We start from the raw sequence: 54,920 nt of genomic DNA on the forward strand, positions 1-54,920 counted from the left end.
GAGAAGGGCGACAAGCTTGCGACGCTCGTCGCCTCGCGCTTCGCCCGCGGCGACGGCGGCTTCGGCGGCCCGTCGGACGGCCAGCCCGAGCCGCACAAGGTGCCGGAGCGCGCGCCGGACAGGGTGGTCGACATCACGACGCGGCCCGACCAGGCGCTGATCTACCGGCTCTGTGGCGACCGCAATCCGCTGCACTCCGACCCGGAGTTCGCCAAGAAGGCCGGCTTCCCGCGGCCGATCCTGCACGGCATGTGCACCTATGGCATCACCTGCCGCGGCGTGCTGCAGACCTATGCCGATTACGATCCGTCCGCCTTCAAGCAGCACGTGGCGCGGTTCTCCTCGCCGGTATTTCCCGGCGAGACCGTGACCATGGAACTGTGGAAGGACGGCAACGTGGTGTCGTTCGAAGCCAAGGTGAAGTCGCGCGGCGTCACCGTGATCAAGAGCGGCAAGACGGTGCTGGCGTAGCTCTCGTGCCCCGGACGCAGCGCAGCGCGCAAGCGGTGCGATGCAGAGCCGGGGCCAATCGCCGGGCCTGGGTCCCGGCTCAGCGAAGCAGCGTTTCACGCTGCATCGCGTCCGGGACAAGAAACAACGGAGAAACAACCATGGGACTACTCGACGGCAAGGTGGCGCTGATCACGGGCGCCGGCGGCGGACTTGGTGAAGCCTACGCAAAGCTGTTTGCGCGCGAGGGCGCGGCCGTGGTGGTCAACGACCTCGGCGGACCGCGCGACGGCTCGGGCTCCGACAAGTCGATGGCCGACAAGGTAGTTGACGCGATCAAGGCCGAGGGCGGCCGCGCGGTCGCCAACGGTGCCGATATCTCGACCCTGGCCGGCGGCCAGTCGGTGTTCGACGATGCGATCAAGCATTTTGGCCGTGCCGACATCCTGGTCAACAACGCCGGCATCCTGCTCGACGAGACCTTCCACAAGGCCAAAGAAGAGAACTGGGACAGGGTGATGAAGGTGCATCTGAAGGGCACCTTCTGCTGTACCCAGCCGGTGTTCAAATGGATGCGCGACAATGGCGGCGGCGTCATCGTCAACACCTCCTCGACCTCGGGCCTGATCGGCAATTTCGGCCAGACCAATTACGGCGCAGCCAAGGGCGGCATCTGGGGCCTCTCCAACGTGCTGGCGATCGAGGGCCGCAAGTACAACATCCGGATCTGGACGCTGGCGCCCGGCGCGCTGACCCGCATGACCGCAGACCTGCCGCGCTACAAGGAGAACCCGGGCGCGGCGCTCGGCCCGGACGGTATCGCGCCGGCCGTGCTCTACATGGTCAGCGATCTGTCGGGCGACCAGACCGGCAAGGTCCTGGGCGTCTCGGGCCCGCGTGGCGTCCGCGAGATGCGGATGATGGAAATGGAAGGCTGGAAGCCGCCCTTTACCGGCTGGAGGGCCGAGGACATCGCCACCCACGCCAAGGAGATCTTCTTCTCCGAGGAGCAGATCAAGATGGGCGCGCGGCGGTTCTGATGTATACCGTCATTCCGGGGCGCGCAGTGCGCGAACCCCAATGCGCAGTTGCGCATTGTGGAATCTCGAGGTTCTCAGGTGCGCAATTGCGCACCTGAGGCCTAGTGCTAGCGCACCATCCCGGAACGACGGACCAGAGGATAGACCCACCCATGACCAAACTCACCGCCCAGGCCGCAGGAACCTTCGCGATCGCGCCGACCCCGTTCCATGACGACGGCCGTATCGACGAGGCATCGATCGACCGGCTGACCGATTTCTACACCGAGGTCGGCTGCGACGGCGTCACGGTGCTCGGCATCCTCGGCGAGGCGCCGAAGCTCGATGCCGCCGAGGCGGAGCAGGTCGCGCTGCGCTTCGTCAAGCGCGCCAGGAAGCTGCAGGTGATCGTCGGCGTCTCGGCGCCGGGCTTTGCCACGATGCGCTCGCTGGCGAAGAAGTCGATGGATGCGGGCGCCGCCGGTGTCATGATCGCGCCGCCGCCGCATCTGCGCACCGACGACCAGATCACAGGCTATTTCAAGCAGGCGCAGGAAGCGATCGGCGACGATATTCCCTGGGTGCTGCAGGACTATCCGCTGACGCTCACCGTCGTGTTCACGCCCGCCGTGATCCGCAAGATCGTGATGGATTCGCCGTCCTGCGTGATGCTCAAGCACGAGGACTGGCCGGGCTTGGAGAAGATCTCGACCTTGCGCAACTTCCAGAAGGACGGCTCGCTGCGGCCGCTGTCGATCCTGGTCGGCAATGGCGGCCTGTTCCTCGATTTCGAGATGGAGCGGGGCGCCGACGGCGCGATGACCGGCTATGCCTTCCCCGAGCTCCTGATCGACGTCGTCAATCTGTCGAAGGCCGGAAAACGCGATGCCGCGCATGATCTGTTCGACGCGCATCTGCCGCTGATCCGCTACGAGCAGCAGCCGGGCGTGGGCCTCACCGTGCGCAAATACGTACTGCAGAAGCGCGGCATCATCTCCTCCAGCGCCCAGCGCAAGCCCGGTGCGGTCATCACGCCGCAGGCGAGGGCGGAGGTCGACTATCTGCTCTCCCGCGTGGCGCGCGTCGATCGCCGCGCCAATCTGCAACCGCAATCCAGTGCAGCAGGATAATTATGACAGAGATCGTTGCCCCGCGCCTTGCGTCGACCGTGCTGCTGCTGCGTGACGGTGCGTCGTCACGCGAAATCGAAGTCTTCATGATGGTCCGCCATCATCAGATCGAGTTCAACTCGGGGGCGCTGGTGTTTCCGGGCGGCAGCGTCGACAAGAACGACAAGGAGATCGCCGCCGATCCTGCTCTCTATTCGGGTGGCGAAGGCCTTGACGGCGACGCGCTCGGTTTCCGCATCGCCGCGATCCGCGAGACCTTCGAGGAGAGCGGCATCCTGCTGGCGCGGCCACAGGGATCGAAGGACCTGGTCGACGCCCGGCGTGCGAACGAGATCGCGACTGCACATCGAGCGGCGTTGAACGAAGGCAAGATCACCTTCCTCAAGGTGCTGACCGACAACGGCATGGTGCTGGCGCTCGATGAGCTCGTGCCGTATGCGCACTGGATCACGCCGGAGGGCATGCCGAAGCGCTTCGACACCTGGTTCTTCCTCGCTGCCGCACCGCCCGAGCAGCTCGGCGCCCATGACGGCAAGGAATCGACCGACTCGATCTGGGTGTCGACGCGCGAGGCGCTGGAAGGCGGCGAGACCGGCCGCTTCAAGCTGCCGTTCCCGACCACGCGCAATCTGATCAGGCTCGGCAAGCAGCCGAATGTCGGTGCCGCGCTCGCCGACAGCAAGGGCAAGTCGATCGTCGCCGTCATGCCCGTGATGACCAAGACCGCCACCGGCCGCCAGCTCCGCATTCCCAAGGAAGCCGGCTACGACGGCGAGGTGTTCGACGTCGGCGCGATGGGCTGAGGTCGCCCGCGCCGGCGCTGCAAAACTTCGGCGAGTATCGAAGTATCGCCACCGGAAGCTCGCTATAACCACGTCGGTCACCGCACTGGGCCAATTGCCCGGCGCAAAAGGAGCCGACGTGCAAGCATCTTTCGAAACGCCAATATCCGACGAAATCCATCTGACATTGCCCGGCAGCGACGACACGCTGCTGCTGCGGCACTGGCCGGGCGCAGGCGATCCCGTGCTGTACGTTCACGGCGCGACGTTCCCGTCGGCGCTGTCGGTCGGCTATCGCTTTGGCGGGCGCTCCTGGGCGGACGATCTCAATGCCGGCGGCTTTGACGTCTGGGGATTCGATTTCATCGGCTTCGGCGGCTCGAGCCGGCCGCGGCAGATGTCGGTGCCCGCGAGCGGTGTCGCGCCGCTCGGCCGGGCGCGAGATGTCGCCGTTCAGGTCGGTGCTGTGATCGATTACATCCGCAAGGCGCGTGGCGGCGCGCCGGTTCATATCGTCGCGCACTCATGGGGCACGATGGTGGCCGGCCGCATTGCAGCCGATCGTCCGGATGCCGTCGGCCGCCTCGTGCTGTTCGGGCCGATCGTCCGGCGGGAGTTGGGCGGGCTGCCGTTCCCCGAGAGCATCGGCGCATGGCGCGAGGTCTCCATCGCGGATCAATTGAAGCGATTTGTCGAGGACGTCCCACCGTCGCATCCGCCGGTGCTGATCGAGCCTGACCTCGCCGAGTGGGGGCCTGCCTATCTGGCAAGCGATGCCTGCGCGGCCGGACGCAACCCGCCGGCGGTCCGGATTCCAAACGGGCCGCAGGCCGACATCATCGCCGCGATGTCGGGGCAGCTCGCCTACGATCCGCGCGGCGTCCAGGCTCCGACGCTGATCGTCCGTGGTGAATGGGACAACCTTTGTCAGGAGGCCGATGCAGCCTGGCTGACACAAGCGCTGGGCGCATCCAACAAGGCCGATGTCGTCGTGCCGAGGGCAACGCATCTGATGCATCTTGAACACGGGCGCGAAGGCCTGTTTGCGGCGACCGCTGCTTGGCTTGCAAGGGGCGCGTCGTGATCGGTCCCGCGACCGGCGACACGCGCCAGCCCTCTATGGGCTTCGAGCTGGCGCTGCTGCTAGCGCTCGCCACCCTCTGGGGCGGCTCCTACACCTTCATCAAGCTCGGCGTCGCGACCATCCCGCCGATCACGCTGATCGCGGCGCGCACTGCAATCGCAGGGCTCTTGCTGCTCGTCATCATGCGGATGCGCGGCGTGACGATGCCGACGGACGGTGCGACCTGGCGCCGCTTCATCTTCCAGGCCTGCCTCAACAGCGTGATCCCGTGGACGCTGATCGCCTGGGGCGAACGCTTCGTCGATGCCGGCCTCGCCACCATCCTCAATTCGGCCTCGCCGATCTTCACCTTCCTGTTCACGGCCGCGATCACCCGCCATGAGGCCGCGAGCCCGCGCAAGCTGTTCGGGGTGATTGCCGGTATGGCCGGCATCTGCCTGATCGTCGGCGTCGATGCGTTACGCGATATCGGCGAAGGCATCGTGGCCGAGATCGCGATCGTCGCCGCCACCATCTGCTACGCCTGCGCCGCGATCTTCAGCCGCGGCTTCAAGGGGCTCGATCCAATGGCGCCGGCCGCGGGCTCGCTGATCGCGGGCGCGGCGGTCCTGATTCCGCTCAGCCTCGCCGTCGACCGGCCGTGGACGCTGACGCCGTCGACCAGTTCGCTGCTCGCCTTGCTGGCGCTTGCGGTGTTCTCGACCGCGATCGCCTTCGTGATCTACTTTCGCCTGATCCAGACCTTGGGTTCGGTCGGCACCACCGCGCAGGCCTATCTGCGGGTGCCGATCGGGGTTGCGCTCAGCGTCGTTTTTCTGGGCGAACGGCTGAGCCCGACGGCGTGGATCGGGCTCGCCTGCGTCGTGATCGGCGTCGCCGCGATGACGATTCCTTCGCGAAGGGCCACCACGGCTTGAGGTCATCGCCGCGATGACGTCCCGGCGCGGGCGACCGCCGGCGCATGACGAGGCCGGCCAGCCCGAATGCTGCCCTGTGCCGGAATCGGTCACCGGCGGCCTCCCGGGTGACACAGGTCACACCGCCGGCCGGCTTGGCCTTTCAGCATGTTTCCCCAAAGCCCGTAATTTCCCATATATTGGGGTGCATTGGACCCCGGCCTTGATGACATGACCGCTGAATTGCCGCCGAATTCGCAAGCGCCGCGTGCGTTCTCCCTCTCCATTGGCCAGCTCACGTTCGGCAGCTTCCTGCTGGTGCTGGCTGTGATCATCATCACGTCCACGGCCAGCGTGATTGCGATCCGCCACATCGATACGACTTTCGCCGAGCTGCAGCGGCTGCAAAGCGTCGGCGACATCGCCGAGGATATCGACCGTCGCACCAACGAGCTGCGGCTGGCGGCGCGGGACTTCGTCACCGAGCCCGGAAACCAGTCGGCCCAGGTCGCGGAGGCGGCCCAGTCGCTGAGCGAGATCCTGAAGAAGACCCGGATCGAGCTGGCGCCCGAGCAGCAGGACATGATCGACGGCGTCACCCAGCGGCTGGCGACCTATCGCAGCGGGATCGAGCGCATCTCGGCGCTGCTCAGCCGCCGCGCCGAGATCGTCGCCGGGCTGCCGCCGCTGCGCGATGCGTTCGACAAGGCGGTCGCTGCGAGCAACGATGCGGCGCTGGCCAACACGCTGTCGGAGGCGCAGAGCCGCATTGCCACCGCGCTCCTGGCGCACAACACGTCGGCCGCCGAGCAGGCTGCGCAGAGCATGCGGGCGATGACCATCGCCGATCCAGCCCTGCGCGGCGCGGTCGACAATTATGCCGAGGCGATCAGCGCGATTTCGGTGCGCGAGGGCCAGATCGCCGACATCGACCGCGAGGTGCTCGGCGCCGAAGGCCGCTTGATCCAGAAGGTCACCGAACTGTTGCGCGAGCTCAGCTCCCGCCGCGGCCACGTGCTGTCGCGCGATTTCGCGCGCACCCTGGCGGAGGCAAAATGGCAGAGCATCGTGCTCGGCACGGCGGGGGTGCTGATCGGCCTGTTCGCTTCGGTGCTGGTGGTTCGCCGCACCGTTCGCCCGCTCGCCAGGATCGCCGGCTCGATCCGCAAGGTCGCGGGCGGCGAGAAGAGCGCGTTCATTCCGGGCGCCGACCTCGACAACGAGATCGGCGACATCGCGCGCGCCGCCGAAGTGTTCCGCCAGACCCTGGTCGACGCCGACAGCGCGCGCGAGTCCGCACTGCGCGCGCTTGCCGAGCAGCGGCTCGCCGAGGAGAGCTACCACAAGCTGTTCGAGGCATCGGTCGACGGCATCTACGTCACGACACCGGGCGGCGCGCTGCTCAACGCCAATCCGGCGCTGGCGCGGATGATGGGCTATGCCACGCCGCAGGACCTGATCAACGGGATCGGCGACATCGCCTCCACCGTCTATGTCGATCCGGCTGCGCGCCAGCAGTACCAGCAGCTGATGCAGCGCGACGGAACTGTGCGTGACTACGAGTATCAGGTGCGCTCGCGCGACGGCACCGTGCTGTGGCTGTCCGATTCGGCGACAGTTGTGCGCAACGACGAGGGCGAGGTGATCCGCTACGAGGGCACGGTGCGCGACATCACCGACCAGAAGCGCGCCGAGGATGCCATCGCCGAAGGCCGCCGGCTGCTGCAGATGGTCATCGACACGGTGCCCGCCGTCATCAACGTCAAGGAACGCAACCTGCGCTATGTGTTGATGAACCGCTACATGGCGGGCATCTTCGGCATCGAGCCGCAGGACGCGATCGGCCAAACCACCGCCGAGCTGATGTCGCGCTACGGCGCAGCCAAGACCGACGAGAACGACAAGCGCGTCCTGTCGGCGCGCCGCGAGCTTGGTTTCTATGAAGAAGAGTACAAGGACGCAGCCGGCAACATGCGGCAATGGCTCGTCAACAAGCTGCCGATCCTCGATGCCCAGGGCGACATCGAGAACATCGTCACGGTCGCGCTCGACATCGGCGAGCGCAAGCGCTCCGAACAGGAGATGCGCAAGGCGAGGGATTCCGCGGAAGCTACGCTGCGCAATCTGCGGGAAACCCAGAATTCGCTGATCGAGGCCGAGAAGCTCGCCGCGCTCGGCCGCCTGGTCGCCGGCGTCGCCCATGAGGTCAACAACCCCGTCGGCATCAGCCTCACGGTGGCCTCCGCGCTGGAGCGCAAGACCGCAAACTTTGCGACCCAGGTCGAACGCGGCGACCTGCGCCGCTCGAGCCTCAATGACTTCCTGAACACGGCGCGGGATGCCTCCTCGCAGCTCGTCGCCAATCTGAACCGCGCCGCCGAGCTGATCCAGTCGTTCAAGCAGGTCGCCGCCGACCGCAACTATTCGGACCAGCGCACCTTCGATCTCGGCGATCTCACCGAGCAGGTGGTGATGAGTCTGCGGCCCGGCCTGCGCAAGCACAATCTGACGCTCAACGTCGATTGCGAGCCGAACCTGATCATGAATTCCTATCCCGGACCGTATGGCCAGGTGCTGACCAACCTGTTCCTCAACGCGGTCGCGCATGCGTTCCCGGACGGCAAGGCCGGCGAGGTCGAGATCCAGGTCCACGCCTCCGGCAACGACTATGTCGAGGTGATCTTCGCCGACAATGGCTGCGGCATGAGCCTCGACGTGCGCCGCCGCGCCTTCGATCCGTTCTTCACGACGCGGCGCGACCAGGGCGGCACCGGGCTCGGGCTGCACATCGTCTACAGCATCGTCACCAACCGCCTCGGCGGCCGGCTCTCGCTCGATTCCGTGCCGGGCAACGGCACCCGCATCCAGATGATCCTGCCGCGCGTCGCGCCGCTGGAGCAGGCGGCGGAGTAGGCCGCGTCGTCGCTCCGACCAGTCATCCTGAGGAGCGCGAAGCGCGTCTCGAAGGATCGATGGCCCTCAACCGGGCCGCGCACCCTTCGAGACGCGCGCAAGAGCGCGCTCCTCAGGGTGACGGGTCGGGACGCAGCTGCGATGGTGAGATGACCAATATTGGATCGGCATCGATCGATGCCCGAACGGCATTGGACCATCAGCGCCAACGCTCCTACGGCTCGCTCAGCCGACCCAGGATCAACGGACGGTACAGGCAGGGAGGACGACATGATTTCACGGCGCAATCTGATGGCCGGCATCGGCGCGGGCATGGCGAGCGCAGCGACCGGCCGCGCCATGGCGCAGTCGTTCCCGTTCAAGCCCAATCAGCGCTATCCGGATCCGGCCGTCGAAATCCTCGATCCGGCTTTTGCCAAGTACCGGCTCTACAGCTCTACGCTGGAGCAGGTCGCCACCGGCATGCGCTGGGCGGAAGGGCCGGTATACTTCCCCGAAGGTGGCTATCTGCTGTTCAGCGACATCCCCAACAACCGCATCATGAAATACAGCGAGAAGGACGGCAGCCTCAGCGTCTTCCGCAGCCCTGCCAATTTCGCCAACGGCAACAGCCGCGACCGCCAGGGGCGGCTTGTCACCTGCGAGCATTCGGTGACGCGGCGGATCACGCGCACCGAGAAGAACGGCACGATCACCGTGCTGGCCGACAATTTCGAGGGCAGGCGCCTCAATGCGCCGAACGACATCGTGGTGAAGTCCGACGACACGATCTGGTTCACCGATCCGGTGTTCGGCATCGCCGGCGAGTGGGAGGGCTTCAAGGCCAAGCGCGAGCAGGACAACACCAACGTGTTCCGGATCGGCACCGACGGAAAGCTGAGCGCCGTCATCACCGATCTGGTCAATCCCAACGGGCTTGCGTTCTCGCCGGACGAGAAGAAGCTCTACGTCGTCGAGTGGAAGGGCACGCCGAACCGCAGCATCTGGAGCTACGACGTCAATGCCGATGGCACGGTCGGCAGCAAGACCAAGCTGATCGACGCCGCCGACCAGGGATCGCTCGACGGCTTCCGCGTCGATCGCGACGGCAATCTGTGGTGCGGCTGGGGGAGCAACGGCGCGCTGCAACCGGAGCCGAGCGAGACGGGCGGCCGCAAGGTCTATCAGCTCAAGGGCAAGCCCGAGGATCTCGACGGCGTGATGGTGTTCAGCCCGCAGGGCAAGCCGCTCGGCTTCATCCGGCTGCCGGAGCGCTGCGAAAACCTGACCTTCGGCGGACCCAAGAACAACCGTCTGTACATGGCGTCATGTCATTCGATCTACGCACTCTACGTCGAGGCGCACGGCGCGACGTGAGGCGGCGTTTCCAACGGCGTCATTGCGAGGAGCGTTGGCGACGAAGCAATCCATCTTTCCGCTTGCGGTGCGGTGGATTGCTTCGCTTCGCTCGCAATGACGTGGATCGGCCGTTGCGTACTATCCCCGTCATCCTGAGGAGCCGCGAAGCGGCGTCTCGAAGGATGCACGGCCCGGCCGGTGGCCGTCGATCCTTCGAGACGCCGCTTCGCGGCTCCTCAGGATGACGGGACTAAAACCACCGTTTCAATTCCCTAATTGATATCCGCGAGCTTGTGCAGCGTTGCGCCGAAGATCAGGCTTGCCTTGCCGACCAGCGCGGTTCCACTCATGGTGCCGCGGGTGTCGGTGAAAGTGCCGGAGACGCCGATGCCGACCGGCGCGGGCCCGCCGAACAGCGGGTTGTCGGTCTCGCGCGGCGTGGTGTGGCGTTGCACGAGGACCTCGCCCTTGAACGCGTCACCCTTCACGGTGTAGCTGCCGGTGTAATAGAGATAGGCATCGCCGCCGAGAATTTGCCCGTCGCGGAAAAGAATCACTCCGCTGCCCTTGCCGACGCGTCCGTCCAGCAGGGTGACGTGGATTGAGTACAGCCCGTTCTTCATAACGTCCCATGGACCGGCCGCCGCGCCCGCAGCAATCCGGATTGGTTTTTTATGCCAAAGCGAGCAACCTCGTGCAATGCGGCAGGTTGATTCCGGGGGTGTCCGGAGTGACCGTGAACCCTCGGTTCCTGCCAGGCGGTGTGACGGCGCGATGACAGCGGACCGTGCGCGCGAATCGAACTGGCCCGCGAAATGCATAGCTCTGGTTGCACTGGCCGGTGAGTGCTGGAGCGAACACATGTCAGACTGGATTGAATCGGGCGGTCGTTTGGCGCGCCCTCGCAATGCCAATGGAACTTGGGCCCGTCGTGCGGGCCGTGTGATGGTGTCTCTCGGGCTGATGATGCTGGTGCTGGCCGCAGCCGTTCAAATCGCGCGGGCGCGCGATCCCGACGGCCGCTACGCCAATTCGCCGCTCAAGGAATGGTTCGACGGTCTGCGCAGCGGCAAGGGGCCATGCTGCTCGGATGCCGACGGCAGCGCGGTCAGCGACGTCGATTGGGAATCGAAGGACGGGCACTACCGCGTGCGTCTCGACGGAGCCTGGGTCGACGTCCCCGACGAGGCAGTGGTCACCGAACCCAACCGGGTCGGCCGTGCGATGGTCTGGCCGATCAAGAGCTATATGGGCGTGACGATCCGCTGCTTCATGCCCGGCAGCATGACGTAGCGGAGCGGTCGTCGCTCACGCGTATTTCTGGTCGCGCTCGAGCAGTTCGATCGAAATGCCCTGCGGGCCGCGGATGAAGCAGATCCGCACGCCGGGGCGGATCGTGGTCGGCTCCTTGGTGAACTCGACGCCCTTGGCCTTGATCTCGGCCGCGACCGCGTCGATGTCCTTCACGGTCAGGCCGATATGATCGAGCCCCTGATACGGCGTCACCGGCGCGGCGTTGACGCCGTCGCCTTGCGTCACCTCCGCGATGAACACCTTGGCGCCGCCGAGCCGGACGTCGATGCGGCCGGGGCCGCGGATGATCTCGCCGCCGAGTATGTCGCGCAGCCAGGTCGCGGTGGCCTCGGGATCGGGGCTGCGCAGATGGACATGGTCCCAGGTGACGACAGGCATCGCGGTCTCCTTGTTGTTCTCGCGCGCGCTTGGGTGCGCGGCACTCGCTCTCGGGCGGCGCAAATCTAGCGAGCGGCCCGTTGGGATACCATCCCTCCGTGATGCCAGCCGCAAGATTGTCGTCCCGCAACGAAACCATTCCGGCCGTCGGTGATTGTTTCTCACGTGGCCGCTCGACCTGCGGCCGTCCCGGATGCCGCATGCTGCGATGCCTGCGGCTTCTGTGCTGGGTGGCGGCTTGAACGGGCGTCGAGGGTGAGGGCACGACGATGCGGATCGGCTTGGCGTCGTTTCGAAGGTTTGACGCCGGACGTCTCGGTGAGGGCGGCCTTTACGCCAGCCTGTTGCTGTCGACGATCGCGGTCGCGGGAATTGCAGCGTGGTTCATGCTCCCCGAGCCGAGCGATGCCGGAGACCAGGATGTCAGGCCGGCGTCTTCAGCCGTCATCCGCACCGTGCCGGATGCATCGACGGGGTCGCAGCCTGCCCAAATCGCAAATCAAGCCGCAAAGGATGCGCCGGCCGCGCCGGCAGCTGAACCGACCACGGTCGGCGTCGCCACCGCCGCGCAGCCAGCCGGGGATCCCAGAGCGTCCGAGCTGGGCACCGAGAGATCGCCGCTGGACAGGCTGCGGATCGCCTCACAGTCGTGGCGGCGCGGCGGGCTGGGTTCGAAGGTGCTGGTCACCCTGACGCTGCGCAATGCCAATGATTTCGCGGTGAAGGATATCGAGATCGCCTGCGCCTTCATCCGCAGCGACGGCAGCCCCGTGACCGAGCGTAAGCGGCTGATCCCGGACACCATCGCCATGAAGAGCCGCAAGACCTACCCCCAGATGCTGATCGGGTTCGTAAACGTTAACGCAAACAAGGCGAAATGCACGGTCGTGACCGCCAGCCGCGCCTAGAGCTTCGGTTCTGATTTAATCAGAACCGAAGCTCTAGCTTCTTGTTTTGACGCGTTTTCTTCACGCGAACCGGTACCCACTTCGCTCGAAAACGCTCCGAACCCTGCATCCCGAAAAAGTGACCGGGAATTGACTTGCCGGGTGAACCGTAACGGCCAGGCAGGAACTAACTAATAAGCCGACCGTTAGAGAACGACCCGGAAGCGCAGGATGGCGTCTGTCCGGGTAAACATGCGCAGACGAATGAACTCGTTGCGCGATGAGTGGTGTCGTCGCGTCGTGATGGACCGCGCCCGTAGCGCGGGGGGAGCTACCAAATGCCTGTGGCGCGTTATTTCCTGTTCGTTGGTGGCGTGCTGCTCGCGCTGCTCTTCATCGTCAATGCCATCGTTCCGCAGGAGGCCGTGGTCACCGGTCAGGGTCTGTCGTCGCCCGGCGTCGACAACAAGACCATGGTACGCATCAAGTCGACCCAGAAACTGCCGGAGCGGGTGGTGTACGACACCAACATGCCGACCATCGTTCCGTCGCAGGTCAACGCGGTTGCCGCGGCGACCCCGCCGGCTGCCGGCGATGCGTCAGCGGAGGGCCGCGTCCGTGACACGTTCGCCCAGTTCATTCCGCCGGAGAAGGCTGACGCGCAGAAGGGCGCGGTCGTGGCCGAGGCGAAGCCGGCCGAGCAGCCGGTGCAGGCGCCGAAGAAGCGCAAGATTGCGCGCAGCCATATCCATTCCCAGCAGCCGATGCGGCTGGCCCAGCCCGGCATGTATCAGCCTTACCGTATCGCGCAGCAGCAGCCGCGCATGGGCTTCTTCGGCGGCTTCGGTACCTGGTAAGCGAGGACACGCCGCAACCGGCAATCGATACGCCGCCGCAAATGGTTGCGGCGGCATTTCCATGTCCGCCAGATCAGGCGGGTAACCGGTTGCGCGAAGGCGCCCGGGTGGCCGGAACCGGTTAGCGCGGCAGGCGCGGAATCTTGTCGGCGAAGCCGTTGTAACAGGTCAGCCGCTCGTCCTCTTCCTTGACGAACCGGCATTCGGCGACACCCTTGGCAGGGGCGACCTTCGGCTTGGGCTGCGGCTTGAAGATCTCGTCGTAGCACATCAGCCGCTCCTTGGTGGCGTCGTCGATGTCCTGGCAGGCCTGGAGCTTCTGCGCGACCGATTGCGGCTTGCCGGATGCTGCGGCCTTCTCGCCCTTCTTGGCCGCCGATTTCTTGCCGACCTGGACCAGCGGCTTGTCGCCGACCATCGGCTGCGGGGCCGCCGCCGGCTTGTCGGCGGCGGGGGGTGGAGTGGTGGCTGGAGCGGTGCCTTGAGCAAGCGCGGCAGCCGGGCAGAGGAGCGCCAGCGCGAGGATGATATGTCTCATGGTGAAAATGTCCGAGTGGCGTGATGACCGGAAGGATGGCGCCGGGGATCGGAAAAGCCCGGCAAGCGCCGAGGCTTATCGCAAGTTCTGCCCGAATCCTACCCCCGGAGGGGGCCGCCCGGCACCGATCCACCGGCAAAAGCGGGGGCAATTCGTCGCCGGTTCGGCCGCAGCGAGCGTGATTTGCGTTTGCCGGGCCGGGCGGCTATGACGGCGCCATCTGCGCGACTGGCGCTTGGATGGACCACCATCGGGGAGCGCAGAGACTGAACGCCGCGCGCCTGGGCACCGCTTCGAAACGGAGGTGCCATGACGGCGAACATTCTTGATGGGCATGCACATGCCCAAATTGTCATCGACAAGGTTGCGAGCGAACTGGACCGGCTGCCCAGCGCGCCCGGGCTCACGGTCGTGCTGGTTGGCTGTGACCCGGCGAGCCAGATCTACGTACAGAGCAAGGTCAGGATGGCCGAGCGGCTTGGCCTGCGCGGCGAGGTCGAACGCCTGCCGGATGACGCCAGCGAGTCCGACCTGCTTGCCAGGATCGACGCGCTCAACGCACGCGACGATGTCGACGGCATCCTGATCCAGCTACCGCTGCCGGCGCATATCGATGCCTTGCGCGTGATGGCGGCGGTCGATCCCGCGAAGGATGTCGACGGCCTGCACGCGCTGAACGCTGGCCGGCTGTTTCACGGCGACGATGCCTTGGTGCCGTGCACGCCGCTCGGCTGTCTCAGGCTGATCAAGTCGATCCGGCCGGATCTCACCGGCGCTCATGCCGTGGTGATCGGCAGCTCCAACATCGTGGGCAAGCCGATGGCCGCGCTGCTGCTGCAGGAGCAGGCGACGGTGACGCAGACCCACATCCACACCCGCGGCATCAGCAAGATCTGCCGTCAGGCCGATATCCTGGTCAGCGCGGTGGGGAAGGCTGGGCTCGTGCGCGGCGACTGGATCAAGCCGCAGGCCATCGTCATCGACGTCGGCACCACGCGCGTCGAGAAGCCGGACGGCGGCTATGCGGTGTGTGGCGACGTCTTCTTCGACGAGGCGGTGCAGGTCGCCGGCGCGATCACGCCGGTGCCGCGCGGCGTCGGCCCGATGACGATCGCCTGCCTGATGGAGAACACCGTGAAGGCCGCAAAGGCGAGGGCAGCGCGGCTGCGATAGCCGCGGGGAGCCTGCAGCGAGACGCGAGCGGCCGGCGCCGCGCGCGTCTCGTCTTTGCGCACGAAGTCCGGCGCGCGAAGGACATGACGCCGGAGGTCATGGAAAGCCTGCAGCATTGGTCTATCGTCGCGCGACAGAACGGAGGCGCGCGATGCTGTATGCGGAAGATCTCACCGAGGGCCAGACATTCCAGCTTGGTACCTACACGATCGGCGAAGCCGAGATCCTTGAGTTCGCCGGCAAATATGATCCGGTGCCGATCCATACCGATCCTGTTGCAGCTGCGGCGGGCCCGTTCGGCGGCCTGATCGCAAGCGGCTTCAACACCATTGCGATCTATCAGCGGCTCGTCGTGGAGGCGATCTGGACCAAGGTGGCGGGCATCGTCGGGCGGAGCTTCGAGATCCGCTTGCCGAGCCCGGTTCGCCCGGGCGCCACGCTCACGGGCCAATCCCGGATCCAGAAAATCACCATCAGGCCGGAGCGGCGCGACGCCGTCGTGATCTTCAAGACGGAGCTTGTCAACGACGAGCAGCGTCCGGTTCTTGTCCTGGTGCTCGATGCGCTGATCCACATGCGACCCTCGGAGCAGCGGCGGACATAACCTCCGCCCGGATCGATCTGGCCGTCCGGCAATGCTGGGGCTACGTCCGGTCGCGCGCCGCGTTTCATGCAGCGATGGATCTGGAACCCGCGTGCAGGCGGTCAATGCGTCGCGCGAGCGGAACGTTTCGCGGCCTGATCGGTTCGAGACTTCGAAGCCCGCGGCGACGGGCGCGGGCGGGGAGGAACCAGCCAGGGAAACATCCAAGGCCGGAACCAACAAAGAAGGAGCAGCGGATGAAGCTTAATTCCACGCAAGTCAAGCAGACCATGACGCAATTGAACGCGCAGGTGCTTCCGGATGATCATCCGGCGGTGGCGCAGCTGAACAGCGTGTTCGGCGAGCACACATTCTTCGTCGACACCACCGGGCTCAAGGTGCTCGAACCCGCCCAGACCTCCGACATGCCTGGGCAGACCGGCGAGGTGGTGAGCCTAGCCGAGTGGAGCGATCCGGAGCTGACGTCGCTGCGGCCGCACGAGCCCGAACCGACCGGCGTGCTCATCACGCTTGAACCCAGCAAGCACTGAAGCGAAACGCGATCACACAAAGAGATTGAAGCATGATCCGATTCAATCGGATCGTGCTTCTGAGTGCCGCATCGGACGGCACCGCAATCGGCCTTCTTGATGGCGACAGTCTCCAACGTCACATCAAGAGGTGCCAAAAGTCACATGGCAAATCAGCATCGGCTGCGTATGCATCGGTTCGAGATGGGTACCCGGGCGGTGAGGGGCAGATGGGGATCGTGCGACGCTGGAGCTCTGACGAGGACGAGAAGCTCAGAGAACTCGCCCGGGCCGGCAAGAACGCTCTCGAGATCAGCAACGAACTGACCCGCAGCGCGTCGGCCGTGCGCCGGCGCGCCGAGGTGCTGTCGGTCCTGATCATGGCAAAGGCGTTTCGCGCGCGCCCCTCGCATGTCGCGACCCATCTGGAGCGGGTCGCGATCGACGCGATCCGGCATCGCCGGCCGTTTCCCGCGGGCGTCGGCCCGAGCACCATTGCTGGAATGATCGAGAAGGGCTGGATCCTGCCAGAGATGGGGCGGAAATATCGCGTCACCGATGCCGGCGTGGAGGCCGTGCGTCGGAAGATCCCGAGCGGGTGAGACGGGCGGCGGCAAGACGGGCCATGGATGGACGCGCGATCAGCGCGGCGGAATGCAAGATTCTCCGCCCGGGAAGGGCGCTCGCGCCGTTGAAGGAGGAGGAGACTTGCCGCCAGCGCTCTCCCGTCCGTCCAACCCTCGCCCGATCGCACCGATGCTCAACGTCCAGCAAGCTCCAGAAGACCGATACCAGCGTTTCGCCGACCTTGCGCCGTTCGTGCGTGAAGCGATCAGCACCATCGCCGCATTGACGCCGTCTCAGCGGCTCGATGTGGAATTCCTTGAACGTGAATTCATTCCCGCACTGGGGCTCAATGACGAACTGCTTCACGAGCAGCCGCCGGAGCTTGCGCCGAGCTTCGGCAAGGGCCTCCACCTCTGGCAATATCCGAGCCAGCTCGCGCCGTATCTGGCCTGGCTCGCGCGCAACGCGTCCGGCATTTCCTCCTACATGGAAATCGGCTGCCGCTGGGGCGGCATGTTCATCCTGGTTGCGGAGTGGCTGAAGAACAGCGGCGCCGATCTCAAGACCGTGATCGCGCTCGATCCGATCGCGCCGACGCCCTTCATCTCGACCTATTTCGATCTGCTGCAGGAGCAGGCCGGCATCGAGCCGGTTTATCTCCAGGCCTATTCGACCTCTCCGCTGGTCGGTGCGCATGTCGACCGGCTGAAGCCCGACTTCGTCTTCATCGACGGGGATCACAGCCTGCGCGGAGCGATGCTGGATCATCTGCTGGTGCGCTCCCACGCCAGCATCATCGTGCATCACGACATCCACTCCCAGGCCTGTCCTGATACGACGTTGCTCTGGAAGGCGCTGAAGGAATTCGAAGCACCGGGCTTCGATGCGTTCGAATTCATCGGCCAGTATCCGTCCGTCAACGGATCGTTCCTCGGCATCGGCGCGATGAAGCGGCGGAAAGCCTGAGCCGTTCCCTAACTGACGCGGGGAGCCGGAGCTGACGCACCATTGACAGCACGCGGCGAGGGGCGGCGCGTCTCCAGGTACGAATTGCCCCAGCTCCACAGCGACCGGATGACGGGCTCGAGCGAGCGCCCGAGCGGCGTCAGCGAATATTCGACACGCAGCGGCACCTCCGGATAGATCTCGCGGTGGATCAGGCCCGCGCTCTCGAGCTCGCGAAGTTGCCGCGTCAGCATGCGTTGCGAAATCCGCGACAGCCGCCGCCCGAGTTCGTTGAAGCGGATGGTGTCGCCGAGCAGGTGGTAGAGGATCACGGCTTTCCACTTGCCGTCGATCAGATCGAGCGTCGCCTCGACGGGGCAGCCGACCGCGCAGTCATAGTTCTTCGCATCAAGCCCCTTCATGGTTCACTCCCTGATACTACCGGACATTCCTGTGCGTAATTGTCAGCGCCCAAATTAGCGCGCAACGTCGATCCCGCAAAGCCGAACCTTGCCGACAAGGGCGGGTCCGGCGCGCAAAGACACATCAACGATAACAGGGAGGGGACCCGCGTGAAGCGAGGGATTTTGTTGATCGCCGCGATGACGGCGAACGTAATGCTATCGAGCGCGCGTGCGGATGAGGCGGTTCACGCCGAGATCGTGGCGCGGTTGCCGGAGTCGGTCGGCAACATCGCCATCACGCCGGACAACCAGCTCATCTTCAGCCATCACCCGTTCTTCAGTCCCGAGATCAGGGTCGCCAGGTTGACGTCGCCGACGACGTCGCAGCCATTTCCAAGCGCGGAGTGGAATACCCCGCGGAAAGGCACCGACCAGTATCTCGACAACGTGCTCGGGCTCCGGTCGGACGAGAATGGTGTGGTGTGGATCATCGACATGGGATTCCGCACCAACATCACGCCCAAGCTGGTCGGATGGAATACGCGCAGCGACCGGCTCGAGCGCATCTACTATATGCCCGATCCGGTGACGCGGCCGGGCTCGCAGCCGCAGGACATCGTCATCGATCAGAAGCATCGCAAGTTCTACATCGCCGACGAGAATATCGGCCCCGGCGGCGACGGATCGCATGCCGCGATCATTGTCATCGACATGGATACCGGACGCGCCAGGCGCGTGCTTGACGGCGACCGCTCCACGATTCCCGAGGACCTGCCGATCACGGTGGACGGCAAGGATCTCACCGTGTCGGGCAAGGACGGCAAGCCGTCCATCATCAAGGTCGGCTGCGATGGCATCACCATGGATGTCAGGTCGGAATGGGTCTATTTCGCGCCGCTCAGCGGCCGGTCGATCTACCGCGTGCGCGTTGCCGACCTGAATGACGAGAAACTTGCGCCGGCCGAGCTCAGCGCCAAGGTCGAGCGCTATTCAGACAAGCCGAACAATGGCGGGCTTTCGATCGACTATGCCGGCAATCTCTATCTCACCGCGGTCGAGAGCAAGTCGGTGGGCGTGGTCGGGACCGATCGCAAGTATCGCACCTATCTGAGCGATGCGGAGATGGTCTGGCCTGACGGGATCACGGCGTCGGCGGACGGCTACATGTACGTATCGGCGTCGCAAATCTCTGCGGCCGCGATGTTCCATGGCGGCAAGGGCGAGAACAAGGCCCCGTATCTGATCTATCGCTTCAAGCCGCTTGCGGCGGGCTACGTCTCGCGTTGACCGCGCATCGAGCGTATTGACGACGATTGCCCGGCCTGCTCGCCGGCCGGGCGACACCTGCAATCACGCATTCACCGGCCGGTCGCCGAGATTGAGCTTGTTCTTGTCGCCGCCGGCCCACGCCAGCGTCTTCGGGTCCATCACGCGGAACCAGAGCGGCGGGATCGCAGCAAGGCCGAACATGCCCGTGTAGCCGTTCGGCAGCCGCGGGATGTCGTCGAAATCGCGCAGCGACTGGTACGGGCGCATCGGGTTGGCGTGGTGATCGGAATGACGTTGCAGATGGAACGTCATCAGGTTCGAGACGATGTGGTTGGTGTTCCAGGAGTGGCGCGGCTCGACCGCCTGGTAGCGGCCGTTCGGCAGCTTCTCGCGCAGCAATCCGTAGTGCTCGACATAATTGGCCTGGGTCAGCGCGTACCAGCCGAGGAAATGGTGCGCGACGATGAACGGCGCGACCTTCCAGCCGAACAGCGCGATCAGAATGGCCGCGACGACGAGCGTGAGCGCAAAGCCCTGCAGGATCTCGTTGTTGACCGACCAGACCGGCTCGCCGCGCCGGGTCAGCCGTTCGGCTTCATTGCGCCAGCCGCGTTTGAACGCGCCCGGCAGTTCGCGCGTCGCGAACGCATAGATCGATTCACCGAACCGCGCGCTGGCGGGATCCTCCGGCGTCGCGACCCAGGTGTGATGGCCGCGATTATGCTCGACGCGGAAGTGGGCGTAACCCACCGCGCAGTTGGCGAGCATGCCGAAGAAGATGTTGAGCCTGTCAGCCTTGTGACCGAGTTCGTGCCCGATCAGGAGCGCACCGCCATTGATGGTGCCGACGCCGAGCAGCAGGGCGATGTAGGACCACCACGGCAGCTCCTGCGTGCCGAAGAAGGCGATCAGGGTGACGTAGTTGATCCAGGGAAACACCACGGTGATGCGCGCAAGCCGCAGATAATACGGATCGGCCTCCATCGCAGCGACCACTTCGGCCGGCGGATTGTGGGTGTCTTCGCCGATCAGGACATCGAGCAGCGGGATCAGGATGAAGATGAAGACGAACGGAATCAGCGTCACCAGCGGATTGTGTGTCCGCAGGAAGAGCCAGTAGGACAATAGCGGGATCAGCGGCGGGATGAACGAGAGCATCCACAGATAGCGCTTGCCGTCCCGGTAGGTGATGGTTTCGCCAGCGGCATTGGTGCCCGTGAAGATCATCGCATTCCCTCCAGCATCTCTTGTCGAGGCGGCGTTCGCCGTTGTTGTCGAGAGGATGCCGCGAGGCGGGCCTGCGCCGCCAGTTCCCAACAAGCCAATTTTGTGGCATTTTGCGCCAAACCCGTTCCACCGGGTCCGTTCGGCTGGACGCGCACGAGGGAGGGCCGAGGCAATGCAGGGATCGGAGGCCGATGTCCTTCGCACGCCGGTGTCCGTGAGCTATGCGCGGGCGCTGGTGCGGGCGTTCGGCAAGACGCGCGGCGAACGCGACGAGCTGCTGCAGGGCACCGCAATCCAGCACGACGTGCTCGACCAGCCCGGCGCTCACATGCCGGTGTCGTCGCTGGTGATCCTCGCCGCCAACATCACCCGCCGGCATGGCGAGCTGTGGCCGTTGTCGGCCGCGGCGGTCTGGTCGACATCGCTGCAGGGCGCGCTCGATGTCGCGACCAGGACGGCGCCGACCGTCGCGGATGCGCTCAACACCGGCGCGCGCTTCGGATCGACCCGCGCGCCGTTCATCCGCAACCGGCTGCGCACCACGCCGCGCTCGATCCAGATCGAAATCTCTCCTGCCGTCGCGATGGACGGCGCGCTGTGGCGCGCCGTGGCGCTGGCGGTCAGCCTCAACGTGCACGCGGTGTATGCGCAACTGCTCGAGGATGCGATCGACCAGGCGACCTTGCAGTTTCCCTGGCCGCCGCCGGCGGGCGCGGAGCGGCTGATGCAGCATTATTCCTGCGCCGTGAAGTTCAACGCAGACGCCTTCATCTTCGACGTGCCGAAGCAGCTATGCGCGCGGCCTTCGCCGTTTGCCGATCCGGAATTGCATGCCAAGGCGATCGAAGCGCTCGAGGAGATCGAGAAGCCGCGCTCGGACACTGCGGCGCTGGCGCGGATCGTTGAGAGCCTGATTGCGGCGCGGCTGCCGCAGCGGCTCGGCGAGGAGGAGGCCGCGCGCCTCGTGGGCACCTCGCGGCGGACGCTGGTGCGGCGGCTGGCGGAGGCGGGCTGCGCATTCCGGCCGCTGCTCGACGGCGTGCTGCGCGAGCGCGCCCGGACAATGCTCGCGGCGGGCACCCAGTCGCGCGACGAGATGGCGGCCGCGCTCGGCTACACCGACGCCACGAGCTTCAGCCGCGCCTGCCGGCGTTGGTTCGGCGAGAAGAGTTTGCGGAGCTAGCTCAGCGGCGCGCCTTGGCGCGGCTGTGCAGGCTCCGCGGATCTTCGCGGCCGGGGAGATGCAGGTCTATTCCGGTGGCCGGGTCGACCGCGCACAAGCCACGCCGCTGAGCCTCCCGGAATATCCCGCCGAGAGACCGGATCACCGGCGGGCCATTTCGGGCGACCGTCCCTTTTCGTGCAGAAGATCGGCATAGGCATTGACCGCGAGGCGGTCATCTCGACGAGCTTTTTGGCGCCAATGAATGGCTTGATGTTTAGATCGACGTGCTTCTCGTAGCTACATGTGGTTGAGCGCTCGAGGCCTTTCTCATTGCACCGCTTGAGCCACAGGGCGGCAGCGTCAGACACGGAAGGGGGGTGTTGCTGGCGTGAAGGCCGCGCGCAATATCATGGCGGTGTCGACGAGCCATGCCTCGGCAAAAGTCCTATGCAGCCGACGACCACTAACAGTGCTCCGGCGATCATGAGCCAATGCGGCAATTGCAATGACAGCAAGAAGTCCTTTGCCATTGTCACTCCAGGACGTCGTACTCAAATGCTACGCCGTCAGGGGCGTTTTCCTCTAGCCATTTTTCAGCGACCTCGATCGTTGCAAAGACCTTGATGTGGTTCTCGTCGCCGACCTTTTTCGCTGTGTCCGTGTAGATCCAGACAGTCTTCATCGCATCAACTCAAAAAGTTTGACCTCGCTCAACCGCAACTTGGTGCCGACACTGTGCTGCAGCAGCATATGTTGGCTGCCAACTGTGATCCGATCTCGTTCGTTGTCGTCCTGCCCGGCGTGGTAGGCCTGCATGTCGGCCGCAAACTGGCGGGCGACCTCCGGCGGCACCTCGATCGACTTTCGGGGAATGACCATGCCGGAGAGATGGGAACCTTGGCTCTCGTCGATAGTCGGGCGTGAGCGGTGAAAGTTGTTGTGGCTCGCCACAAGACCAGCCGCGCCAGACCTATCTGCCGGTCAGTGCATGAAAGCCACGATCAGCGCAATCGTGACCAAGACGTATGTGCTGGTAACGGTGATGCCCAGGTATAAGCGCTCCATAACGGCCTCGCTGCGTTTCAAGGTGAGGTGCCGCCCCCTCGTTGTTCATCGTAGCGCTTGCTGCGCACCGACGAGTTGGAATTTCGACTTACGGGGGCTCTACGGGAAAGCCATCGGGATTAGTCCTTGCGGGCGACCCGTTTTTGCGCCGATCCCGCCTGTCGCTGACGCGCGCGATGGGCTAATTCAGCGACGGGCATCCGCGGCACCACGACTTGGAAATCGTTGCTTGCTTGCATCAAGGATTAGAACGTTCGGAATGGTCACTGGCTGGCTAGCGCTGGCCTTTATTGCGTTTGTCACACTGTCCCCGATCCAGGACCGCCCCTCGTTTGCTGCTGATCCGCACGTCGAGCATTTCGCCGCGTTCGCGGTGATGGCATTGGCCTTTGTGGTAGGCTATCCCCGGCGCGCCATGCCGGTCGTGCTCTTGGTCGTTTTCAGTGCGTTCGCGCTCGAAGCAATGCAATTGCTGACCCCTGACCGGCACGGCCACCTGGCCGACGCGATCTTCAAGGTTGCAGGAGGCCTCGCCGGCATCGGAGCGGGCCGGCTTCTACTGCTCGTTCTGCGCAGCCAGTCCCGCCGGTGACTTCAACCGATGAACTTCGCGAGCGGCCATGCAGCTTACGCCATCCGACGCATGGCAGTTCAAATGAGGCATTCGTTCGGATTTTGATGCCGCGTCGACGCTCGTCCTAGCTTCGCTTCAGACGAGCGATCCTCTTGTAGTCGATCCACAACTCGACGAACTCGTGCTCGTCCAAAAAACCCTCAGCTCGGCGCTTTGCCTCTTCGTCGTCACTGCAACGAAGTTCATACGTTGCGCGTGCGACGCCGGCCGGGTCTACTCCAAATGCCACGTAAGGTTTGCGTTCTTCAATCATCTTGTCCCCATGACCTAATGGCAGTCCGATTGACGCAGATTGGCGTCGGAAGATGTCATTTCAATCGATGAATCTCAAATAACGAAAGAGGCCGCTGGCCGCTGAACAGCGGCCTCCTGGACCCCGATTTCAAATGGACGTCTTGGAAATAAAATCGCCGCCGAAGGTCCGATATGAGTAGAGGGCAAATGCGCGACGCAGTGAAGTCCAAACACGCTCATCCACAAACGGAACTGTGGTGACGTTGCGAGCGCGACACACTTCTGTGGCCTGGGAGCCGTCTACATCGCCCGCGAATCTCGGTCAGAGCCCGAGACGGATTATCGATTCCGTGCAACGCGACGGTAGTCCGAACCATGTTCGACGCAATCGGTGATCCGCGGGCTCGATGCTTTCACGAGTCTACGCCGACGACGATTGGAGCGAAGCGGAACGCTCTATGTCGGGCTGCGCAAGGCGAGATAATGGTCCAGTTCGACGACGATGATGACTACGCGCCGCACGTCGTTGATCGGATGCCAGTCTTTGTGCAGGTGGTTTCGGGTAGGGGGCACCGGTCGAAATATCTACATGGGCGTTCGGCGCACGTGTGTAAGTTCACAGAAGCATCGAAAACCAAGTGCTATGTTTAAGAAGATATTGCGGTCGTTCATATTGCTGACGGAGTTTACGGTGAATTACACGGTACCGATGCAGCCAAGGTTCCTCGTTCGAAAAGGAAGCACCGATTGGATGGTTTACGATCGGCAACGCAAGGGGGCGGCCCAATTGAACGATTACAGTTTGGCTGAGAAGCTGACGAAGGAGCAGGCCGAGCAGATCAAGCAGAGGCTGGCGACTTGGAATTCTCAGCCTACTTGAACCGGCCCGAAACGCTTTCGCGAAGTTGATTGCCTCGCCGCCGTCCAGCCGAGTATCGACCCCCCAATCTTGCCGCAGCAAGTGCATCTCCGGGTGGACCGTGATGTCGTACCAGTCCCAGTCGGGAAGGTCGGGAAGCTACAGGACTATTTGCGCCAAGCATCGGAATGCGTTTGCGAGGCGCTGTCTCTGATTGCTGCAAGTATCGTTGCAACTGACGAGCGGAAGCGTGGTCGGCCCGGCGCTGACGACGCCGTGCGGCGATCCCGCATCTTGGGACGGTGAACCGACGAAGCGGATTGCTGGGCTCGGCCCGGTCATGCTGACCAAAACTACGCCGCCGGGCTCGAAATGATTTGTCCCGGCGGCGCCATTTATTCCCAGCGCTGGGGCCCTGAAATTTCCCAGTGCCGTCAATCTAGCAAATGCGGGGGAAAATGACTGTTGCAGTGCATACACAGGTTTTAGGAAAGAGGAGCCGGCGCCAGGGCCTGTACGCCAGCTCCTCCGAAACGGAGACCGTAAGACGTTCCCCAAACCGGTCCCGTCCCTTTGAGAAGCCTGCGCCGACCTGCTTGCTGATTTGCTAACGGCCTTGCTCGGCCAGCTCTCGACAAGCGGCGAATAGATATCGTTTTCCGGCAAGCCGGGCGGGAGTAACCCATAATGGCGTTGCTTAGGGGCGGAACGGGCGGCGGTATCAGAGGTAGTCTGTCGGCTCCCGACCCTTACACCCCCACCCGGTCGGGAGTTGACAGAATGGCGACCTCGGCGCGCCGTCCGCGTCGAGGTCGTTGCTCGTTGTGCACATCGCATTTCAAAACAAGTGCGCTGGTAATGTCTTGATTTTGCTCGCAGCGGGTTGAACTTGCTCGCAGCACGAAAGCGATCATCCAGAACGAAAATGGTTCGTCCTAAGCCATTGTACGATCGATGAAAACGATGGCGCGCTCGGAGAGATTCGAACTCCCGACCCTCGGAATCGAAATCCGATGCTCTATCCAGCTGAGCTACGAGCGCGTTGCGGGTCGATTATCAGACTTGGGCCGTCGGGGCCAGCAGGGACGGCGCGGCGTCCGCGCGTCCCGCCGGCCTTGCTTGGCGCTCAGAAGCAGGGATGCCGGCGATGATCCTGGCCGATATAGGCGGCTGAGCTCTGGTAGCACTTGTTGGTCGACGGGCCGTCGTAATAGGCGAAGCTGCCGGCGGCCGCGCCGGGGCCGTAATTATGCAGATAGCTGATGTGGTAGGGCAGGCCCCAATGCGCGTGGTGGTGATGCCGGTGGTGGCGCGGGGTGGCCGAGAGGTCGGCCGCGGCAGCCGGGGTGAGGGCCGGGATGGCCAGGGAAACGGTCACGGCGAGGGCGGCGAAAAGCTTGGTCTTGGTCATTGGCGGCCTCCGGGCATTCACGCGGGAATCGGCTTCTCCAGCCGGTCCAAGGTCCTCTAATACTTCATTTAACCCGGATTCCGGCCAAAAAGCTGCGGGAAATCGGCCACAGCGCGCCAAATTTTGCCTTTTTGGGGATGCTTAACGGATTGCCAACACAGTCCGGCCAGAGTCTTGCGGTCAGGTCCGCCCGGGCCGCCTTTCCGTCGGTTTCGAACATTCCATGCGCATCACGTCCCTTGTCGCTTTGCTGCTCTCGGTTCTGGCGGTCACGCCAGCGCGAGCCGTTCTGCACATCACGCGCGACCATGGCGGCTATGTCGAGGAGTACAAGGCCAAGTACAAGCAGATCCGCGACCGTCGCGAGCGCGTCGTGATCGACGGCATCTGCAACTCAGCCTGCACGCTGGTGTTCGGCATCGTGCCGCTGAACAAGATCTGCGTGACGCCGAAGGCCAGCATCGGCTTCCACCAGGCTTATTACGACAAGGCCTTCACCTTCGGCATCAAGGTCACCAGCCTCGAGGGTACCTCCGACCTGATGTCCTATTATCCCGATACGGTGAAGGACTGGATCCGCCGCAATGGCGGGCTCACCACCGAGATGAAGAAGATCAAGAACGGCGTCGATCTCTGGAAGATCGTCGATCCCTGTCCGGACGAGTGGTAGGCGCGGACGCTCGCGCGCTCCGGACCTTCTTCCTGCGCGGCTTTGCCCGCTTGCCGCGTGCGGCCAACGCCCGCGCCCCGAAAGCGATCCACCTGCGGTCAGAATTTGGAACCGGCAGCACGGGCCATTCGTTCTGCTCATGATGCGTTCATCCTCATGATGCGATTGTGGTCCGAGCAGCGAGAGCGAGCCTCACCGCCGGAGCGGACCGGCCTCAGCTCGCACGCACAGGAGGTTGTGATGGCAACCAGGTCCAATCTTTCGAAGGCCGAACTCGCCCGCGGCGTTGCCGGCGCCGCGTCAGCGCTGGTGCTGAGCGCGCTCGTCCTGTTCGTCGCCGCACATCATCTGAGCGGCGGGTAGGCGGGGCGGCGGGTCCGCCAGGCCAAGCCCAGTCCAAGTCCATATCAAAGCAGGAAGGTCCCGATCAGGAGGCCGGCCGCAAATGCCCAGAGCCCGAGGGTGCAGGCCGATATGACCCGGACGAGATTACGCAGATCCACGTCCTGCCAGCTGCTGTGGGATCGATACGTCACTGCAGGCACCCCCTGCGATGGCCACCTTTACTCCTTGCACCACCAGCCTGTTCCCGCTCGGTGCCCAAATGAAGGCAACCGGCGGTGGTGCCCGTTCACGCCTTTGCGAGGCAACGCCCCAAGGGGCCGGTATCGCCTTCCGGCTGGCGTCATAGCGGTCCGCTCGAGGGTCCCCCTGCTATCTCGATCCGGACCACCGCCGGATTTTAGTCCTGTCATCGTTCGGCGGCTCCACGACCTCGAATCTGGACCGGCTGAAGCGACCCAATCCGCTGAGCTCGTAATAGCCGTCACGTTCGATATCCCGCGTCACCTCGTAGACGCGCCCGAGCGCGAGCGTGTCCCGCTGTAACGTGTTGTCGACGCAGCGAACGCGAAGAAACGTGCCGGTTTCGGCCATATGCTCATCCTGAATTGTTGGTCTGGTTCGGTGACGCGCCAGCTCGCCGTGTGACGTCGCGATCGTGGGCTCGCATGCGGCGTGCTCGACAGCTTGAAAACGGCTGTGCTCGGCCGACGTTCCTAACTTCCGAGGGCTCCATCGGTGCGCGCCGCGAACGCCGAACCGCCACCCTGCATGATGTCGTCGAGATATTTCGCCGGCGGCTTGCCGAGCGCCTTCTTGCACGCGATGGCGGGTGCCCGTCGGTTGTATGCGATGAAGCCGCGCGGTACAGAGACGCTTGGCGAGCAAACGCCCGGGGAAAGTGCCGTTGAGAATATCCGCCAATACGCGCATCGTGATCGGATCGACGCTTTTTGCCCTGGCGTCGAGTGCACTGCTTTATCTGGTTCCGGCGAGCCCGATCGACAGACTTCTTCTGCGCGGCACCTTTCACTTTTATCAGGGGCACGCGTTTCTCGTCCCCGTCAAATACGTGGATGGCAAGATCGAGACTGCCCGGCTGTATGAAGATGACAGGCTTCTCGGCCCGGCGAACAGTACCCAGCAGGAGATCATCGACAAGGGAGCCGGTCGATTTGGACTTTACCGGGATCGCTGGGGTTATTTCGGGCCGGCCTTGATGTTCTCGACAAGCGACAATACCGACCCGAACACCAACGGCAGGAAGTATCACCTCAGATGACGATCGGCGCCATGCGACGGTCGAATCGAGACCCGCGCGGGTCACATGAAACCCGGATTGCGCGGCAGGTACTGGGCCCAATTGCCGAATTCTCGCGACGACATCAGCAGCATCGGACACTTGAGCCGCATTCCGTGCGTCATTGCGGTATCAAGCGCCGCCTTGCTCGCACCAGGCAGGAATGCCGATATCCGTGACGCGCCGCTCCCGGCCGCCAGGTACAGCGCCGTTCTCAAGGCGGGAGCGACCGCGTGCGGCTCCATGACTGCGAGCGGTCCGATATGACCACCGGCGTCCACATAGGCGTAGCCGATCCAGTCGTTTCCGTCGTGGAGATTGAACCCGGTCGCCGCGCCGCCGTCGATCAGATAGCGATGATGCTTTTCGCGCGAGACACCAAGGATCCGCTCGTCCGCCTGCGCGAGGCGGCGCAGGGTCGAGGCCTCCGGCTCGAGCGGCGTGACGTCGTATCGTGGACCATGCAGATGACCGATCAACTGCTCGCGCGATGCACTGACACTGTAGATGGGAAATCGCGGAAGCAGTCCGTGACGGATGTAGAGCCCCTGCGATACCGCGTTGAAGCTGAAGGTGATGAGCACCTTGTTGGACGCGCCCGATTTCCCGGCGTGCGCGATGGTCCGCTTGATCAGTTCGTTGCCGATGCTCCGCCCCTGCTGATCGGGCGACACGAACAGCTGCGCCAGAAACCACATGTCGCCGCAGACCCAGCTCCAGGCGAAGCCGAGGATCCGCTCGTTCTCCTCCGCCACCCAGAGACCATCGGGATCGTCCCTCATGCAAAACAACTGGAAATTGGGTGGAGACGAAGCCGCCATCGGGCCGAAGCCGTGCCGTTCCGTGAGATCATTGATGCTGGAGACGACGAGGGCGTCGGCGAATTCCAGATCCTGCGCGCGTGCCGGCCGGCAAACCACGGACATGGGCAACTCCGTTGGTGGCCGGATGATGGTCAAAACCTTGCCGTGCCGGGATCGAGCCCAAGCGCCAGCCGGCCGGCGATGACGTAATTGTTCGGACTCATCGCGACATGCTTCGCCGCGGCGCGGACATCGCCGACCGCACGCTCCAGTGCGCAGGTCTCGAAGATGGCGACGGCACCCGCGCTGGCGGCCAGCATCTCGGTGATGGACGTCGCAGTCTCCGCCGCATGTGCGTTGGCGATCCGAATGTCCGCGCGTGCCTCCACCAGCCGTTGGCCGCCCGTGTCGGTTGCCGCCATCAATTCGGTCATTGCATCGACCAGAAACGCACGGGCGGCGCGAAGCATCGCTCTGGTCCGCCCGACCGTCGACTGAACGATCTCGCGATCGCGGAGCGCGGCTCGGTTTCCGGTGCGGCCTTTGCCGAGCTCCGCGAACGAGGTCATGGCGCCGGACGCGATGCCGAGCGGCACCCCGCAGATGCTCCACGCGAACACCGATGATGGCGGCATGCGATAGAGCAGTCCGGGCTGGGTCGGTTGCAGCCCGAGAAAGGGATGGGCGTGAGCGGCCGGCACGAAGATATCCCGCACCTCGAAATCGCAACTGCCGGTGCCGCGCAGTCCGGACACATGCCAGTTGTCGAGGATGGTGACATCCGCCCGCCCGGGATAGCAGCAGAGAAGCGGCGAAGCCGGATCGTCGGGCCTGAGGCTGGCCAGCACCATGAAGCGCGTCGCGTGATGCGCGCCGCTTCCGAACGGCCAGCGCCCGGAAAGGCGATAGCCGCCTGCGACGGCGGTCGCCGTGCCGACCGCGCCGGTCGCGCTTGCGACAAAGGCGCGCGGGTCGGCATACCACTCGCGTGCGACGGCCTCATCGAGGTAGCCGCCGATCCGGCTCATGCCGGCGCCATTGCCGACCAGCCAGCCGACGGAGCCATCGAGCGCCGAGGCCGCTTCGACGACGCGCATGAACGCGAAGGGAGACAGTTCGGGTCCGCCGAGCGCTTGCGGCAGCCACAGGCGGAACAGGCCGGCGTCCGCCAGCGCGGCGAAAACCGTGTCTGGCAGCCGCCGTCCGCTGTCGAACGCGTTGCGCTGCGCAGCGATCAGCGGGGCCAGCGCCTGGACGGCCTCAAGCATGCGGCAAACCTGGGCGGGGTCACCGGCATTCACTTCCGGACAGGGGCGGGCCGTCCGACCGTCCGCTCTCGCCGCTTGGCCTGAATCGCGCATCGGGTTCTCCTCGAGGTTCGGCACCGCTGCGGCAACATGACCGTCCGCTTCCCCGAGGTCCTGAATCCGTTCCGAAAAAGTTGCAAAAAATGTAGTCTCCGGAGCCATGGCGACGATCCACGAATTTGGTCCCTTCCGCCTCGACGCCGGGGCCGAGATGCTATTCCGGGAGTCTGAACCGGTCGCGCTCGGACAGCGCGCGGTGGTGCTGCTTCGGCTGCTTGTCGAGCGGGCCGGATCGCTGGTTTCCAAGGATGCGTTGATGGAGGCGGCCTGGCCGGGGCTTGCGATCGAGGAGAGCAACCTGACCGTGCAGATCGCCGCCTTGCGCAGGGCATTTGCCGACATCGACGGAGGCGCGACCTGGATCGAGACGCTGCCGCGTCGCGGCTATCGCTACGTTGGTCCATCGGTTGCGACCGTATCCGGGCCGAGCTCTCCTCTATCACCCGCGCCGGCGCTGTCGCTCGCGGTGCTTCCATTGTCGAATCTGAGCGGCGATCCCGCGCAAGACTATTTTTCCGACGGGATCACGGGAGACATCATCGCCGAACTGTCGCGGTTCAGGTCACTGTTCGTCGTCGCCCGTCACTCCAGCTTCGCCTACAAGGGCAAGACACCCGAGATCAAACGGGTCGGCCGCGAGCTCGGCGTCCGCTACGTGGCCGAAGGGAGTGTGCGCAAGATCGGCAGCCATGTGCGGGTGACCATTCAGCTGCTCGATGCTGCGAGCGGTTACAATCTCTGGACCGAGCGCTACGACCGCGATCTCGATGACATCTTTGCTCTGCAGGACGAGATTGTACGGGCGATCGTCGCGGCGCTGCCGGGCCGGATGGAGGATGCCGGCCGGGAAGTCGCCAGACGCAAGCCGACCTCCAGCATTACCGCCTATGATCTGGTCTTACTCGGAAACGAGCGATGGCGTCAGCTGACCGTGAATGCCATGGCGCAGGCCAGGGACTATTTTCGAAGCGCCGTCGCGCTTGACCCGCAATATGCCCGCGCCCACGTCAACATCGCCTGGACCATCGTCTGTGACGTGTTTCTCGAAGCGCCCACCGCCGCAACTCTGGACGAGGCGCGGAGCGAGATCGAGAACGCGCTCGATATCGAGGACGGCGACGCCTGGTCTCATGGCGTCTTCGCTCAGTTGCTGTTCCTGCTGAAAGATGACGCCAAGGCCGAAATCCATTTCAGCCGCGCCCTCGCGCTCAATCCAAATGATGCCGACGTCGCCGCCGTTTTCGCCAACATCCTGGTCTACTGGGGACGGTGGCGCGAGGCGCTGATGTGGATCGGGACAGCCAAGCGGCTGAATCCGTTTCCGCCCAACCTGTACCACTGGTATCACGCGCTTGCCCTCTATTCAGGGCGCGAGTACGAGCAGGCGGTCAAGGCTGTGATGGAGGCGCGGTCGTTCGACAGGTGGTCGCACGGCCTCCTTGCAGCCTGCTATGCGCAGATGGGACGCCTCGGCGAGGCGCAGGCCGAGGCTGACGCGTTCGTCAGCCAACGGTGTCGTGAGCTGAATGCGAATGGCAACACCGCGCCCGCGAGAACTCTCGACCTCGCCCGGGCCAGAGCCGAACGGTATCGCAATCCCTCCGACCGCGAACATTTCCTCGATGGATTGCGCAAGGCGGGTCTCACCGGTTGACGTTCACAGCCGCTTGTTTCTCGAACCGGCGAGTTCACCTGTGCCGTGTCCGGATGCCGTCATGTCGTGGGTTTCACGCCCAGTTCCTTCGAGCGCTGGAGAAGAGCCGGCTGGTATGGCGGGGAGGGATCGTCGTCGTCGTCGTCAGGGATGGCGCAATAGCCGAATTCCTGCTGGATGCGGTGGATCTCCATGACGCGATCGTTCAACCGCTGCAGATGCTCGAGCGACCTGGCCTTCCAGTAGCGGAAGGTATCGAGGGTGATCGGCACGAAGGCGGTGCCGAACAGCGTTGGATCGGGCACGATGGTCCGCCCGAGCAACAAATAGCGGTCGTGACCGACAATGACGAGGGTGGCATAGGGCCGCCCTTCACTCACCCTGAGGCCCTTCAGCGATAGTTCGCACAGCTTGCTGAAGTAGGGTTCCTCGCGCCAGCGCTCGGGATCATCGAGGTCAACCTGCACATTGAGTGTATCGAGCCCGAAATGCGGCACCATGCCCGCGGTCTGAGGAAACCAATCGTCATCGAGATAGCCTTGCAGCCAGGCGCAGCTGAATGAGCGGCACTGCCGGGGACGCTCGTGGTAGATCTCGCATCCGCCGCCCGCCAGAATGTGGTTGCAGACCGTGTTCACCGGTTTGCCGAGGTCGGTGACTTCAAGCACCTTGCAGCAGAGGGTGCACGATCCGCATTGCCTGATCGTCGGAGCCACGGGAAAGCCGAGGGCCCACGAGCCCTGTCGTTCGCGAACGAGCAGCTTCTGCTTCTCCAGCGCGCCCAGGGCGCGCTCGACCTTGAGGCGGGACAATCTGGTCACGCCGATGATATCTTTTGTCGTCGTCGCGCCGCTCTCGACCGCCCGAACGACGACCAACGCCACCTGGTCCATTGTTTTTCTTCTTGTCCGGCTCGTGGCCGGTTCTTCTTGTGCAGTTTTCTTGGCTGCCGGTATTCGGTGAGGCAATCCCGGTGCTATCCGGAACGCGCCGCTCCGATGGCTGCGACATTGTTCAGAGAGCGTATCTGCGAGAACAGGATGCCGCATCCGACAAACGCGCATGGCATCCCTGAGGACAAATGGTCGTGATTGCAGCGAACAGGCGCAACAGTTTGCAAAGTCAGAGCGGTCTCATGCGACAAAGCAACCTGGCGGAACGAGATGAAAAGCTCGGACAAATCATGTCGCGAGAATGCCAGTGCAACGCAGTCAGTGTCGTCCTGGCGAAAGCCAGGACCCATTACCCGAAATCTCAAATGCTGTGCGACGCTGGGGCCACAATCCCTCTCACAATTACATGCGGTGGTTTTGGGTCCTGGCTTTCGCCAGGACGACGATCGTGTGTGTGGCACCCGCACCGTCATCGCCCGGCTCGACCGGGCGATCCAGTACGCCGCGGCGCCACGGCTCAAGCACTGCAGTCTCTGGAATACTGGATCGCCCGCATTCGCGGGCGATGACACCGTTCTTTGGTGGCGCACCCAGCAACGCCATAGAAATTCGCGATTGCCGGTTGCCTTATCTTCAGGCAATGACGGCCTGCAATGAACAAGAGCTTCGAGGAAACTGCCGCTCGTCTGGCGCCGGCGATCTTTGTCGTGCTGTGGAGCACGGGATTCATCGGCACCAAATACGTCATCAACAATGCGGAGCCGCTGACCTATCTGGCGATCCGGATGGCGTTCGTGGTGGTGGTGATGGCGGTCATCGCCGCGGTCGCACGGCCGAAATGGCCGGACCGGACAGGCGTTTTCCACAGTGCGGTGGCCGGCATCCTGGTACACGGCTTCTATCTCGGCGGCACCGCGATTGCGATCGCGCATTCGATTCCTGCGGGCCTGTCGGCGTTGATCCCGGGCCTGCAGCCGATCCTGACCTCGACCATCGCCAACCGCTGGCTCGGCGAGCGCGTCACGCCGCTGCAATGGGGCGGACTGATGCTCGGCCTCACCGGCGTCGTGCTGATCCTGCACAACCGACCGATGACGGGCGAAGCAGGGTGGGGCTGGCTCGCCTCCGGCGTCTCGCTGATCAGCATCACGCTTGGCACGCTCTACCAGCGCCGTTACTGCAACCAGATCGACTGGCGCGCCGGCAATCTCTTGCAGTACATCGCAGTGACGATCTTCTTCGGCATCGGCGCCTGGCTGTTCGAGACCAATGTCGTGCATTGGACCAGCGAGTTCGTGCTGGCGATCGCCTGGCTGGTGTTCGCGCTGTCGATCGGCTCGATCGGGCTATTGTACTGGCTGATACGTCACCATGCCGCGACCTCTGTCGCGAGCCTGTTCTATCTGGTGCCGGCGGTGACCGCGCTGATGGCCTATGTGCTGTTCGGCGAGCGGCTGGATTATGTCGCCATGGCTGGCATGGCCGCCTGCGCCGCCGCGGTGCTGGTGGTCAACCGCCGCGCTTAATCCTTGCCGCGGATTTTTCCGTAAGCGGCGAGCGCGCGCTCGCGGCCTTGCTTGTGACCGATGAGCGGCTGCGGGTAGGTCTTGCCGAGTTCGATGCCGGCGCTCGCCAGTTCGATCGGCGTCGCGGTCCAGGGCTGATGGATCAGGTCGTTGGAGAGCTGCGCGAGCTCCGGCACCCAGCGCCTGACATAGGCGCCGTCAGGATCGAACTTCTCGCTCTGCAGGATCGGATTGAAGACACGGAAATAGGGCGCGGCGTCGGCGCCGGAGCCGGCGACCCATTGCCAGTTCGCCGGATTGGAGCCGGCATCCGCATCGACGAGCGTGTCCCAGAACCATTGTTCGCCGCTGCGCCAGTCGATCAGCAGGTGCTTCACGAGGAACGAGGCGACCACCATGCGCACCCGGTTGTGCATCACGCCGCTATGCCAGAGCTCGCGCATGCCGGCATCGACGATCGGATAGCCGGTCCTGCCGCGCTGCCAGGCCTTCAACGCGCGCGCGTCGCGCTTCCATGGAAAGGCGTCGAACTGCTCCTGCAAATTCCGTACGGCCAGGCCGGGGACGTCGAAGAGCAGATGGCGGCAGAACTCGCGCCAGCCGAGCTCGCTCAGGAACTTGTCGATATCGCCGGCGAGGCGCGGGTGCTCGGCGGCGGCGAAGCGGGCCGCGTGCCAGACCTGGCGCGGGCTGATCTCGCCGAAGCGCAGATGCGGCGACAGGCGCGAGGTACCGTCGCGGTCCGGCCGGTCGCGGTCGTCGCTGTAGCCGCTGATATTCTCATCGAGAAATGCCTTCAGCCGGGCCTGTGCCGCGGCTTCGCCCGGAGTCCAGGTGTCGCGCAGGCCGCCGGCCCAATCGGGCCGAGTCGGTTCGAGATCCCAGTCGTCGACGGCTTCGCTCGCGACGCCGCCGACGGATGCGAGCTTCTTCGGTGCCGGCAACGGCTTTGGCGGATCGCCGAGACCCTGCACGCGCCGCCAGAATGGCGTGAACACGCGCAAGGCCCGGTTTTCCTTGTTGCGGATGACCTTGGGGTCGACGAGCAGGTCGCCGGCAAAAATTTGCGAGGCGATGCCGTCAGTTGCGAGCGCAGCTTCGACATCTCTGCCAACGGCTTGATGCGGCGCCTGCGCGATGTCGTTCCAGAAAACAGCACCCGCATGGATGTCGCGCGCCAGCGTGGCGATCACGGAGGCGGCCGGTCCCTTTCGCAGGACGAGCGTTCCGCCGATCGCCTCAAGGCTTTTGCGAAGTGCGCGCAGCGACTGTGCCAGCCACCAGCGCGTCGCGCCCCCGAGGGGGCGCGCGGCTGGAGGTCTCCGGGCACGGCTTTCTTCGTCGCGGACATAGAGACCAACCACGGGCGCGCCGCGGTTGGCCGCTTCATGCAGGGCCGGGTGATCCGACAGCCGCAGATCGTCGCGGAACCAGACGATGACAGGCTGTGCGCGGGCCACCCGGACGCTGCGTGCCGGCCGTTACTTCGGCTGCGGCACGATCCGGATGTAGGGCTTCGGTTCTTTCCAGCCCTGCGGATAGATCGTCTTGGCCTCGTCGTTGCTGACCGAGCCCGCGATGATCACGTCCTCGCCCTGCTTCCAGTCGGCAGGGGTGGCGACGCGGTGCGTGGCGGTGAGTTGCAGCGAGTCGATGACGCGCAGGATCTCCTGGAAGTTCCGGCCCGTGGTCATCGGGTACACCAGCACCAGCTTGATCTTCTTGTCGGGACCAATGATGAAGACGTTGCGCACCGTCTGATTGTCCGCCGGCGTGCGGGTGAGGGGATCGCCCGAGGTCGAGGCCGGCAGCATGTCGTAGAGCTTCGAGACGTTGAAATCGATGTCGCCGATCATCGGGTAGTTCGGCGCCGCGCCCTGGGTTTCCTTGATGTCTTCGGACCATTTGGCGTGACGGTCGACCGGATCGACCGATAGGCCCATCAGCTTGACGCCGCGCTTGTCGAATTCGGGCTTCAGGCGGGCAAGCGTGCCGAGCTCGGTGGTGCAGACCGGGGTGAAGTCCTTGGGATGAGAGAACAAAAGGGCCCAGCTGCTGCCGATCCAGTCGTGGAACTTGATCTTTCCTTCGGTGGTCTCAGCTTCGAAGTCGGGGGCGACGGCGCCAATCTGAAGTGCCATGATTTTACCTCATCTCTTTGATGTTGCTGCTAAAATTGTATTTGAGGTGGTCGGTTCCCAGTATAGGACGCAATAAGGCTTAAGTGAACGGCTTCTGAAAAAAGGTGAGACATTTCTCCTTGAGGGTGGAATTCCGAGCAACTTGTTTTGATCTGTACTCCTGCGACGAAATATCAGCTGCGGCACAAAAGCTTGGAAATGCCTAGATAAAGCCGCTTATCGCCGTCATCACGCCGGCCCCGGCTGCTATAGGACTGAACCGTGACAGCGTTTAAAGCGACCAAATAGCAACCATCTAAAAATCTCGGAACCCAAGTTCCGAATCATTAACCACTCGTTTACGCCCGCATGGAAAAGCTGGCCTCAGATAGGAATTGAAAGCTCCCACAATGTCTACCCCAAGTACCAAGACCGCTGAGGCTCTCAGCGGTGCGTTGTCTCCATCCTGCCGCAAGACCGCTGCCCACGCGCTGACCATCGTGCGCGACGGCGTGATCACCGGCGAAGGCCCGACCACCAAGGGCCGTATCCATTTCTCCCGGTCACTCGATGCCGATGACGCTGCCTGGTGCGCGCGCATCCTGACGGCGGCCGCGGTCGAGCATCAGCCGGTCAGCCGGGCCGAGATCGAGGCGCTGTTCGCGATCAACGAGGCTGCTGCCGAGCGCAGCGACGCCGGCCGGTTCGACGACCTGCTCGCCAAGGCGATCGCCCATCATGCCGCGTCCGAGTCCGGCCTGCCGGTGCCGCCGCGCACGGTGGCGCTGTCGCCGGACACGAACATCGATCGCTGGGCGCCGACGCAAGGCACCAAGATGGACACCAAGGTCCTGGAATGGATCGCGGGCCGGATGCGCGGTCAGCGCCGCACCGGCCGTGCGCTCGCGGCGATGGTGGCGACGCTGGTCGGCGCGACTGCGCTGCCGCTCGCGGCGCAACTGCCCAACGTGTTCGACATCGGGATGATGTGACCATTCGGGATGATGCTGCCTGCATCATCCCGAACCAATGGCTTCAGGCGAGAGCGGCGGGGATCACTTCCCCGCCGTTTTCTGTTTGCCGTCGCTCTCCTCGAGCCCGAGCGTCCGCCCCGGGAACCCGGCGACGTCGAAATAGCGGGTCGAGAGCACGCGCTGGAATTTCAGCACGGTGCGCAGGCCGTTGGCCGACGGCTTCTTTGACATGATGGTGCCCTCGGCCATCTTCGGCACGATGCCGTTCGGCAGCGCTTCGGACATCACCCGGCCGATCAGCCCGCCATTGTTCGGCGCGCGCAGCCCGAGCAATTGCGCCGCGGTCATGCCGACGTCGGCGTTGCTGACCGGCAGCGGATCGACATAGCCCGCCTTGAAGTCGGGGCCGATCGCCGCGGTGAAGTTGAAGGTGTCGCCGCGGCTGAAGCTGCCATGCATGCCCTGGCCCTGGCGCAGCACCGTATCGGCGATCTGCACCGAGCAGTTGGTCGGGATCTCGCAGCCGCTCGACCAGGAGCGGAAGTTGACCACGATCGACGGGTTTGGCGTCACCGCCTTGCCCTTCAGATTGAGGTTCGACATCGGCAGCGTTCCGGGGAAGGTGCCGAGCTTGTCGTCGACGAACAGGCCGCTGACATAGTCCTGCTCGATCAGGGCCTTGATGACGCGGTCGGCGAGCTTCTTGTCGCGGTTCGGCAGATAGATCAGGTCCGAGCCGCCATTGGTCGCGATCACGACGTCGGGCTTGGCCGGGTCCTGGCCGAGCACGCCATTGCCGGCCTTCGGGTGGGCGTTGTCGGCGACCTTGGCGTTCTTGTCGTTGGGGTCGAACAGCGGCAGGTTCAGCGCCTTGGCGAGATCGATCGCCAGGAAGCCCATCGGCAGGAAATCCTTCGGCGTGTCGTCATAGGCGATCTTGGCCGAGGGGCTGGTCTTGCTCTCCTTCGAGATCGTCGAGAAGCCGTGGTCGGAGGAGACCATGATGTTGGTGTTGGCGGAAAGCCCGAGCTCGTCGAGCGCCTTGCGGAGCTGGGCGAGGTTGTTGTCGGCATTCTTGATGCCGGCCATCGAGGTCGGGCCGTTGATGCCGGGCGTGACGGTGTTGAGGCTGTCGCCGGTGTTGTGCTGGCTGCCATCCGGATCGCGCGACCAGAACACCAGCACGAATGGCTTGTTGCGCGCCTTGAACATCGGCAGCACGACCTTGGTCGCGACATCGGCCATGTAGGCCTGCTGCGCCACGTTGGCGATCGTCGTGCCCGGTGTCTTGGCGTCGCCGGCCTTGGCATTGTCGCCGCGGCTCGGGGTGGCGAGCGGCAGGCCGGCCTTGGTCAGCGCGTCCTTCATCTCGTCAGACAGCGGCACGCCCGCCTTGCCGCCGGTGGAATCGTCGACCACGATCGTGTTCTTGCCCCGATCGGTGTGGTCGAACAGCAGGGTCGGGCCGAGCTTGCCGATGGCGGCGGTGCTAAAACCCTGGCCGCGGGCCATCTTCAGCAACGTCTCCTCGTTGAGGTAGTCGCCATTGAAGTGATCGTCGATATCGGCGAGCACGGCGTCGTTCTCGATGAACGGCACCACCGTGTCGCCGGCAGGCGCCGAGGTGTAGCCGGTAAAGATCGTGTTGGAGAAGGTGCCGGTGTCGCCGAGATAGTGGCCGGTCGAGAGCGCCGAGCTGTTCGCCATCGTGAAGGTCGGGAACAGCGAATGCGAATTCTTGAAGTGGACGCCCTTGTCGCGGATCTCGGCCATCGCAGGTGCCGTCTGCGGCGTCACGATGCCGCCGCGCAGGCCGTCGGGGACGAACAGGATCAGGTTGCGGGGTTTTGCATTTTGCGCGGAAGCGGCGCCGGCTGAAAGCGCGATCATGCTCGCGGACAGTAATGTAATGGCACGGCGCATTTTGTTATTCCCCCTGATGAAGCCCCGCGGCAGCCCGCCGCCGTCTTCGTTTAGTTTTGCCATATGACAGAAATGTTACAGCGCCGGGGCGGCGCTGTAACTGCCGGATTTTTCCTGGCGACGCCGGTCAACACACCGTCATTCCGCGGGCTGAACCGCGGTGCTCTCGTTGCGCGCAGCGCTGCCGGCATGCCCGTACCGTGCATAGAGCGCGGGCAGGACGGCGAGCGTGAGCAGGGTCGCGCTGATCAGGCCGCCGATCACGACGGTGGCGAGCGGCTTCTGCACCTCAGCGCCGGTGCCGGTGGCGAACGCCATCGGTACGAAACCGAGCGAGGCCACCAGCGCGGTCATCACCACGGGCCGGAAGCGGGTGAGCGCGCCTTGCTCGATGGCCTCCCGCATCGGCAAGCCGCGTTCGCGCAATTGCCGAACGAAGCTCAGCATCACGAGCCCGTTCAGCACCGCAACGCCTGATAGCGCGATGAAGCCGACCGCCGCCGAGATCGAGAACGGCATGTCGCGCAGCCACAGCGCCGCGACGCCGCCGGTGAGCGCCAGCGGCACCGCGCTGAACACCAGCAGCGCATCGCGCACTGATCCCATCGCCGCCAGCAGCAACAGGAAGATCATCGCAAAGCAGGCCGGCACTACGACGGCAAGGCGCTGGCGCGCCGCGGCGAGATTTTCCGATTGGCCGCCCCAGGTCATCCAGTAGCCAGGCGGCAGCTGCACCGATTGCGTGACCTTTGCTTGAGCCTCTTCGACCACCGAGCCGAGATCGCGGCCGCGGACATTGGCGGTCACCACGATGCGGCGCTTGCCGTTCTCGCGGCTGATCTGGTTCGGCCCTTCGGTGAAGGAGAACTGCGCGACGCGGTTGAGCGGCAGGCTCTGCACCGGCGAACTCGGCGTTGCCTTCGGCAATGCGACCGGCAAATTGCTCAACGCCTCGAGATCGGAGCGCACGCTCTCCGGCAACCGCACCACGATGTCGAAGCTGCGATCGCCCTCGTAGACCACGCCGGCATCCTGGCCGCCGACCGCGGCACCGATCACGTCCTGGACCTCGGAGACGCTCAGGCCCCGTCGGGCAATCGCCGCCTTGTCGACCTTGATCTCGAGCACGGGCAGGCCACCGGCCTGTTCGACCTTGACGTCGGTCGCGCCGCGCACGCCGCGTAGCGCGGCGGCGATCTGGTTGGCGGCCTGCTGCATCGGCTCGAACTCGTCGCCGAACACCTTGACCGCGATGTCGCCGCGAACGCCGGCGAGCAGCTCGTTGAAGCGCATCTGGATCGGCTGGGTGAACTCATAGACGTTGCCGGGCAGCCGGCCGACCGCCTTCGAGATGTCCTCGATCAGCTGCTCCTTGGTCAACGACGGATCCGGCCACTCTGCGCGCGGCTTGAGGATGATGAAGGTGTCGGACGCGTTCGGCGGCATCGGATCGCTCGCCACCTCCGCGGTGCCGGTCTTGGAGAACACGAACGACACCTGCGGGAAGCGGCTGACGGCTTTCTCGACCGAGAGCTGCATCGCCTGCGACTGCGACAGCGCCGTGCTCGGAATCCTGAGCGCGTGCATGGCGATGTTCTTCTCGTCGAGCGAGGGGATGAACTCCTGGCCGAGCCGGAAGAACCCGAACAGGGCGGTCGCGAACAACACGACCGCCACGGCGATGACAGGCAAGGGCGTTACAACCGCGCGCCGGAGCAGCGGGCTGTACCAGCGCTTCAATGCGGCAACGAGCCAGTTTTCCTTCTCCTGCACGCGGCCGGTGATGCCGATCGCGATCAGCGCGGGAACCAGCGTCAGCGACAGCACGAAGGCAGCGGCGAGCGCGAGGATCACGGTCAGCGCCATCGGCTCGAACATCTTGCCTTCGACGCCGGTGAAGGTCAGGAGCGGCACATAGACCAGCAGGATGATGGCCTGGCCGTAAAGGCTCGGCTGTACCATTTCCACGGCAGAGGCGCGCACCGTCGCCAGCCGTTCGTCGCGCGTCAGCACGCGGCCGAGCGCGTGCTGCTTCTCGGCGAGATGACGCAGGCTGTTCTCGGTGATGATGACGGCGCCGTCGACGATCAGGCCGAAATCCAGCGCACCGAGGCTCATCAGATTGGCGCTGATGCGGCCCTGAAACATGCCGATAGCCGTCATCAGCATCGCAATCGGGATCACCAGCGCCGTGATCAATGCCGCGCGGAAATTGCCGAGCAGCACGAACAGCACGGCGATCACGAGCAGCGCGCCTTCGGAGAGATTGCGCGCCACGGTGCCGATGGTCGCATCGACCAGTTGGGTGCGATCGAGCACCGTCTCGACTGCGACGCCCGCCGGCAACGACGGCGTGATCGCGCGCAGCTTGGCGTCGACCGCGGCCGATACCGTGCGGCTGTTGGCGCCGATCAGCATCAGCGCCGTGCCGACCACGACCTCGCGGCCGTTCTCGCTGGCGCTGCCGGTGCGTGTCTCGCCGCCGATCGAGAGCGACGCGAGGTCGCGGATCCTGACCGGCACGCCGCCGCGGGTGGTGACGACGACGGCGCCGAGTTCCTCCATGGTCTCGAGGCGACCGCCGGACCGGACCACGAACCCTTCGCCGTTGCGCTCGATATAGCGCGCGCCGCGGCTGACATTGTTGCTCTCGATCGCCTTGGCGACGTCGGCGAAGGTGAGGCCGAGCGCGATCAGCTTCGCCGCATCGGGATGGACCTGGTACTGCTTGAGGTAGCCGCCGATCGAATCAACGCCGGCGACACCCGGCACCATCTTGATCTGCGGCTTGATGATCCAGTCCTGCACCGTGCGCAGATAGGCGTCCTTCTCGACCTCGCTTTGCAGCACCTGGCCGTCCGCCGTCAGGAAGCGGCCGTCGCTCTGCAGGCCCGGCGCGCCGTCACTCTGCACCTTCTGGCCGGAGTAGTGGACGGTCCACATGTAGATTTCGCCGAGACCTGTCGTGGTCGGGCCAATTCGCGGCTCGATGCCCTGGGGCAGGCGCGCGCGAACTTCGGTCAGGCGCTCGCCGACCTGCTGGCGGGCGAAATAGATATTGGTGGCTTCGCTGAACACGGCCGTGATCTGCGAGAAGCCGTTACGGGAGAGCGACCGCGTGCTCTCCAGTCCCGGCGCGCCCGCCAGCGCCGTCTCGATCGGGAAGGTGATCTGCTTCTCGATTTCCGCCGGCGACAGCGCCGGGGCGACTGTGTTGATCTGGACCTGCTTGTTGGTGATGTCGGGCACCGCGTCGATCGGCAGCTTCGTCAATGCGAGGCTGCCGAGGAACATCAGGATTGCCGCCAGTGTGACGACGACCCAGCGCCGCTGGATCGCAAGACCGATGATGCGCTCAATCATGGCCGTGCTCCGCTTCGTCCTTCTCGACCTCGGCCTTCAATGTGAAGGTGTTCTGCACCGCAATGGTCTCGCCGGCGGCAAGACCCGCGACGATTTCGATGTCGTCGTCGTCCTCACGGCCGGTCCGCACCGACCTCGCCTCGAAGCCGTCGGCATCCCGCACAAATACGGTCGGTGTCCCCTTGACGGTTTGAAGCGCCTTCTTCGAGACCATCACGGTCGATGGCGCGCCTGACAGCGGGACCTCCGCGGTGACGAAGGTGCCCGGCTTCCAGCGGTGATCCTTGTTAGGCATGGTCGCGATCACGCGGGCATTGCGCGTCTCGCGGTCGAGCAGGGGGCTGACGAAGATCACGCCGGCACTGGCTTCATCCTCGGTGCCGATGGCGCGGATCTTGACCGAGACGCCTTCGCGAACTGCGCCGATGTCTTCAGGCGAAACCGCCAGATCGACCCAGATGTCGTCGAGATTGACGATGACGTAGAGCTCGCTTTCCTGGCCTTCGCGTCCGATCAGTCCGCCGAGATCGACGCGCCGTTCGGACACCCGGCCGCTGATCGGCGCGCGCAGGAACTGCGTCCGCAGGCTTTCGGGCGGCTGGTTGGGCAGATCGGCGATCTCGCTGTCCGACAGGCCGAGCGCAAACAGCTTCTGCCGCGCGCCGTCGAGCTTGATCTGGGCGTCGTTCGCGGTCAGCCGCGTGCGCAGGAACTCGTTTTCCGAGACGATGCGGGTCTCGACCAGCGTCTTCTGCCGCGCGTAGAGCGTTTGCTGCAGGTCGTTGGTGAGCCGCGCGGCGAGGTATTCGCTCTTGGCGTCGGCGACCTCACGGCTTTCGATCGCAGCGACGATCTCGCCTTTCTCGACCACGTCGCCGAGACGCTTGCGCAGTTCCGTGACCGTCGCGAGCACGCGCACCGAGACGCGGCCGATGTGATCGGCGTCGGGGATCAGCGATCCGGGCGCGAGGAAATGCCGCTTCAGCATGCCGCCGCTGGCCGGTGCGAGCGTGATGCCAGACTCTCGAATCTGGTCTTCGCTGAGCTCGATATGCCCGGGGGCCTCATGCCTGGCCTCGGCTTTCGGTGGATCTGCGGTCGCCGCCTCCTGCATCGTGGCCGGGAACTTGACTGGCCAGCCGATCCATCCGGCCGCCAGAATGATCAGTGCGATACCGGCAGCCACGCCGGCGAAAAATAGAACAACCCGTTTCATATGCGCCTCTCCGCAGCGCATGCCGATGGCCCTGCGCTGTCGCGACATCGATCTGTGCGGAAGCGTGCGCGCTGCCGGATGGCAGCAGCGCACGGTCGGTCATGCCGACCGGATCAGGCGCGGGGTGGTTTGAAGGGGGAGAGGCGATCGGCTGACGCCGGCAGCCCGATGCTGCTGTCGCCATAGCTATGCGGCGCATAAGCGATCGGGAATGCCGTCTCCTGCGGCGCCACGGAGGCGACGTGGGTCAGGCAGTGATCGCCGTGCAGTGAGGCCGGATGCGCGGGAGCCTTGCCGCCGCTGTCGTTGATCGACTGAGCGATCGAGAAGCCGGGAGCCGCATCGTCATCGCCGTCGAAGGCCCAGCCGTGGAAGAACGACAGCACCAGCGCAAGCGAAATCAGCCCCGCAAGCAGGCTGCGCCAGCGGCGCGATCCTGTTGCATGAGCGGAAGGCTGAATCATGGTGTGCGATGCGTCCATGGGCTCTAATTAGCGCCGTGACCGCGCGCATTCAAGTTCGACGCCGCGACAGAATTGCCGCGGATACTATAACGTTACACGCTCTCAGCGGTTCGGCGCATCAGCCAGCGGCGCGCTGCGACGACGGCCCAGATCGCTTCGACAAGGCCGAACGGCCAGGCGCCCTGCAGGAAACCGTATGCCGAGCCGAGCGCGCAGGAGATCGCGAAGGCCAGGATGAACCACGGGCTGCGGTCCTCGGCTGCGTAGCAGACGAGCATCATGGTCACGGCGAACAAACCGAACAGCGTGAGCGCATCCATTCCGCAGCAGGACCCCTGTTGTAACGCGGTTGATATCTGAGCATGCTTGGGATGGAATATCCATCCAGCGCCGCCGCCCGAAAGGATTGCCTCCATGAAGCGCATGCACGTTCACGTCGCCGTCAAGGACATCCCGCAATCGGTCGGCTTCTACTCGGCGTTGTTCGGCGCTGAACCGACGGTCGTGAAATCCGACTATGCCAAGTGGATGCTCGATGATCCCCGGGTCAACTTCGCGATCTCGACCCGCGGCCGCGAGCCGGGGCTCGATCACCTCGGCATTCAGGTGGAGAGCGCCGAGGAGCTCGGCGAGGTCTATGGCCGGCTGCGCAAGGCGGGCGGCGAGGTGATCGAGCAGGGACAGACGGTCTGCTGCTATGCCAGGTCCGAGAAGTCGTGGATAGACGATCCCGCGGGGATTGCGTGGGAGACCTTCCATACGACAGGTGAGAGCATCGTCTATGGCGACGGCAGCGGCGAGCGGACCGCGCGTGTCGCGCGTGAGGACCCGGAAAGGCAGAGTGCCTGTTGTGCGCCACAGCCCGAGGCCGCGCCGCCCGCGGGTTCGGCTTGCTGCAGGTCGTGAGCTCGGGGCGATCGCGCACACCAGGGGTCGAAGTTCATGTAGCCCGGATGAAGCGCAGCGAAATCCGGGAGCCGCCAACCGCTGATACAGCTCCCCGGATTGCGCTTCGCTTCATCCGGGCTACGCATCTCCGGGCCGGCCGTCGCGTCGACGCAACCGGCTACCGCTGTAAGCAAAGGCTTAATGCCTGCGACATATTATCTCAGCGACTACTCCCTCCGTGCTAACAGCCCCTTAACCATGCGGCTTTTGCCAATCAAGGATCCTGAGCGATCCTGGCGTCACATCAAGGCACAATGGAAGAAGGACGCTGAAGGCGTCGGAGAGGATTTTGCCACCTTTGGCGGCATCGGTGCCTTTGAAGCGCTGACCGCCAGGGAAGGTGACAGTCAGGGGCTGTATCACCTGACCGACGGCGAACGGGTCCACGCGGTGTGCCAGGTCAGGCGTCTCCTGATGAGCCGATACACGTCGCCGGCTCTCAGCGCGCGCTTCATCAATGTGTCTCCGATTTACGATCTCGGCCTCGCCGATGTCGGCGATTACGCACAGATGCTCGTGGCGCTGTTCTCCGGCGTCGTCTGGCTGTCGCGCGATGCGCTGGCGGCCAGCCACATCCGTTTTCTCCTCAAGAGTCCGGGCGACTCGCAATTCTTCGCCGCGCTCAAGGCCGCGACGCCGTTCTCTCCATTCTCGAAGTTCAGCATTGAGGGCGCGTTGATCGAGTGCAGCCTGAAGGAAGCGACCGGGGTCGCCTGAGGCGGTCGCGTCCTGTGAGGATGCCCATGCCGATCGCGCCCTGGTACTCATCCGCCTTAACAGTCCGATAACTGATTTTCCTAACGACCCCTTGGGTTGTGCTCCCGTAGAAGGGCACCCGCAGGGGCAGGAAAATGTCGGTTATCTCAACGAACAGCGTGAAGCCGGAGCACCGGCGGCTGTCGATCACGGGTGTGCTGCGTGCCACCAGGATGGGCGCCATTCAGTGGCTCGTCCTGAGCGCCGCGCTGCTGGTGCTCGCCATCACGCTTGGCACAGGCTATCTCGCGCTGCAGTTTCGCGAGCGCGCGCTGGAGATGTCCGAACGCGAGCTCAACAACACCGCGCTGCTGCTGTCGCGGCATTTCGACCAGCAGCTCAGCGACCTCCAGCATGTCCACGACGACATCGTGAACTATCTGCGGTCGGAGCAGGTCGAGACCGCAGATCAGTTCGAAAAGAACATGTCGCTCCTGAGCGCGCACGAGATGCTGCGCACGCGGCTCGCCGCGCTGCCGCATGTCGGCGGGCTCAATCTGTTCAATGCCAAGGGATGGCTGATCAACTCGTCCGAGATGTGGCCGGTGCCCGACATCAGCATTGCCGAACGGCGGTATTTCCGGGAATTCACTTCGGGCCGGCCGATGTCGCCTGTCATCGTCGAGCCAGCGATGAGCAAGGTGACGGGCAACTGGACCACGATCTTTGCCCGCAAGATCACCGGGCGCAACGGCGAGATCATAGGTTTTGCGAGCCGCGGCGTCGAGCCGAGCCATTTCGAGGATTTCCTCGCCTCGCTGGCGCTGAACGGCGACACCGTGATTTCGATGATTCACCGCGACGGCACCATCATCGCGCGCTATCCGCAGGATGCCGGCGTGATCGGCCGCAACATCATCAACCTGCCGGTATTCCAAAAGGTCATCAGCTTTGGCGGCAACACGTCGGGACTGTTCGTCGGCGCCTCGGGCGAGGAGAACGTCGGTGCGGTCAGATCGCTGTCGCATTTTCCGATCCTGATCCTCGCCACCACGAAAACCTCGAGCGCGCTGGAGGACTGGCGTGGCCAGACCAAGCTGCAATTCTGCGCGGCCGTGTTGGCGGTACTGGTCATCAGCTTCGCGGTCTTCCTGATCGTCCGCCAGCTGCAGCGGCAGCACGACGCGGCAAGCCGCCGATTGTCCGAAAAGAGCCAGCATCTCGACACCGCGATCAACACCATGACGCAGGGGCTTCTGCTGTTCGATGCCTCGGCGCGGCTCGTGATCTGCAATCAGCAATACATCGACATGTTCGGCCTATCGCCCGATGTCGCCAAGCCGGGGTGCCATCTGCGCGACCTGATCCTGCATCGCCAGGCGCTCGGCTCATTCGTCGGCGATCTCGATGAATATTGTGCGCGGTTCAACAATCCCAGGGGTGATGAAATCCGCGACTCGGTGATCATGACGCCCGACGGCCGCAGCATCCGCCTGATCTACAAGCGCGCACCCGACGGCGGCTGGGCTACCACGCTCGAGGACGTCACCGACGGGCGGCGCGCGCAGGCGCAGATCGAGTATCTCGCGCACTACGATGCGCTGACCAATCTGCCGAACCGGACGCTGTTCCAGCGTCACGCGGAAGAATTGTTGCGCGAGGCGACCGTCCGCGAGTTCGCGATCCATTACATCGATATCGACGAGTTCAAGCGGATCAACGACACGCTGGGTCATCCGATCGGCGATGAATTCCTGCGGCGCGTGGCCGAGAAGCTGCGCCGGTCGGTCGGATCGAACGACTTCATCGCGCGCCTCGGTGGCGACGAGTTCGCGATCGTCCAGCATGACATCATGTCGGACGACGACGTCAGCGATCTGGTCGCGCGCGTCTATCAGTCGCTGCGCACGCCGTTCGACTGCCACGGTCATTGGCTGTCGAGCGACGCCAGCATCGGCATTGCGATCGCCCCGCGTCACGGGTCCGACCTGTTCGGCCTGCTCAAATGCGCCGACCTCGCCATGTACGCGGCCAAGGCTGCCGGCCGCAGGACCTACCGCTTCTTCGATCCGGCGATGGAGAAGCAGGCCAATCTGCGCCGCGCGCTGGAGGCCGATCTGCGCAGTGCGTTGGCGGAGGACCGCTTCGAGCTGCACTATCAGCCGCTGGTCGACCTGCGCAGCGACGAGGTGACCGGCTGCGAGGCGCTGCTGCGCTGGCGCCATCCGGTGCGCGGCATGATCTCGCCGGCGGAGTTCATACCGGTCGCCGAGGAGACCGGGCTGATCGAGGAGATCGGGCAGTGGGTGTTGCGCACCGCCTGCATCGAGGCGGCGGCCTGGCCGGCGCATGTGCGCCTGGCGGTCAACGTCTCGCCGATCCAGTTCAAATCGGAGACGCTGGCGCTGAAGGTTGCAAGCGCGCTCGCCGAGAGCGGGCTCGACCCGCGCAGGCTCGAGCTCGAGATCACCGAGGCGGTGCTGATCGCCGACGACGATGCGGCGCTGGTCACGCTCGGCCAGCTGCGCGCGCTCGGTGTCCACATCGCGCTCGACGATTTCGGCACCGGCTACTCGTCGCTGCAATATCTGCAGCGTTTTCCGTTCGACAAGATCAAGATCGACCGCAGCTTCGTCAAGGAAGTGACCCGCAACAGCGGCTCGGCCTCGATCATTCGCGCGGTGGTCTCGATCGCGGCCGACCGCAACATGATCACGACAGCCGAGGGCGTCGAGACCGATCAGCAGCGCGATACCGTGCAGATGCTGGGCTGCACCCAGATGCAGGGCTATCTGTTCAGCAAGCCGGTTCCGGCGCAGGACCTGCGGACGCTGCTCGCGGCCGACAGCGTCGAGGACGCCGCCTGAGCGGCTCTCGCTGAAAAGTTCCAAAAAATCGACCTGCCGACGTCTCGGGCGCGGAACCGAAACCGTGGAACCGCGTTCCATTGCGGGGCTCGACCGGCAGGCAATCGATGAAGACCGCAGTAACGTCCGCGGCCATGCTGCTGTTTACCTCGTGCATGGCGAACGCAGAGAGTGGCCTTGCGTCCTATTATCATGGCATCGGCAGGAGCGGCGAGATGACCTGCGCGCATCGCAAGCGGCCATTCGGCAGCATGGTCACCGTGTCCTATCACGGAAAATCGATCCGCTGCCGGGTCAACGACCGCGGACCGTTTATTCGCGGGCGGATCATCGATGTCTCGACTACGGCGGCCCGCGCGCTCGGCATCCTTCAGCTCGGCGTCGCGCATGTCGTGATCGAGTAGCGCGCGGCCTGTGGCGGGATCAGGGCTTTGAGGCGGTCGCCCGCTGCTCGGCGATCGCCTTGCGGAGCGTGCGCGACAGCGCCTCGACCGAATAGGGTTTCTGGATCAGCTCGAAGCCGCTGTGCGCGTTCTCGGCGAGCACGTTGCTGTAGCCGCTGGTCAGCACCACCGGCAGGCCGGGAAAGCGATCGCGGATCACGCCGGCGAGCTCGACGCCATTCATGCCGGGCATGATCACGTCGGAGAACACGAGGTCGGCGGCGAACTCGTTCTCCGAGAGGATCGACAGCGCTGCGTTGGCGTTCGCCGCGCGCTTGACCGAATAGCCGAGATCCTCGAGCAGTTCGGTGGAGAACTGGCCGACATCGTCGTTGTCCTCGACCACGAGGACGCGATAGCCGCGGCCGATCGAGGCCTGCTCGATGCCCGCGCTGGCCGCGACCTTGGCGTCCGCCGGGCGCATCGCCTGCGGCAGATAGATGGTGAAGGTCGCGCCGTGCCCCGGCGTGCTGGTGACCTCGATATCGCCGTCGGATTGCTTGACGAAACCGAAGGCCTGGCTCAGCCCGAGGCCCGTTCCCTTGCCGACTTCCTTGGTCGTAAAGAACGGCTCGAAGATCGCGTCGAGATTTTCCGGCGAGATGCCGGTGCCGGTATCCTGGATCGAGACCGTCACGAAATCGCCGCTGCGCGAGGCCTGGGCGCGCAGGGCAGGGATGTGCTTGACCTTCCTGACGCCGATCGTCAGCTGGCCTTCGCCATTCATGGCATCGCGGCCGTTGACCGCAAGGTTGATCATCGCGGTCTCGAACTGGCCGATATCGGCGATCGCAAAGCAATCGGGATCCTCGATTCTGACTTCGATGTGGATCCGCGCGCCGACCAGCGGGCGGATCAGCTGCACCACGCTGTCGACCTGCGTTCCGACATTGAAGACTTCGGGATTGAGCGGTTGCCTGCGCGCAAACGCCAGGAGCTGCGCGGTGAGTTTGGAGGCCCGCTCCACGGTCTCGGAGATCGCGTCGATGTAGCGGCGGCGCCGTTCATCCGGCAGCTCGCGGCGGCGCAGGAAGTCGGTCGCGGAGCGGATGATGGTAAGCAGGTTGTTGAAGTCGTGCGCGACGCCGCCGGTGAGCTGGCCGACCGCTTCCATCTTCTGCGATTGCCGCAGGGCTTCCTCGCCGCGGCGCCGCTCGGTGATGTCGACGGCCTCCGGCACCGCGCCGACGATCGTGCCGTGCTGGTCCTGCAGCGGCCGCATCGCGAAATCGAAATAGCGCTCGCCGATCGGCAGCTGCAATTGCAGCTCGATCTTGACGTCCTGGCCGCGCATCGCGGTCGCAAAGGCATTCCGGATCACGCGCGGCATGCCGTCGGTCGCAGTGAACCATGGCGTATCCCAGAACGGTTTGCCGACGACGTCCGCAGCCTCTGCGCGGATGCCGGCCAGCGCGGTCTGGTTGGTGTAGAGCAGGCCGCCATCGCGGTTGAGCAGCATCTGATATTGATGGCTGGTTTCCAGGATCGCGCGCGTCTGCGCTTCGCGGGATTCGAGCTGTGCGGTGCGCTCCAGGATGCGCCGTTCCAGCGACTCGTTGAGCTTGCGCAGCTCGATCTCGGCTTCCTTCGCCGCCGTGATGTCGTGGGCGACGCCGATGAAGCCGATATGCTTGCCGTTCGGGTCCCAGCGCGGTTGCGATTCCGAGCGCAGCCAGCGCCAATCGCCCGCAGCATTGCGATAGCGTGCCTCGAGCACGAACGGCTTGAGCGACAATTCGCCGGTGATCTGCTCCTGCAGGATGTTCGGCAGATCATCCGGATGCAGCGCCTTGCGCCAGTCGAACACGACTGCTTCCTCGAACGGCAGGCCGAGGAAATCCAGATAGGCCTGGTTGGCGAAGGAGCGGGTGCGGTCGAGCTTGGTCACCCAGATCGGCACCGGCGCGCTGTCGGCGATCAGGCGGAAGCGTTCCTCGCTCTCGCGCAGGGTTTCCTGCGCCAGCATCTGATCGGTGACGTCGAGATCGGCGCCGACCAGCCGCAGCGCACGGCCATTGCGGTCGCGCTCGATCTTGGCGACGACACGAATCCAGCGGCTCTCGCCGTCGTTCGGGCGGATGATGCGATATTCGGCGGTGTAATCCTCGCCGCCGGCCTTGAGCACGCCGAACAGGTGGTTGATGGTTCGTTCGCGATCGTCGGGGTGGATGCGCGCGACCCAGTTCTCATAGGTCTCGTTGACCTCTTCGGGCGGCAGGCCGTGCACCAGCAGATATTCGGGAGAGCGGCGGTTGCGCACGCCGTCGCGGAAATCGATCTCGAGCCCGCCAACCCGCGCGATGCGCTGGATCCGCGCCAGCTCGGCCTCGCGCTCCTGGAGCTCGCGATGAGCCCGGTCGCGTTCGCGCGCGATCTCCTCAAGGTGCTGCCGCAGCCGTTCAGCTGCCGCAGCTTCAGGAAGCACATCAGCGGGATCGGGTGGGGTCATACGCGCCGGCAACCTCTCGGCGCAGTTTCACACAGGACGAGGCGGCATTTCCAGCGTGATTTGCGGCGATCACTAGCCTCTGTCATTCCGGGGCGATGCGAAGCATCGAGCCCGCAATCTCGAGATTCCCCGATGCGCAATTGCGCATCTGAGGTTCGCTTCGCGCCCCGGAACGACGGTGCAACCACTCGCTCTTCATTTGCCTTTGGGCGGGCGGCAATTATAGGCCCTGCGGAACCCGGCGGCCTGCGCGTCCTCCTCGGAGCAGAACCAGCGATCCGGATTGCCGAGGCCGGGGTAACTGCGGCACGCCTGCAGGTGATAGATGCCGACATTGCCGGTGACGCGGGCGCGTACGGCGTACTTGCCCTTGATGTTGCAGCTTGCCGGCATCGGCAAATCGTCCGGGAAGAGCGCATTGCGGATCTGCGTGTCACGGTCGGCCGGGCAGGCGTTGCCGAGCAGGGCGCCGTCCTTCTTGCCGAGACGAAAATCGCGCGGCGCCACGAAGCAGCCCTTCCACAGTCCGGCACGATTGTCCTTGGCGGTGGCTTGATCCGGCTTGAATCGGCCAGTGGCCGATGTCTCGACGTTGAGGGCGTAGCCCTTCTGCACCATCACCTGGCTGAGGCTGGTCGGGTCGCCCTCGATCTTGCAGACGCCGAGGCGGCGCTTCTTGAAGGTCGGATCGACGCCGATATCGTCGCAATGAATCGGCTTGCCGCCGATCAGCTTTGTCAGCTGGTCGCGCGCTTCAATCCCGCAGGTCCAGGCGTCGGCGTGCTCGTCGATGCAGAGCTGGTCGGCCGCCGGCGCGTCGATGCCGTCGAGCCGATAGACCGTGTTGCCGAGCTGAACCGTCCCGGCGTCCTTGACGATCGCCGTGGCCGAGGCGCTACCGGTCGCAGACAGGGCAGCCGTCGCAGACAGGACAGGGCTCGCGGACAGGCATGTCAGGAGAAGCGTCGTGATGACCGGATTGCGAAACCGCATTTTCTCACTTCAGATTTTTGGCGGGCAGCCGAACTTCTAGCACAGGCAGGTACGATCCAACCAAGGCCTGTTCGCGACAGATGCGTGCGCGCCGTCACATCCCGATCGGCATTCCGCGACGTAGAACGGCCGGACACTGCCATCGAAGGGATGCTGATATGGCCGAGTTCATCATCACCATCATTGCCGATGTCATCACCGACATCTGGACCCTGCAACGCCTCGCGCGCTGGCGGCGGAAGAGACCGGCGGCGCCTCAGGGGACAGCTTCCGAGCAAAGATCCGATTGACTTCAAGAGAACAAAATAGGAACATGATGTGCCACCTGAATCCCGGATGCCCCATGATGTCTGCACGGCCCGAATCTGATGACGATGACGGGCTGGAGGCGGCTGTCGATCAGGCGATTTCTGCCTGCGGCGGCAATCTGCGCGCGACCATCCGGGCGCTGATCGTGGCCAATGAATTCCTGGAGAATGAGGTCAGCGAGCTGATGAAAGCCGTCGCGAAAGCGTATTCGCGCGGCCGCTTCAAGACCTATTCGGGCTGAAATTCCCCCTCAGGCTACCGCCACGAACCGGACAAGAACCGGCCAGGCGCCGGCCCGGTCTGCATTTGCCTCCGGGGCATTTTGCTGTACCACGGAGACGTTACGCCCAATCGCCCGTGCCGGATTGCGCGGGGAGGAATCCTGCCCAAAGCCCAAGCAAGAAGAGCATGTTCAAACGAATCCTGATCGCCAACCGCGGCGAGATCGCCTGCCGGGTCATCAAGACTGCGCGCCGTATGGGGATTGAGACGGTTGCCGTCTACTCCGAGGCCGACCGCGACGCGCTGCATGTCGAGATGGCCGACGACGCCGTGTTGATCGGCCCGCCCGCCGCGGCCGAGAGCTATCTTCTGATCGACAAGATCGTCGATGCCTGCCGCAAGACCGGCGCGCAGGCCGTGCATCCCGGCTACGGCTTCCTATCCGAGCGCGAGGCGTTTCCGCGCGCGCTGGAGGCCGCCGGCATCGTCTTCATCGGCCCGAACCCCGGCGCCATCGCCGCGATGGGCGACAAGATCGAATCCAAGAAGGCCGCGGCCAAGGCCAAGGTCTCGACCGTGCCCGGCCATCTCGGCGTGATCGAGGACGACAAGCACGCGGTCCAGATCGCCGACGAGATCGGCTACCCCGTGATGATCAAGGCCTCCGCCGGCGGCGGCGGCAAGGGCATGCGCATCGCGCATTCGAAGGCGGAGGTCGCCGAAGGCTTCAACCTCGCCAAGGCGGAGGCGAAGTCGTCGTTCGGCGACGACCGCGTCTTCATCGAGAAATTCATCGTCGATCCCCGGCACATCGAGATTCAGATCCTCGGCGACAAGCATGGCAACGTGATCTATCTCGGCGAGCGCGAGTGCTCGATCCAGCGCCGCAACCAGAAGGTCATCGAGGAAGCACCGTCGCCGCTGCTCGACGAGCAGACCCGCCGCAAGATGGGCGAGCAGGCGGTCGCGCTGGCCAAGGCGGTCAATTACGATTCGGCCGGCACCGTGGAATTCGTCGCCGGCCAGGACAAGAGCTTCTACTTCCTGGAGATGAACACCCGCCTGCAGGTCGAGCATCCCGTCACCGAGCTGATCACCGGCATCGACCTCGTCGAGCAGATGATCCGCGTCGCGGCCGGTGAGAAGCTTGCGCTCGCGCAGAAGGACGTCACGCTGACCGGCTGGGCGGTGGAGTCCCGCGTCTATGCCGAGGATCCGTTCCGCAACTTCCTGCCGTCGATTGGCCGGCTGGTGAAATACCGCCCGCCGGCCGAGGCCAGCCATGACGGCATCACGATCCGCAACGACACCGGTGTGCAGGAGGGCGGCGAGATATCGATCCATTACGATCCGATGATCGCCAAGCTGGTCACCCACGCACCGTCGCGCGCTGCCGCGATCGAGGCGCAGGCGACCGCGCTCGACGCCTTCTATGTCGACGGCATCAGGCACAACATTCCTTTCCTGTCGGCCTTGATGAACCATCCGCGCTGGCGCGAGGGCCGGCTCTCGACCGGCTTCATCGCGGAGGAATTCCCGAAAGGGTTCTCGGCGCGCGCGCCCGAGGGCGAGATCGCGCGGCGGCTCGCGGCGGTCGGTGCTGCGATCGACCATGTGCTGGGCGAGCGCAAGCGGCAGATTTCCGGACAGATGGGCGGCCGCGTGGTGCAGCGCGAGCGCCGCCGCGCGGTGTGGCTCGACCATGCCGAGATCGCGCTCGACGTCG

At 64.5% G+C, this 54,920-nt stretch carries 55 protein-coding genes, 1 tRNA gene and 1 riboswitch (2 of these 57 running past the window's edge); of the genes, 33 read left to right on the forward strand and 23 right to left on the reverse strand.

Annotated elements, in window-relative coordinates; all coding sequences use genetic code 11:
- The 8 genes from ACE10Z_RS20680 to ACE10Z_RS20715 form a co-directional block, all read left to right on the forward strand.
- Window positions 1–471, forward strand: partial view of a MaoC/PaaZ C-terminal domain-containing protein gene (locus ACE10Z_RS20680; RefSeq protein ID WP_375789525.1) — the 3' portion only. Its footprint begins 390 nt before the window's first position; only the last 471 of its 861 coding nucleotides appear in the window; its start codon lies off the left edge, out of view; the stop codon is at window positions 469–471.
- A gap of 140 nt (window positions 472–611) precedes the next feature.
- Window positions 612–1,490, forward strand: a complete 879-nt coding sequence (locus ACE10Z_RS20685) for an SDR family oxidoreductase (protein ID WP_375789526.1) — start codon at window positions 612–614, stop codon at window positions 1,488–1,490.
- A 152-nt stretch (window positions 1,491–1,642) separates the two neighbouring features.
- Entirely contained in the window at window positions 1,643–2,599 is a 957-nt protein-coding gene (locus ACE10Z_RS20690) for a dihydrodipicolinate synthase family protein (RefSeq protein WP_375789527.1), read from the forward strand.
- A 2-nt stretch (window positions 2,600–2,601) separates the two neighbouring features.
- The gene (locus ACE10Z_RS20695) at window positions 2,602–3,402 is read left to right on the forward strand and encodes an NUDIX hydrolase (RefSeq protein WP_375789528.1); all 801 of its coding nucleotides are present in this window, start codon (window positions 2,602–2,604) and stop codon (window positions 3,400–3,402) included.
- A 118-nt stretch (window positions 3,403–3,520) separates the two neighbouring features.
- On the forward strand, window positions 3,521–4,465 hold the full coding sequence (locus tag ACE10Z_RS20700) for an alpha/beta hydrolase (RefSeq protein WP_375789529.1): 945 nt from the start codon (window positions 3,521–3,523) through the stop codon (window positions 4,463–4,465).
- A gap of 35 nt (window positions 4,466–4,500) precedes the next feature.
- Window positions 4,501–5,382 (forward strand): DMT family transporter, encoded by an 882-nt coding sequence (locus ACE10Z_RS20705; RefSeq protein WP_375789887.1) that lies wholly within the window; start codon window positions 4,501–4,503, stop codon window positions 5,380–5,382.
- Window positions 5,383–5,592: 210 nt separating this feature from the next.
- Window positions 5,593–8,274, forward strand: coding sequence for a PAS domain S-box protein (locus ACE10Z_RS20710; RefSeq protein ID WP_375789530.1), 2,682 nt, complete (start codon window positions 5,593–5,595; stop codon window positions 8,272–8,274).
- 270 nt (window positions 8,275–8,544) lie between these two features.
- Complete coding sequence (locus ACE10Z_RS20715) at window positions 8,545–9,630, forward strand: SMP-30/gluconolactonase/LRE family protein (RefSeq protein ID WP_375789531.1); 1,086 nt, start codon at window positions 8,545–8,547, stop codon at window positions 9,628–9,630.
- 254 nt (window positions 9,631–9,884) lie between these two features.
- Here the strand turns inward: ACE10Z_RS20715 and ACE10Z_RS20720 are convergent, their stop codons facing one another.
- The gene (locus ACE10Z_RS20720; RefSeq protein ID WP_092114933.1) at window positions 9,885–10,235 is read right to left on the reverse strand and encodes a GrlR family regulatory protein; all 351 of its coding nucleotides are present in this window, start codon (window positions 10,233–10,235) and stop codon (window positions 9,885–9,887) included.
- A 238-nt stretch (window positions 10,236–10,473) separates the two neighbouring features.
- Between ACE10Z_RS20720 and ACE10Z_RS20725 the strand changes: the two genes are divergently transcribed.
- Window positions 10,474–10,905 (forward strand): hypothetical protein, encoded by a 432-nt coding sequence (locus tag ACE10Z_RS20725; protein WP_375789532.1) that lies wholly within the window; start codon window positions 10,474–10,476, stop codon window positions 10,903–10,905.
- 15 nt (window positions 10,906–10,920) lie between these two features.
- Here the strand turns inward: ACE10Z_RS20725 and ACE10Z_RS20730 are convergent, their stop codons facing one another.
- Window positions 10,921–11,304, reverse strand: a complete 384-nt coding sequence (locus ACE10Z_RS20730) for a VOC family protein (RefSeq protein ID WP_375789533.1) — start codon at window positions 11,302–11,304, stop codon at window positions 10,921–10,923.
- A gap of 344 nt (window positions 11,305–11,648) precedes the next feature.
- Between ACE10Z_RS20730 and ACE10Z_RS20735 the strand changes: the two genes are divergently transcribed.
- Window positions 11,649–12,212 carry a hypothetical protein gene (locus tag ACE10Z_RS20735; protein ID WP_375789534.1) on the forward strand — a complete coding sequence of 188 codons (564 nt, stop codon included), beginning with the start codon at window positions 11,649–11,651 and terminating at the stop codon, window positions 12,210–12,212.
- 317 nt (window positions 12,213–12,529) lie between these two features.
- Complete coding sequence (locus ACE10Z_RS20740; RefSeq protein ID WP_375789535.1) at window positions 12,530–13,048, forward strand: hypothetical protein; 519 nt, start codon at window positions 12,530–12,532, stop codon at window positions 13,046–13,048.
- Between the two features lie 121 nt (window positions 13,049–13,169).
- Here the strand turns inward: ACE10Z_RS20740 and ACE10Z_RS20745 are convergent, their stop codons facing one another.
- Window positions 13,170–13,586, reverse strand: a complete 417-nt coding sequence (locus ACE10Z_RS20745) for a hypothetical protein (protein WP_375789536.1) — start codon at window positions 13,584–13,586, stop codon at window positions 13,170–13,172.
- Between the two features lie 214 nt (window positions 13,587–13,800).
- Window positions 13,801–13,880: riboswitch (ZMP/ZTP riboswitch) on the forward strand.
- A gap of 15 nt (window positions 13,881–13,895) precedes the next feature.
- Here ACE10Z_RS20745 and ACE10Z_RS20750 point away from each other — a divergent pair.
- The 5 genes from ACE10Z_RS20750 to ACE10Z_RS20770 all read left to right on the forward strand — a co-directional run bounded on the left by ACE10Z_RS20750 (window position 13,896) and on the right by ACE10Z_RS20770 (window position 17,405).
- A complete protein-coding gene (locus ACE10Z_RS20750) occupies window positions 13,896–14,759 on the forward strand; it encodes a bifunctional 5,10-methylenetetrahydrofolate dehydrogenase/5,10-methenyltetrahydrofolate cyclohydrolase (protein WP_375789537.1) in 864 nt (287 codons plus the stop codon).
- 151 nt (window positions 14,760–14,910) lie between these two features.
- Window positions 14,911–15,363 (forward strand): MaoC/PaaZ C-terminal domain-containing protein, encoded by a 453-nt coding sequence (locus ACE10Z_RS20755; protein WP_375789538.1) that lies wholly within the window; start codon window positions 14,911–14,913, stop codon window positions 15,361–15,363.
- 236 nt (window positions 15,364–15,599) lie between these two features.
- Window positions 15,600–15,893: a hypothetical protein gene (locus ACE10Z_RS20760; protein ID WP_342728547.1), complete on the forward strand. Its 294-nt coding sequence runs from the start codon at window positions 15,600–15,602 to the stop codon at window positions 15,891–15,893.
- 209 nt (window positions 15,894–16,102) lie between these two features.
- The gene (locus ACE10Z_RS20765) at window positions 16,103–16,474 is read left to right on the forward strand and encodes a hypothetical protein (protein ID WP_223967410.1); all 372 of its coding nucleotides are present in this window, start codon (window positions 16,103–16,105) and stop codon (window positions 16,472–16,474) included.
- 106 nt (window positions 16,475–16,580) lie between these two features.
- Complete coding sequence (locus tag ACE10Z_RS20770) at window positions 16,581–17,405, forward strand: hypothetical protein (RefSeq protein ID WP_375789539.1); 825 nt, start codon at window positions 16,581–16,583, stop codon at window positions 17,403–17,405.
- An 8-nt stretch (window positions 17,406–17,413) separates the two neighbouring features.
- Here the strand turns inward: ACE10Z_RS20770 and ACE10Z_RS20775 are convergent, their stop codons facing one another.
- The gene (locus ACE10Z_RS20775) at window positions 17,414–17,806 is read right to left on the reverse strand and encodes a winged helix-turn-helix transcriptional regulator (protein ID WP_375789540.1); all 393 of its coding nucleotides are present in this window, start codon (window positions 17,804–17,806) and stop codon (window positions 17,414–17,416) included.
- 150 nt (window positions 17,807–17,956) lie between these two features.
- Between ACE10Z_RS20775 and ACE10Z_RS20780 the strand changes: the two genes are divergently transcribed.
- On the forward strand, window positions 17,957–19,075 hold the full coding sequence (locus ACE10Z_RS20780) for an L-dopachrome tautomerase-related protein (RefSeq protein ID WP_375789541.1): 1,119 nt from the start codon (window positions 17,957–17,959) through the stop codon (window positions 19,073–19,075).
- Window positions 19,076–19,138: 63 nt separating this feature from the next.
- Here the strand turns inward: ACE10Z_RS20780 and ACE10Z_RS20785 are convergent, their stop codons facing one another.
- Window positions 19,139–20,284: an alkane 1-monooxygenase gene (locus ACE10Z_RS20785; RefSeq protein ID WP_375789542.1), complete on the reverse strand. Its 1,146-nt coding sequence runs from the start codon at window positions 20,282–20,284 to the stop codon at window positions 19,139–19,141.
- Between the two features lie 172 nt (window positions 20,285–20,456).
- Here ACE10Z_RS20785 and ACE10Z_RS20790 point away from each other — a divergent pair, with 172 nt between their 5' ends.
- Window positions 20,457–21,467: a helix-turn-helix domain-containing protein gene (locus tag ACE10Z_RS20790; protein ID WP_375789543.1), complete on the forward strand. Its 1,011-nt coding sequence runs from the start codon at window positions 20,457–20,459 to the stop codon at window positions 21,465–21,467.
- A gap of 514 nt (window positions 21,468–21,981) precedes the next feature.
- Here the strand turns inward: ACE10Z_RS20790 and ACE10Z_RS20795 are convergent.
- Window positions 21,982–22,131 (reverse strand): hypothetical protein, encoded by a 150-nt coding sequence (locus tag ACE10Z_RS20795; RefSeq protein ID WP_375789544.1) that lies wholly within the window; start codon window positions 22,129–22,131, stop codon window positions 21,982–21,984.
- Entirely contained in the window at window positions 22,128–22,400 is a 273-nt protein-coding gene (locus ACE10Z_RS20800; protein WP_375789545.1) for a hypothetical protein, read from the reverse strand. Before ACE10Z_RS20800 ends, ACE10Z_RS20795 begins: the two co-directional genes overlap by 4 nt.
- A 373-nt stretch (window positions 22,401–22,773) precedes the next feature.
- Here ACE10Z_RS20800 and ACE10Z_RS20805 point away from each other — a divergent pair, with 373 nt between their 5' ends.
- Both ACE10Z_RS20805 and ACE10Z_RS20810 read left to right on the forward strand, forming a co-directional pair.
- Window positions 22,774–23,106 carry a VanZ family protein gene (locus ACE10Z_RS20805; protein ID WP_375789546.1) on the forward strand — a complete coding sequence of 111 codons (333 nt, stop codon included), beginning with the start codon at window positions 22,774–22,776 and terminating at the stop codon, window positions 23,104–23,106.
- 967 nt (window positions 23,107–24,073) lie between these two features.
- A complete protein-coding gene (locus ACE10Z_RS20810) occupies window positions 24,074–24,262 on the forward strand; it encodes a hypothetical protein (protein WP_375789547.1) in 189 nt (62 codons plus the stop codon).
- Between the two features lie 943 nt (window positions 24,263–25,205).
- Here the strand turns inward: ACE10Z_RS20810 and ACE10Z_RS20815 are convergent.
- The 3 genes from ACE10Z_RS20815 to ACE10Z_RS20825 form a co-directional block, all read right to left on the reverse strand.
- A tRNA-Arg gene (locus ACE10Z_RS20815) sits at window positions 25,206–25,282 on the reverse strand.
- Between the two features lie 85 nt (window positions 25,283–25,367).
- Window positions 25,368–25,652, reverse strand: coding sequence for a hypothetical protein (locus ACE10Z_RS20820; RefSeq protein WP_375789548.1), 285 nt, complete (start codon window positions 25,650–25,652; stop codon window positions 25,368–25,370).
- Window positions 25,653–25,716: 64 nt separating this feature from the next.
- On the reverse strand, window positions 25,717–25,872 hold the full coding sequence (locus tag ACE10Z_RS20825; protein ID WP_375789549.1) for a hypothetical protein: 156 nt from the start codon (window positions 25,870–25,872) through the stop codon (window positions 25,717–25,719).
- Window positions 25,873–25,875: 3 nt separating this feature from the next.
- Between ACE10Z_RS20825 and ACE10Z_RS20830 the strand changes: the two genes are divergently transcribed.
- A complete protein-coding gene (locus ACE10Z_RS20830; protein ID WP_375789550.1) occupies window positions 25,876–26,322 on the forward strand; it encodes a hypothetical protein in 447 nt (148 codons plus the stop codon).
- 240 nt (window positions 26,323–26,562) lie between these two features.
- Window positions 26,563–26,685 carry a hypothetical protein gene (locus tag ACE10Z_RS20835; RefSeq protein ID WP_256459054.1) on the forward strand — a complete coding sequence of 41 codons (123 nt, stop codon included), beginning with the start codon at window positions 26,563–26,565 and terminating at the stop codon, window positions 26,683–26,685.
- A 351-nt stretch (window positions 26,686–27,036) separates the two neighbouring features.
- Here ACE10Z_RS20835 and ACE10Z_RS20840 read toward each other — a convergent pair whose 3' ends face one another.
- A complete protein-coding gene (locus tag ACE10Z_RS20840) occupies window positions 27,037–27,258 on the reverse strand; it encodes a hypothetical protein (RefSeq protein WP_375789551.1) in 222 nt (73 codons plus the stop codon).
- Between the two features lie 283 nt (window positions 27,259–27,541).
- Between ACE10Z_RS20840 and ACE10Z_RS20845 the strand changes: the two genes are divergently transcribed.
- Window positions 27,542–27,946, forward strand: a complete 405-nt coding sequence (locus ACE10Z_RS20845) for a hypothetical protein (RefSeq protein ID WP_375789552.1) — start codon at window positions 27,542–27,544, stop codon at window positions 27,944–27,946.
- A 41-nt stretch (window positions 27,947–27,987) separates the two neighbouring features.
- On the opposite strand, the gene ACE10Z_RS20850 is transcribed toward ACE10Z_RS20845, so the two are convergent.
- Window positions 27,988–28,890, reverse strand: coding sequence for a GNAT family N-acetyltransferase (locus ACE10Z_RS20850; RefSeq protein ID WP_375789553.1), 903 nt, complete (start codon window positions 28,888–28,890; stop codon window positions 27,988–27,990).
- Window positions 28,891–28,919: 29 nt separating this feature from the next.
- The gene (locus ACE10Z_RS20855) at window positions 28,920–30,035 is read right to left on the reverse strand and encodes an acyl-CoA dehydrogenase family protein (protein WP_375789554.1); all 1,116 of its coding nucleotides are present in this window, start codon (window positions 30,033–30,035) and stop codon (window positions 28,920–28,922) included.
- Window positions 30,036–30,234: 199 nt separating this feature from the next.
- Between ACE10Z_RS20855 and ACE10Z_RS20860 the strand changes: the two genes are divergently transcribed.
- A complete protein-coding gene (locus tag ACE10Z_RS20860) occupies window positions 30,235–31,788 on the forward strand; it encodes a winged helix-turn-helix domain-containing tetratricopeptide repeat protein (protein WP_375789555.1) in 1,554 nt (517 codons plus the stop codon).
- Between the two features lie 59 nt (window positions 31,789–31,847).
- On the opposite strand, the gene ACE10Z_RS20865 is transcribed toward ACE10Z_RS20860, so the two are convergent.
- On the reverse strand, window positions 31,848–32,681 hold the full coding sequence (locus tag ACE10Z_RS20865) for a YkgJ family cysteine cluster protein (protein WP_375789556.1): 834 nt from the start codon (window positions 32,679–32,681) through the stop codon (window positions 31,848–31,850).
- A 653-nt stretch (window positions 32,682–33,334) separates the two neighbouring features.
- Here ACE10Z_RS20865 and ACE10Z_RS20870 point away from each other — a divergent pair.
- A complete protein-coding gene (locus tag ACE10Z_RS20870) occupies window positions 33,335–34,207 on the forward strand; it encodes a DMT family transporter (RefSeq protein WP_375789557.1) in 873 nt (290 codons plus the stop codon).
- Here the strand turns inward: ACE10Z_RS20870 and ACE10Z_RS20875 are convergent.
- On the reverse strand, window positions 34,204–35,667 hold the full coding sequence (locus tag ACE10Z_RS20875) for a cryptochrome/photolyase family protein (protein ID WP_375789558.1): 1,464 nt from the start codon (window positions 35,665–35,667) through the stop codon (window positions 34,204–34,206). The two genes, ACE10Z_RS20870 and ACE10Z_RS20875, sit on opposite strands and share 4 nt — an antisense overlap.
- A 21-nt stretch (window positions 35,668–35,688) precedes the next feature.
- On the reverse strand, window positions 35,689–36,348 hold the full coding sequence (locus tag ACE10Z_RS20880; RefSeq protein WP_375789559.1) for a peroxiredoxin: 660 nt from the start codon (window positions 36,346–36,348) through the stop codon (window positions 35,689–35,691).
- 389 nt (window positions 36,349–36,737) lie between these two features.
- Here ACE10Z_RS20880 and ACE10Z_RS20885 point away from each other — a divergent pair, with 389 nt between their 5' ends.
- Window positions 36,738–37,319: a hypothetical protein gene (locus tag ACE10Z_RS20885; RefSeq protein WP_298377474.1), complete on the forward strand. Its 582-nt coding sequence runs from the start codon at window positions 36,738–36,740 to the stop codon at window positions 37,317–37,319.
- Between the two features lie 63 nt (window positions 37,320–37,382).
- On the opposite strand, the gene ACE10Z_RS20890 is transcribed toward ACE10Z_RS20885, so the two are convergent.
- The 5 genes from ACE10Z_RS20890 to ACE10Z_RS20910 form a co-directional block, all read right to left on the reverse strand.
- A complete protein-coding gene (locus tag ACE10Z_RS20890) occupies window positions 37,383–39,224 on the reverse strand; it encodes an alkaline phosphatase family protein (protein ID WP_375789560.1) in 1,842 nt (613 codons plus the stop codon).
- A gap of 138 nt (window positions 39,225–39,362) precedes the next feature.
- On the reverse strand, window positions 39,363–42,587 hold the full coding sequence (locus ACE10Z_RS20895; RefSeq protein WP_375789561.1) for an efflux RND transporter permease subunit: 3,225 nt from the start codon (window positions 42,585–42,587) through the stop codon (window positions 39,363–39,365).
- On the reverse strand, window positions 42,580–43,803 hold the full coding sequence (locus ACE10Z_RS20900) for an efflux RND transporter periplasmic adaptor subunit (protein ID WP_375789562.1): 1,224 nt from the start codon (window positions 43,801–43,803) through the stop codon (window positions 42,580–42,582). The genes ACE10Z_RS20895 and ACE10Z_RS20900 overlap by 8 nt, the downstream gene beginning before the upstream one ends.
- A gap of 113 nt (window positions 43,804–43,916) precedes the next feature.
- Window positions 43,917–44,267 (reverse strand): hypothetical protein, encoded by a 351-nt coding sequence (locus tag ACE10Z_RS20905; RefSeq protein ID WP_375789563.1) that lies wholly within the window; start codon window positions 44,265–44,267, stop codon window positions 43,917–43,919.
- 92 nt (window positions 44,268–44,359) lie between these two features.
- Window positions 44,360–44,587, reverse strand: coding sequence for a hypothetical protein (locus ACE10Z_RS20910; protein ID WP_223967432.1), 228 nt, complete (start codon window positions 44,585–44,587; stop codon window positions 44,360–44,362).
- Between the two features lie 94 nt (window positions 44,588–44,681).
- Between ACE10Z_RS20910 and ACE10Z_RS20915 the strand changes: the two genes are divergently transcribed.
- From ACE10Z_RS20915 to ACE10Z_RS20930, 4 genes are all read left to right on the forward strand, one after another.
- On the forward strand, window positions 44,682–45,173 hold the full coding sequence (locus ACE10Z_RS20915; RefSeq protein ID WP_375789564.1) for an ArsI/CadI family heavy metal resistance metalloenzyme: 492 nt from the start codon (window positions 44,682–44,684) through the stop codon (window positions 45,171–45,173).
- A 99-nt stretch (window positions 45,174–45,272) separates the two neighbouring features.
- The gene (locus tag ACE10Z_RS20920; protein WP_375789565.1) at window positions 45,273–45,932 is read left to right on the forward strand and encodes a hypothetical protein; all 660 of its coding nucleotides are present in this window, start codon (window positions 45,273–45,275) and stop codon (window positions 45,930–45,932) included.
- A 134-nt stretch (window positions 45,933–46,066) separates the two neighbouring features.
- Window positions 46,067–48,778, forward strand: a complete 2,712-nt coding sequence (locus ACE10Z_RS20925) for an EAL domain-containing protein (RefSeq protein ID WP_375789566.1) — start codon at window positions 46,067–46,069, stop codon at window positions 48,776–48,778.
- Window positions 48,779–48,885: 107 nt separating this feature from the next.
- The gene (locus ACE10Z_RS20930; protein ID WP_298377448.1) at window positions 48,886–49,182 is read left to right on the forward strand and encodes a septal ring lytic transglycosylase RlpA family protein; all 297 of its coding nucleotides are present in this window, start codon (window positions 48,886–48,888) and stop codon (window positions 49,180–49,182) included.
- Between the two features lie 19 nt (window positions 49,183–49,201).
- Here the strand turns inward: ACE10Z_RS20930 and ACE10Z_RS20935 are convergent, their stop codons facing one another.
- Entirely contained in the window at window positions 49,202–51,670 is a 2,469-nt protein-coding gene (locus ACE10Z_RS20935) for a PAS domain-containing protein (protein ID WP_375789567.1), read from the reverse strand.
- 195 nt (window positions 51,671–51,865) lie between these two features.
- Window positions 51,866–52,663: a thermonuclease family protein gene (locus tag ACE10Z_RS20940; RefSeq protein ID WP_375789568.1), complete on the reverse strand. Its 798-nt coding sequence runs from the start codon at window positions 52,661–52,663 to the stop codon at window positions 51,866–51,868.
- Window positions 52,664–52,821: 158 nt separating this feature from the next.
- On the opposite strand from ACE10Z_RS20940, the gene ACE10Z_RS20945 reads away from it, so the two are divergent.
- The 3 genes from ACE10Z_RS20945 to ACE10Z_RS20955 form a co-directional block, all read left to right on the forward strand.
- Entirely contained in the window at window positions 52,822–52,953 is a 132-nt protein-coding gene (locus ACE10Z_RS20945; RefSeq protein WP_375789569.1) for a hypothetical protein, read from the forward strand.
- A 53-nt stretch (window positions 52,954–53,006) separates the two neighbouring features.
- Window positions 53,007–53,213 carry a hypothetical protein gene (locus tag ACE10Z_RS20950; protein WP_375789570.1) on the forward strand — a complete coding sequence of 69 codons (207 nt, stop codon included), beginning with the start codon at window positions 53,007–53,009 and terminating at the stop codon, window positions 53,211–53,213.
- 167 nt (window positions 53,214–53,380) lie between these two features.
- Window positions 53,381–54,920: the 5' portion of an acetyl-CoA carboxylase biotin carboxylase subunit gene (locus tag ACE10Z_RS20955; protein ID WP_375789571.1), read on the forward strand. The gene runs 476 nt beyond the window's last position; the window shows 1,540 of its 2,016 coding nt (coding positions 1–1,540); the start codon lies at window positions 53,381–53,383; the stop codon falls past the right edge of the window.

Source organism: Bradyrhizobium sp. Pha-3 (genome assembly GCF_042258615.1).
In the GTDB taxonomy this organism is placed as follows: Bacteria; Pseudomonadota; Alphaproteobacteria; order Rhizobiales; family Xanthobacteraceae; genus Bradyrhizobium.

Bases quoted from the DNA above. Each gene is read 5' to 3' on its own strand.
- ACE10Z_RS20790 (WP_375789543.1), top strand. From the start codon at position 20,457: ATGCAGGGATCGGAGGCCGATGTCCTTCGCACGCCGGTGTCCGTGAGC.
- ACE10Z_RS20775 (WP_375789540.1), bottom strand. From the start codon at position 17,806: ATGAAGGGGCTTGATGCGAAGAACTATGACTGCGCGGTCGGCTGCCCC.
- ACE10Z_RS20740 (WP_375789535.1), top strand. From the start codon at position 12,530: ATGCCTGTGGCGCGTTATTTCCTGTTCGTTGGTGGCGTGCTGCTCGCG.
- ACE10Z_RS20760 (WP_342728547.1), top strand. From the start codon at position 15,600: ATGAAGCTTAATTCCACGCAAGTCAAGCAGACCATGACGCAATTGAAC.
- ACE10Z_RS20870 (WP_375789557.1), top strand. From the start codon at position 33,335: ATGAACAAGAGCTTCGAGGAAACTGCCGCTCGTCTGGCGCCGGCGATC.
- ACE10Z_RS20745 (WP_375789536.1), bottom strand. From the start codon at position 13,586: ATGAGACATATCATCCTCGCGCTGGCGCTCCTCTGCCCGGCTGCCGCG.
- ACE10Z_RS20880 (WP_375789559.1), bottom strand. From the start codon at position 36,348: ATGGCACTTCAGATTGGCGCCGTCGCCCCCGACTTCGAAGCTGAGACC.
- ACE10Z_RS20715 (WP_375789531.1), top strand. From the start codon at position 8,545: ATGATTTCACGGCGCAATCTGATGGCCGGCATCGGCGCGGGCATGGCG.
- ACE10Z_RS20695 (WP_375789528.1), top strand. From the start codon at position 2,602: ATGACAGAGATCGTTGCCCCGCGCCTTGCGTCGACCGTGCTGCTGCTG.
- ACE10Z_RS20945 (WP_375789569.1), top strand. From the start codon at position 52,822: ATGGCCGAGTTCATCATCACCATCATTGCCGATGTCATCACCGACATC.
- ACE10Z_RS20690 (WP_375789527.1), top strand. From the start codon at position 1,643: ATGACCAAACTCACCGCCCAGGCCGCAGGAACCTTCGCGATCGCGCCG.
- ACE10Z_RS20685 (WP_375789526.1), top strand. From the start codon at position 612: ATGGGACTACTCGACGGCAAGGTGGCGCTGATCACGGGCGCCGGCGGC.
- ACE10Z_RS20855 (WP_375789554.1), bottom strand. From the start codon at position 30,035: ATGCTTGAGGCCGTCCAGGCGCTGGCCCCGCTGATCGCTGCGCAGCGC.
- ACE10Z_RS20950 (WP_375789570.1), top strand. From the start codon at position 53,007: ATGATGTCTGCACGGCCCGAATCTGATGACGATGACGGGCTGGAGGCG.
- ACE10Z_RS20860 (WP_375789555.1), top strand. From the start codon at position 30,235: ATGGCGACGATCCACGAATTTGGTCCCTTCCGCCTCGACGCCGGGGCC.
- ACE10Z_RS20930 (WP_298377448.1), top strand. From the start codon at position 48,886: ATGAAGACCGCAGTAACGTCCGCGGCCATGCTGCTGTTTACCTCGTGC.
- ACE10Z_RS20820 (WP_375789548.1), bottom strand. From the start codon at position 25,652: ATGACCAAGACCAAGCTTTTCGCCGCCCTCGCCGTGACCGTTTCCCTG.
- ACE10Z_RS20710 (WP_375789530.1), top strand. From the start codon at position 5,593: ATGACCGCTGAATTGCCGCCGAATTCGCAAGCGCCGCGTGCGTTCTCC.
- ACE10Z_RS20720 (WP_092114933.1), bottom strand. From the start codon at position 10,235: ATGAAGAACGGGCTGTACTCAATCCACGTCACCCTGCTGGACGGACGC.
- ACE10Z_RS20895 (WP_375789561.1), bottom strand. From the start codon at position 42,587: ATGATTGAGCGCATCATCGGTCTTGCGATCCAGCGGCGCTGGGTCGTC.
- ACE10Z_RS20795 (WP_375789544.1), bottom strand. From the start codon at position 22,131: ATGAAGACTGTCTGGATCTACACGGACACAGCGAAAAAGGTCGGCGAC.
- ACE10Z_RS20935 (WP_375789567.1), bottom strand. From the start codon at position 51,670: ATGACCCCACCCGATCCCGCTGATGTGCTTCCTGAAGCTGCGGCAGCT.
- ACE10Z_RS20835 (WP_256459054.1), top strand. From the start codon at position 26,563: ATGGCAACCAGGTCCAATCTTTCGAAGGCCGAACTCGCCCGCGGCGTT.
- ACE10Z_RS20940 (WP_375789568.1), bottom strand. From the start codon at position 52,663: ATGCGGTTTCGCAATCCGGTCATCACGACGCTTCTCCTGACATGCCTG.
- ACE10Z_RS20725 (WP_375789532.1), top strand. From the start codon at position 10,474: ATGTCAGACTGGATTGAATCGGGCGGTCGTTTGGCGCGCCCTCGCAAT.
- ACE10Z_RS20765 (WP_223967410.1), top strand. From the start codon at position 16,103: ATGGGGATCGTGCGACGCTGGAGCTCTGACGAGGACGAGAAGCTCAGA.
- ACE10Z_RS20910 (WP_223967432.1), bottom strand. From the start codon at position 44,587: ATGGATGCGCTCACGCTGTTCGGTTTGTTCGCCGTGACCATGATGCTC.
- ACE10Z_RS20755 (WP_375789538.1), top strand. From the start codon at position 14,911: ATGCTGTATGCGGAAGATCTCACCGAGGGCCAGACATTCCAGCTTGGT.
- ACE10Z_RS20730 (WP_375789533.1), bottom strand. From the start codon at position 11,304: ATGCCTGTCGTCACCTGGGACCATGTCCATCTGCGCAGCCCCGATCCC.
- ACE10Z_RS20785 (WP_375789542.1), bottom strand. From the start codon at position 20,284: ATGATCTTCACGGGCACCAATGCCGCTGGCGAAACCATCACCTACCGG.
- ACE10Z_RS20890 (WP_375789560.1), bottom strand. From the start codon at position 39,224: ATGCGCCGTGCCATTACATTACTGTCCGCGAGCATGATCGCGCTTTCA.
- ACE10Z_RS20850 (WP_375789553.1), bottom strand. From the start codon at position 28,890: ATGTCCGTGGTTTGCCGGCCGGCACGCGCGCAGGATCTGGAATTCGCC.
- ACE10Z_RS20705 (WP_375789887.1), top strand. From the start codon at position 4,501: ATGGGCTTCGAGCTGGCGCTGCTGCTAGCGCTCGCCACCCTCTGGGGC.
- ACE10Z_RS20885 (WP_298377474.1), top strand. From the start codon at position 36,738: ATGTCTACCCCAAGTACCAAGACCGCTGAGGCTCTCAGCGGTGCGTTG.
- ACE10Z_RS20825 (WP_375789549.1), bottom strand. From the start codon at position 25,872: ATGTTCGAAACCGACGGAAAGGCGGCCCGGGCGGACCTGACCGCAAGA.
- ACE10Z_RS20865 (WP_375789556.1), bottom strand. From the start codon at position 32,681: ATGGACCAGGTGGCGTTGGTCGTCGTTCGGGCGGTCGAGAGCGGCGCG.
- ACE10Z_RS20925 (WP_375789566.1), top strand. From the start codon at position 46,067: ATGTCGGTTATCTCAACGAACAGCGTGAAGCCGGAGCACCGGCGGCTG.
- ACE10Z_RS20905 (WP_375789563.1), bottom strand. From the start codon at position 44,267: ATGATTCAGCCTTCCGCTCATGCAACAGGATCGCGCCGCTGGCGCAGC.
- ACE10Z_RS20805 (WP_375789546.1), top strand. From the start codon at position 22,774: ATGGTCACTGGCTGGCTAGCGCTGGCCTTTATTGCGTTTGTCACACTG.
- ACE10Z_RS20915 (WP_375789564.1), top strand. From the start codon at position 44,682: ATGAAGCGCATGCACGTTCACGTCGCCGTCAAGGACATCCCGCAATCG.
- ACE10Z_RS20900 (WP_375789562.1), bottom strand. From the start codon at position 43,803: ATGAAACGGGTTGTTCTATTTTTCGCCGGCGTGGCTGCCGGTATCGCA.
- ACE10Z_RS20750 (WP_375789537.1), top strand. From the start codon at position 13,896: ATGACGGCGAACATTCTTGATGGGCATGCACATGCCCAAATTGTCATC.
- ACE10Z_RS20840 (WP_375789551.1), bottom strand. From the start codon at position 27,258: ATGGCCGAAACCGGCACGTTTCTTCGCGTTCGCTGCGTCGACAACACG.
- ACE10Z_RS20830 (WP_375789550.1), top strand. From the start codon at position 25,876: ATGCGCATCACGTCCCTTGTCGCTTTGCTGCTCTCGGTTCTGGCGGTC.